Consider the following 56,829-nt stretch of genomic DNA (forward strand, 5'->3'; position numbering starts at 1 on the left):
CCGCGCTCGCCGAGGCGGGCGGGGGCGAGGGTGCGCCGCTGCTGGGCGGTCCCAAGCCCCTCAGGACGGAGGCCTCCCCCCTCGGCGCCCTCACCAAGGCCCTGGGCCGCCTGCGCCCACCGAACAAATAGCCCAGCACCGACCCGCCCCCTCGGCGTCAACTCGCACCATCCTGACTCGACTTGGCGACGCACGGCCCCATCGGCCGGGCGCGCGACTTCGGGCTGACCGCGTACGGGCCCTCGTGCGGCCGCCCGGTCCCGCTGAACACCGCCGGGGCGCGCATGTTTCCGGCCAATGACGGGGCCGGATGGAACCGTTCCGGGTGGCCGTCGTTCGGGTGCGGACGGATGTGCCACGCAGTCGCGGTGGCCACCGCCCCAACGGCCTGTCGGAGAGGGGCTGTTCCGGATCGGGCTTCCCGGTCGGTTCGCCCGTGGGAAGACGCATAGGCCGGACGGGCTGCGTGAACTGGTCGGCCGGTCCTGGATGTTCGCCCGAGCGAAGCCGCGGTGGGGGAACGTGGTGGCATCCCGCGGCGGGAAGGCGGCTCCGGCCGCCTTCCCTTTTGCCCGGCCTCTCGCGAACCGGCCGCCGGGGGCGGGGTCCGGATCAAGAAATCGGTTTCTTTGCCCGGGCCTTACGAAGATGGATTTCGGCCTCGGTGGCGGACCTCTTGTGGCTCCGCCGAACGCCTGGTTAGGCTCCCGCTCGTTTCGTTTCCTGCACATATTCTTCGCAACTTGACCAACTGTGGGGTGGCTGTGCGCGAACCGGCGTTCCTGAACGCTCCCGAGGCATCTGCTCCGTCGGCTGAGCGCCGATGAGCCCGGGCACCACCGCCGCCGAGAGACGGGCGGCCCGCCGCCCGTTGTCCCGCGACGTCCGGCTCTTCTGGTGCGCGAGTGCGTCCGACGCGCTCGGCACCCAGGCATCCGGGGTCGTCCTTCCGCTGCTGCTCCTCGGGCTCGGCCATTCGGCGACCGTGGTCGGTCTGGTCGCGGGGGTGTCCACGGCGGCCGGGCTGCTGCTGGCCCCGCTGGCGGCGATCCCGGCCGATCGCGGCGCACGCAAACCGGTGATGTTCTGGTCCGCCACGGTCTCGGCGCTGGCCATGGCAGGCGTGACGGTGGCCGTGGCGGCGGGCAGCCCGCCGCTCGCGCTGCTGCTCGGCGCGGTCCTGCTGGAGCGGTTCTCCACCGCGGTGTACGAAGCGGCGGCCGCCGGAACCGTGAGCATGATCGCCCCGCCCGCCGACGGCCCCCGCGTGGTGGCCGGGCTCTCGGCGGGCGACCAGGGCGCGCTGGTCCTGGGCCCGGCGCTGGGCGGCGCCCTCTTCCAGGCCTCCCGCGCACTGCCGTTCCTCGCGGACGCCGTGTCCTACGCCGTGGCCGCCGGATGCGTGCGTGCCCTGAGTTCGGACCTGCGGCCGGCGCGGGGGAGTGCGGACGCGAGCGCGGCGGCCGACGCGTCAACCGGATCCGGGAGCGGGACTCCCAACTCCCCTATTGCAAGCGGAGATTCGGCGGACGTGATGGGAGTCGCCACTGCCTCCGACCCCGTACCGATGGAGGAGGATGCTTCTGCGGGCCCGGCCCGCGTCGAGCCCACCCCGGCGGGCGATCCCGCCTCCCACCCGCGCCCTGGTCGCCGCATCCTGGACGAGCTCGGTGCCGGGCTCGCCCTTGCGCGCACCTCGCCCGTCCTGCGGCTCATCCTGACCTGGACCGCCACGGTCAACGGCGTGATCGTCGCGCTCTACTACGGAGCCGTATTCACCCTCCAAGAGGGGGGTCACGGAGGCGGGCCGATGGGGCTGGTCCTCGCGGTGTCGGGGGCGGCAGGGCTCGCCGGTTCGCTCGCGGCGCCGCGGATCGCTGGGCGGATCGCCCCCGCGCGCCTGCTCGTCGCGGTGTCCTGGCTGCTCGTGCCGCTCGCCGCCGGCCTCGCCGCAGCGGACGGGCCCTGGGCGTACGGCGCGTTGTTCGGCGTGTTCTGTCTGCTGATGCCCCTCGTCGGCGTCGTGCTCCAGTCCCGCGCTCTCCAGGAGACACCGCCCGGCCTCCAGGCCCGTACGGGCGCCGTCCTGGCGAGCGCCGTGGGCGGGTCGGCCGCGCTCGCGCCGGTCCTGGCCGGTGTGTTCGTGACCCGGGCCGGGACGGCTGCGCCCGCCGTGGCCTGCGCGGGGTTGCTGGCGGCGCTGGCATGGCGGACGACCGTCGTGCGGTCGAGGCTGACGGGGGTCACGTCATGACCGGCCGCTACCACATCTACCGCGCCGCGCTGCCCGAGGTGTGTGCCGCCGATCCGACCCGGATGGTGTTCACGGCCGACGCCGGGGGCCGCTGCGAGGTGTTCACGTGGGACGCCGCCGCCCGACGGGCACGCCAGGTCACCGATCGCCCGCACGGCACGCTGCACTGCGCGATCGACCGCGACGCCCATGTGTGGTGGTTCGACGAGAACGGTGACGGCGCCGGACGCTGGCGGTTCCAGCGGTTCGCGGGCGGCCCGGACCTGCCGGGGCTCACGGGTGTGCCCAAGGGCGAGCCGCGCGGACTCGCGGTCGGCGACGACGCGTGCGTGGCCATGGGGCTGGGGGACGCCCGGTCGACCGCGGTGCACCTGGGTCCGCGCGGGGGCGCGGCCCGCGAAGTGACGCGCGTCGACGGGCACGCGACGCTGTGCGGGATCACCCCGGACGGCAGTCTCCTCGCGCTGAGCGGCGCGGCGGGCTCGCCGCGCGCCGTGACCGTACTCGGCACCGACGGCACCACCCGGGCGGTCCTGGGCGGGGACGGAGCGGGCGGACGGCTCTGGGCGCTGGGTTTCGCTCCTGTCGCCGACCGTGCCGAACTGCTCCTCGTGAGTGAGGCCGACGACCGCTATGTGCTGGGGAGTTGGACGCCCGAGACGGGACTGGTCCGTCATGCCTGGTGTGCCTTCGACACCGAGCTGACCGCCCGCTGGCACCCCGACGGCCGCTCGATCCTGGTCCGCCAGGACCGGCACGGCCGCAGCATCCTGCACCGTGTCCGTCCGGCACGGCGCACCGTCGAGCTCGTACCGACCCCGCGAGGGACCCTGCTGGACGCGGCGCCGCGCACCGGATCCGATGTGCACGTCCTCTGGACGGACACGGCGACACCGCCCCGCATGATCTCCACGGCGGGCACCCCGCTGCCTCCCACGCAGGGCATCCCGGAGCGAGTGCCCGGCGAGCACACGGAGTTGTGGACGCCCGGTCCGGACGGGCCGGTGCACTCGCTGCTCAGTCTGCCCGAGGGGCGCGAGGGCGCGGTGCCCGCGGTGTTCCTGGTGCACGGCGGGCCCGCCGACCACGACCGGGACGCCTACGACGGGGTGGTGCACTCCCTGGTCGCCTCCGGCTTCGCCGTCGCCCGCGTCAACTACCGCGGCTCCACCGGGTACGGGCCGCGCTGGCGCGCCGCGTACGGGCAGGGCGTGGGGCTCACCCAGATCGCGGACCTCTCCTCGGTCCGCGCCGACCTCGCCGAGCGGGGGCTCATCCGCGCCGACGCGACCGGCCTGTGGGGCACGTCATGGGGCGGCTATCTGGTGCTGCTCGCCCTGGGCGCGCAGCCGGGACTGTGGCAGGCGGGCGTCGCGGTCAAACCCGTCGCCGACTGCGCGGCCGCCCACCGCACCGCCACCCCTGCCCTGCGCGCCCTGGACGAGCGGCTGTTCGGCGGCACGCCCGACGAGGTGCCCGAACGGTACGAGCGCAGCTCACCCCACCACTACGCCGCCGCCGTCCGGGCGCCGCTCCTGGTCGCCGCCGCCACCCGGGACGCCAAGTGCCCGCCCGGCCAGGTGCGCGACTACCTCGCCGCGCTGCGCCGCGCGGGCGTGCGCCACGAGTCGATGTGGCTGGACACCGGCCACGACGGCTACGAGGCCGACCACCACGTCGCCGTCCTGCGCCGCGCGGTGTTCTTCCTCGACGGCGCGCTGCGCCGGTCCCGCACCACCCCCAAGACGCCCCGCTCCGACCGGAGCGGGGACAGCGGACGGGTGTGCTCTCCAGCACCCGCCGGTACAGGCACCAGCCACACAGAGAGGAGTTCCTGTCATGCAGAAGGACATCATCCAGAACGACCCGCTCGCGGGTGACGAGGAGAACCGCAAGCCGGGCATCGGCATCACGGTCACGGTTCCGTTCCGCAACGCCGAGGACGGCGACGAGGACTGATCCTCGGCCGGCCCGGCGGTTCGCCGCCGGGCCGGCACAGCCCCGGCCCTTCGCCCCCGGCCCCTTGGCCCCCGTCCCGTCACGTCTCCGCACCCACCGAGGAGCCGACATGCGTGTCCTGCTGGTCAATATGCCCTGGTCCCCGATCGACCTTCCCTCGCTCGCCCTCGGAATCCTCAAACGCAGCGTGGACGAACGCGTGCCCGGCGCCCGCGCCGAAGTCCTGCACGCCAATCTCGAATTCACCGACTGGATCACCGCGCGCACCGAATTCACTGCCGAGGACTACGAGTACTACTCGCTCTCCTCCTATTTCATGGGCTGCGGCGACTGGGTGTTCTCCTCCGCGCTGTACGACGACCCCACCTGGCGGGACCAGGAGTTCGCGGACGCGATGAAGGGCAAGCTCCGGCGGTCGCGGCTGCGCATGTCGCAGGAACTGCACCGCCAGGTACCGGAGTTCGTGGAGATGATCGCCCGGCGGATCGTCGAGTACGCCCCCGACGTCGTCGGCTTCACCTCCACCTTCCAGCAGAACACCGCCGCCCTCGCCGCGGCCAGGCACGTCAAGCGGCTCGCCCCGCACATCGTGACCGTCATGGGCGGTGCCAACTGCGACGGCGAGCAGGGCGAGGCCGTCCACCGCAACTTCCCGTTCGTGGACCACGTGATCCGCGGCGAGGGCGAGGCCGCCTTCCCGCAGCTGCTCACCGCCCTCGCCGAAGGCGAGCACGGCGACGCCCTGTCGGGTGTGCCGGGCCTGTGCCACCGCGATGCCGAAGGCGGGAGCATCGTCAACCCCATGGCCACCAGCCCGCTGCCGCCGGCCACCATCCTGGCCCCCGACTACAGCGGCTATTTCGAACGCCTCGCCTCGTCCGTGGCCCGCAACTGGGCCGAACCCAAGCTGGTCGTCGAGGGCGCCCGGGGCTGCTGGTGGGGCGAGAAGCACCACTGCACGTTCTGCGGCCTCAACGGCTCGTTCATGCAGTTCCGTTCCAAGAGCCCGGAGGCCTTCTACGAGGAGATCATGGAACTGGCCCGGCGCCACCGGGTCCTGGACATGTACGTCGTCGACAACATCCTCGACATGGGCTACCTCACCACCGTGCTGCCCCGCATCATCGAGAGCGGCTACGACCTGCGGCTGCACATCGAGATCAAGGCCAACATGCGCCGCGGGCAGCTCCGTACGCTCGCCGATGCCGGGCTCATCTACGTACAGCCCGGCATCGAGAGCCTCAACAACCGGGTGCTCGACCTGATGGACAAGGGCGTCAGCGGCTGCCAGAACGTGCGCATGCTCCGGGACGGCGCCGAGACCGGCCTCTCCGTCGCCTGGAACTATCTGCACGGCTTCCCCGGCGAGACCGCCGAGGACTACGACCCCGTCATCGCCCAGATACCGGCCCTGGAACATCTCGATCCGCCGGTCGACCTCTCCGCACGCATCGCGATCGAGCGGTTCAGCCCGTACTTCAACCGGCCCGAGCTGGGCTTCGACGGGCTGCGCCCCGAGGAGCACTACCGCTTCACCTACGATCTGCCCGAGTCGGAGCTCTACGACCTCGCCTACGTCTTCGAGGCCCCGCAGCGCGGGATCACCGAGCCCACCGTCACCGCGCTCAACGACGCGCTCGCCGCCTGGAAGAAGCACCACGCGGGCGCCCGCCTCACCCACGCCGACCTGGGCGACCGCATCGTCCTGGTCAGCCGGCGGCGGGCCTTCGACTGGCGGGCCAAAGAACTGACCGACCCGTTCGAGCTGGCCGTCTTCCGCCTCCTCGACCAGCCCCACACGGCCGCCGCCCTCACTCGCAAGGCCGCGGCCCGCGCCAAGGGCGCCGCCCGTGAGGAGAGCGACGTCCAGCGGCTGCTCGACTCCTGGCTGGCGCTCGGTCTGGTCTTCACCGACGGCGGCCAGTACGTCCACATCGCGCCGTCGGCCGTCAACGAGGACCTGCTGCGGCTGGACTTCATGCGGCACGCACAGGCCGCGATCGACGCCGCGCCGCGGCCCGAGCCCGTGCGCGTCTGACCGAGCATCAGGAGGACAAGCCCCATGAGTACCGCCCTCACCACCGGCATCGGAACGCTCACGGTCGGCGCCTGGCGCGACTACGACCCCGAAGCCTGCGCCCTGCCCGGGATGCACCTCGGCGACATCGAACTGACCGGCCCCCTGGACAAGGAGAGCGACCGGCTGTGGGAGCGGGGCGTGCGCCGTGTCCGGCTGCCGGAGACCGTCGACCTCACCGGCCTCGACGCCCCCGGCGCAGCCGAGCGCGCCGTGCGCGGGCTCAGCCTCGTACGGGACCTGACGGCCCGGGCCGTCCTGGTCGAGTGGAAGCTGCGGCTCGACCCGGCCGCACCCGACGACAGCTGGCAGAGCCTCAGCCACCTCCAGCCGCCGCAGCGCCTTCAGGGCCCGGCCGACGGAGCCGGTGACCTGCGCCGCTGGCGCGACGGGCACTACCTCTGCAAGTGCCTGTGGCGGCAGGGCCCCGGCTTCGTCCAGATCCGCGACCGCCGCTGGGGCGACCTGCGCCGCTTCACCGCCGACGAGCCGGAGTACCAGCAGGTCATCGAGGCGCTCGCCTACGGCGCCCCGACGGCCTCGGTGCCCCCGGCCGTGCTCGCCGACTTCGTGGAGGAGCGCCTCGTCCTGGAGGTCGGCGCGCTCGCGTGGTGGATGCCGTACCGGGTGAGCCGCTGGATCCAGGAGGCGATGGCGATCTGACGGGCCGCGCCTGCGATGGGGCGCCCAGGTCACGGCGTGGGCCGCGTGCGGGTGGCGTGTTGGTCGAGGGCGAGCCACACGCGGTCCCGGGTGACCGGCAGTTCGGTGAAACGGATGCCGGTGGCGTCGCGCAGCGCGTTGGCGAAGGCGGGGGCCACCGGGTTGAAGGGGCTCTCGCTCATCGACTTGGCTCCGAGCGGCCCGATGGCATCGGTGGTCTCCATGAAGTGGACCTCGGTGCGCGGCACATCGGCGTACTGCGGCAGGCGGTAGCGGCGGAAGGCGGCCGTGGTGACCTCGCCGCGGTCGTCGACGCGCACCGTCTCGAAGAGCGTCGCGCCGAGCGCCTGGGCCACGCCGCCCTCCACCTGGCCGCGGCACTGCATCGGGTTCATGACCTTTCCGGCATCGGCGGCGTGGACGCTGCGGAGGATGCGTATCTCGCCGGTCCCGGGGTCCACGGCGAGCCGGAACCACTGGGCGTTGAAGGCGACCGAGCGCGGTGAGCCGCCCCAGTGGCCGTCGGCGGCCAGCTCCTCCTGCGCGCCCGCGGCCCGGGCCGCCTCGTGCAGCTCCTTGAGCGTCAGCACCCGGCCCGCGCAGTCGACGGCCTCGGGCCCGAGCACGCACCGGTGCCGGGCCACCTTGGTGTGCCGGGCGGCGAAGGTACGCAGCCGTTCGGCCAGCGAGGCCGCCGCGAGCAGCACGGCCTTTCCGGCCACGACCGTGCCCGCCGAGCCGAAGGCGCCGGTGTCGTGGCGCACGACGTCGGTGTCGGACTGCCGCACCCTGAGCCGGTCCTCGGTGGTGTTGAGGGCTCCGGCGGCGATCTGCTGGTGGACGGTGGTGGTGCCGTTGCCGAACTCCGCCGTGCCGACCGCGATGTCGTACGTCCCGTCGGACAACAGCGTCAGGCGGGCGTCGGCGTAGTGGCCGCCGGGCGGCCCGGTCGCGATCATCGCCACGGCCGTCCCCTGGCCCACCAGCCATCCGTCGGGCGCCTTCGCGCCGCTGTCGTCCTCGGCGATGGCCTCGCGGACCACCGCGAGACACTGGTCGAGTCCGTACGAGGCGATGTGGAGGTCCTCCTCCTCGCCGATGGGGCTCGCCATGTGCTCGCCGGGCCCGATGATGTTCTTCTCGCGGAAGACCAGCGGGTCCATGCCGAGCCGGCGCGCCAGCTCGTCCATCACCGACTCGACGGCGAAGGTGACCTGCCCGAGGCCGTAGCCCCGGAAGGCGCCCGCCGGAACGACGTTGGTGTAGACCGAGTACGCGTCCACCTTCTTGTGCGGCGCGCGGTACACGGCGAACGACTCGCCCACGCTGTGGAACATCACGGCGGGGCCGTGGTTGCCGTAGGCGCCGGTGTTGGAGACCACGCGCATCCGGATCGCGGTCAGGGTGCCGTCGGCGCGGGCGCCCGCCTTGATCCTGATGGTGAAGGGGTGGCGGGTGGTCGCTCCGTAGAACTGCTCGGCCCGGGTGTACTCCAGCTTCACCGGGCGCCGCAGTCTGAGCGCCGCCAGGGTGACGATGTCCTCGGTCAGCATCTCCTGCTTGCCACCGAATCCGCCGCCCACCCGCCCGGCCACGACCCGGACCTCGTCCTCGGGCAGGTCGAACAGGGCGCACAGCGCGCGGCGCGTCAGGAACGGCGTCTGGGTGGAGGAGCGCACGGTCAGCCGTTCCCCGGTGCCGTCCTCCTTGGGCTCGAAGTAGGCGACACAGCCGTGCGTCTCCAGGCTGGCGTGCTGGACGCGCTGGGTGCGGAAGGTCTCCTCGTGGATCACGGCGGCGTCCACGAAGCCGTCCGCGACCGAGCCGATCTCGCCGTGCACCTCGCCCGCCACGTTGTTCTCCACCCGGGCGATCCGCTCCTTCGGCCCCTTGCCCGCGTGGATGACCGGCGCGCCGGGCGCCATCGCCTCCTCCGGGTCGATGACGTACGGGAGTTGCTCGTAGACCACCTCCACCCGGCGGCAGCCCTCCTCGGCGGCCTGTTCGCTGTCGGCGACGACGGCGGCGACGCGCTGGCCGACATGGCGGACGGTGTCGTCGAGGACGCGGGTGTCGTCGGGGTCCTCGGTGGGGTGCTCGTGGCGGGCGGAGGAGTACAGCGTCGTGGGCGCGTCCTCGTGGGTGAGGACCGCGTGCACCCCGGGCACGCGCAGGGCGGACGCCGTGTCGATGGAGACGATCCGGGCGTGCGGGTGCGGGGAGCGCAGCAGTTTCATGTGGAGGAGCCCGGGCACCTCGACGTCGAAGGTGTAGCGCGCGGTGCCGGTCACCACCTGGGGGCCCGCGGGTGCGCCGAGACTCCTGCCGACCGCCTCGCCCGCGCCGGGGCGCTCGGTGTGCCGTACACCGCGTACGGCGTCCTCGATGGCGCGGTAGCCGGTGCAGCGGCAGATGTTGCCCTTGAACGCGCGGGGCAGGTCCGCCAGTTTGCCGTCGTCGTGCTCGGTGCCCCGCTCGGCTTCGAGAGCGGCCGTCGTCATCAGGAACCCGGCGGTGCAGAAGCCGCACTGGAAGCCCTGTGCGTCGAGGAACTTCCGCTGGACGGGGTGGAGTTCACCGTCCGGGGAGGCGAGGCCCTCGACGGTCGTCACGCGGCGTCCCGCCGCCCGGACCGCCGGATACAGACAGCTGTGGACCGGCTCGCCGTCGACGTGCACGGTGCAGGCTCCGCAGTCCCCCTGGTCGCACCCCTTCTTCACGCCGAACCAGCCGCGCTCGCGCAGATAGGTGCGCAGACACTGGCCGGCGCGTGGCTCCGCGTCGAAGTGCTGGTCGTTGACCTCGATGCCGAAGCTCATCAGGCACCGTCCCCGGGGAGCCGGGTCAGTTCGTGGCGCACTTCCTCGGCGAGGCGCTGCCCCATGTGGTGACGCCACTCGGGCAGCCCGTGGATGTCGTCGAACCAGTCGTCCTCGCGGACCGCCGCCTCGACGGCCCGCCGCAGTTCGCCCCTGTCCGGAGGGAGCGGGAACCAGAGGCGGAACGGCCGTACGGTGGCGGCGCTGATCGTCACGGCCAGCGACCCGTCCACGGGGTCGAGCGTCCCGATGACCAGGGCGCCCGAGCGGCCGAGCCCGTACAGGGACGCCTGCCGGAAGGCGGTACGGCAGCCGAGGGCGCGCGCGGGCAGGGTGACCGACCGGAGCAACTCGCCCTCGTTCAGGTCCTTGCGGCCCGCGCCGGTGATGAAGTCGACGACCTTCAGGCTGCGCGTCGCGCCCGTCTGCGACTGGAGCAGGCACGTGCCGTCGAGTGCGGCGGTCAGCGAGATCATGGGTCCCGCGGGCAGCCCGTTGCACAGGTTTCCGCCCACGGTCGCCATGTTCCAGATCTTGAACGAGGCCAGGAACGCCCGGCAGCACTGCTCGAACAGCGGCGCCGCCCGCGCCGGGAGCGTCCGTCCGAACCGGTACAGCTGGGCGATGGTGCAGGTGGCGGCGATCTCCAGGGACCCGTCCGCCCCAACGCTCAGGGGCTCCCACCCCATGCGGCTCAGATCCACCAGCCGCCGCAGCTGCGGCTGGGGCTCCGAGAACAGATATGTGCCGCCGCCCAGCCACGCGTCCCCCGGCTGCCAGGGCTCACGAAGCCGTGCGTCCCGCACGTCCGTCACCGTGTTCAGATCCATGTCTCCCCCTGCCCTTGGCCTGCTGCGTCCAGGCCAGTGAAGCCGGGGGAGCGGCCTGAAACGACTGGTTCGGTACACGGAAAACGTGCGGTCGGCGGGTCACGTCCTGGAGGAACCACCAGCGGGATCCGGGGTGGCGGACGGGGCAAGGTGGCTCAGCGGGGTGTACCGCCCGCTTCGGCGGCGCTCTTCAGGTCGCTCATCCACTTCTCCAGGCCCTGGCCCAGGAGCTCGGTGGCGGCGGGGACGTTCGCGTCGACCTGGGGGCCGGTGTGCGTCTCCTCGGTCCGCACCAGGACGCCGTCCTTGACCTTGATGAAGTTCCACACGTGGACGCCGTCGATGTGCAGCCCTTCGCCGATCGCGGGGCCGGTCCAGCGGATGCAGGAGTTGCGCTTGATCTGCTGGACGGTCGAGGTGATGTCCAGGCTGGTGGCGGGAGTCGCGGGGTTGGGCGGCACCGGCGTCGTCCACCGGAAGGCCGAGCCCGCCCGCAGCGGGCCGTGGTCGAGGCGCTCGCTGGTCTTGACCGCGGGCTGCCAGGACGGCCAGCGCTCCACGTCGGTCTGCACCTTCCAGATGGTGCTCAGCGGAGCGTGGATGACCGTCTCGGTCCGGTAGCGGACCTGCGCGCCCGGGTCGACGCCCTCCCCGCGGCAGGTGAGCGCCTTGCCGGGGTGGGGGGTGGCCCCGGCGGGCGTCGCCAGGGCGCCGAGCACGGCGACGGCGAGCGGGACGGCGACCAGGGCGGCACGGCCGCCGGCGCGGCGGATGCGGCGGTTCGACCCGGTGGGCGAGGTGGCGGAGGCAGACATGACGTTCCCCTTGCGTAGGAGGTGTGCGAGTGGTCGGGCGTACGGCCGGAGAGGCCCGTCAGGCCCGTTCCTTAGAGGCCTTGCCGTTCGCTAGAAGTTCTAACATCACACTGCGGTGGCCGTCAATAACCTTCGTGATAGCCTCTAACGGAAAGGGGCGGCTGGAGCCGCGACCGTAGGGAGAGGTGGCAGGCCTGTGGCGGACAAGGGCGCCGAGACCCCGCGCGAGCGCTATCGCGCGCAGGTCCGGGCGGAGATCAAGCAGCACGCGTGGGAGCAGATCGCGACGGCGGGGGCGTCCGCGCTCTCGCTGAATGCCATCGCCAAGCAGATGGGCCTGAGCGGTCCGGCGCTCTACCGGTACTTCGCCGGTCGCGACGACCTGATCACCGAACTCGTCCGGGACGCCTACCGCAGCCTCGCCGACACCCTCCGCGCGGCCGTCGCGGAATCCAAGACCGGCCCCGACGTCACCACGCTGGCCCGGGCGTTGCGCGGCTGGGCCCTGGAGGACCCCAACCGGTACTTCCTGATCTACGGCACGCCCGTTCCGGGCTATCACGCGCCCGACGACACCACCGCGATCACCTCCCAGATCATGGCGATGCTGCTCGACGCCTTCGCCGCGCTGCCCGACGGGCCCGTGACGCCGTTCGCCGCGCACCTCGAAGAGCACCGCCAGTGGGCGGACGGCCACCCCGCCTCACCCGTGGCGCTCCAGCGCGCGCTGGCCTTCTGGACGAGGCTGCACGGCGTGCTCTCCCTCGAGGCCGCCGGTCACTTCACCGGCATGGGGTTCGACCCCGCGCAGCTCTTCGCGGCCGAACTGGACAGCCTGCCGGCGCGGGCGTCGCGTTAGCCCGCCGGGGCCCGCACGGCCCGCCTGCCCGGCGGGCGGCGCGCTCCGACGGCCGGGGACGCCGGTCCTGTCCTCGTCCCCGGCCGCCCGCTCAGCCCGAGGCCCCGGCCCGCTCGCCCCGCCGTCGCAGGGCGCGCAGATGACGCTGGTGGTCCTCCGTCGTGACCGGGCGCAGGCCGGGTACCCGGCGGGGCGCTCCGTCCTCGCCGATCGCCACGAACGTCAGCCGGGCGGTGGCCACTTCGGCGGTGGGCCCCGAGGCGTTCCACCGCTCGGCGCTCACCCGCACGCCCACGTCCATCGAGGTGCGGCCCGCGTACTCCACACAGGCGCGCACGCTCACCAGGTCGCCCGCGTGGACGGGGAGCAGGAAGGTCATCCGGTCGACCGAGACGGTCACGGCGGGGCAGCCCGCGTGGCGTCCGGCGGCCGCCGCGGCGGCGTCGTCGATGAGTTTCATGAGGACGCCGCCGTGGATGGTCCCGTACAGGTTGGTGTCGTGCTCGCTCATGATGTGGGCGAGCGTGACATCCGAGTCGGCCGGGGCCTTGTGGGCCGGGCCGCTGGTGATGGTGTCCACGTCACAGGGCCTTTCAGTGCGGGGCGAGAAGGTGGCGCCGGGCCTCGCGGGCCGCCGCCGTCATGCGTTCCAGGGCCGGTCGGACCTCGGCCCAGTCGCGGGTCTTCAGGCCGCAGTCGGGATTGATCCACAGCCGCTCGGCCGGTACGGAGCGAAGCGCCCGGGTGATGAGGCGCGCGGTCTCCTCCTCGGACGGGACGCGGGGCGAGTGGATGTCGTACACGCCCGGGCCGACCTGGCGCGGGTAGCCCGCCGCGGCCAGCTCGTCCGCCACACGCATGTGGGAGCGGGCCGCTTCGAGGCTGATGACGTCCGCGTCCAGGTCGTCGATGGCGGAGAGGATCTCCCCGAACTCGGCGTAGCACATGTGGGTGTGGATCTGGGTGTCCGGGCGCACCCCGCTGGTGGTGAGGCGGAAGGCCTCGGTGGCCCAGCCCAGGTAGGCGGGGCGGTCGGCCGTCCGCAACGGCAGGGTTTCACGCAGCGCCGGCTCATCGACCTGGATCACCGAAGTGCCTTCGTCCTCCAGTTCGTTGACCTCGTCACGCAGGGCCAGGGCGACCTGGCGGGCGGTGTCGGCCAGCGGCTGGTCGTCGCGGACGAAGGACCACGCGAGCATGGTGACCGGTCCCGTGAGCATGCCCTTGACGGGACGCTCGGTGAGGGACTGGGCGTACGCCGTCCAGCGGACCGTCATCGGCTCCGGCCGGGAGATGTCGCCGGCCAGGACCGGCGGGCGGACGTAGCGGGTGCCGTACGACTGGACCCAGCCGTGCTGGGTGGCGAGGTAGCCGGTGAGCCGTTCGGCGAAGTACTGCACCATGTCGTTGCGTTCGGGCTCGCCGTGCACCAGGACGTCGAGGCCGGTCTTCTCCTGGAAGGAGACGACCTCGCGGATCTCGGCCTCGATGCGCTCCTCGTACGTGGTGGTCCCGATGCGTCCGGCGCGCAGGTCGGCGCGGGCGCCTCGCAGCTCACCGGTCTGCGGGAACGAGCCGATCGTCGTCGTGGGCAGCGGCGGCAGCCGCAGCTGGGCGCGCTGTGCGGCGGCCCGGTGTGCGTACGGATGGGCCCGGTGGGTGTCGGCGTCGGTGACGGCGGCCGTCCGGGCGCGCACCGCCGGGGCACGGGTGACGGCAGAGGCCGCGCGGGAGGCCAAGTCGGCCCGGTTGGCGGCGAGTTCGGCGGCGATCGCGCCTGTTCCCGCGGTCAGTCCGCGGGCCAGGGTGACGACTTCGGCCGTCTTCTGCCGGGCGAACGCGAGCCAGCGGCCGATCTGCGGCTCGATGCCGCGTTCGGCGGCCGCGTCGAGCGGGACGTGCAGCAGCGAGCAGGAGGCGGCGACGTCCACCCGGTCGGCGAGGCCGAGAAGCGTGGCCAGGGTGGACAGCGACTTCTCCAGGTCGTTGATCCACACATTGCGTCCGTCGACGACCCCCGCCACGAGCCGCTTGCCGGGGAGGCCGCCGATCGCGGCGAGATCGGCGAGGTTGGCGGCGGCAGGTCCGGTGAAGTCCAGGGCGAGCCCCTCGACGGGCGACTTGGCGAGCGCCGGCAGCGCCTCGCCGAGCCGGTCGAAGTAGGAGGCGACCAGGAGCTTGGGGCGGTCCGTGAGGCTGCCGAGCTCGCGATAGGCGCGTGCGGCGGCGTTCACTTCGGCGGGGGTGCGGTCCTGCACGAGAGCGGGCTCGTCCAACTGCACCCAGGCGGCACCCGCCGCCCGCAGATCGGCCAGCACCCGCGCGTACACGGGCAGCAGCCGGTCCAGGAGGGTCAGCGGCTGGAAGTCGTCGGCCACCCCGGGAGCGGGCTTGGCCAGCAGGAGGTAGGTCACCGGACCCACGAGCACGGGGCGTGCGGCGTGCCCGAGCGCGAGGGCCTCATCGAGCTCCCCGACCTGCTTGGACGAGTCGGCCTTGAACACGGTGCCGGGGCCCAACTCCGGCACCAGATAGTGGTAGTTCGTGTCGAACCACTTGGTCATCTCCAGCGGCGCCGCGTCCTGGGTGCCGCGCGCCATGGCGAAGTAGCCGTCGAGGGCGCGTTCTGCGGCCGGGGCGGAGCGGGAGTCCGGGGAGCGGTCGGCCGAGGCGGCGGCGCGGTGGCGCTCGGGGACGGCGCCGATCATGACGCTGGTGTCGAGGACGTGGTCGTAGTACGAGAAGTCACCGGTCGGCACCTCGTGGACGCCTGCCTCGGTGAGCGTGCGCCAGGTGGCCGCCCGCAGTTCGGCGGCGGTGCGCCGCAGTTCGTCGGCTTCGACGCGGCCCTTCCAATAGCCTTCGACGGCCTTCTTCAGTTCCCGGTTCGGGCCCTGGCGGGGGTAGCCGTACACGGTGGCGTGTGCCTGCGCGGCTGTGGGCTCGGTTGCCACGAGTCTCTCCTTCGCGAGCTCTTCGGTGGAGCGAACCCGGGACGGGACGAAGGCGCGAAGGGGCGAAGGACCGCGGGCGCGGCTCTTGTGCCGCCACCGTCGGTGCGTACGCCGACCCGCCCTCGAGGTCACCGGGATCTCCGCACGCGATCGGTCGCGCACGGGCAGTGGCAGGTCTTCGGACTCGCGGGCGCGCCTCGTGACGTACGAGGCATCTAATGGCCGTCGCTTCCCAGGCCCGGCCGGGCCCAGTGCGTATGACGGCGGTCGTTCCCGCTCACCGCTGCGGGGCAGTCCCGGATTCCCACCGGGTTCCCTCTTACGACGCATCCCGCCTGGCGGACGGGGCGAACCAGCTGCACCAGCAGCCTAGATGCTCGACCGGCGCCCCGGGAACCGCATAGGGGCGGCCCGCACGGTGAGGTGCGGCACGTGGTGGTCCCGCCGGGGCCGCCCCTCGCGTCCGGCGTCGGTCAGCCGCTCCCGGCCATGACCCGGCGGGCCAGGGTGAGTGCCGGGTCGCGCCTGTGGGTGAGGTCGTCCTCGGTGAAGACGGGGATGCGCGACTGGGGCGGGATGCCGGGGCCGTCGAAGCTGTGCCCGGCGCGGTCGAGGTACTTCTCGTTGGGCAGGACGGCCGCCCAGTCCTTGGCCAGGGGGCGGAACAGGACGTCGGAGAAGACTCCCTGGGTGTTCTCGCCGATCCGGGTCACCTGGGGCGTGCGGCCCATCAGCGCCTGTGTGAATGTCTCCGCGGCGCTGACGGAACTGCCGCTCGTCAGCAGCGCCACGGGCCCGGTCCAGCGAGGGGCCGGGGCGGGGTGCACGGTGATCGGCTGCGGGCGGGTGTAGCGGGCCGGATCGTCGGGGTCGTTGCGGGCCACCTTGGTGTAGGCCGTGTACGCGCGGTCGGTGAGGCGTGCGGCGATCCGCAAACCGAGGGCGTCGGAGCCGCCCCCGTTGAGGCGGCAGTCGATCACCAGGCCGCGCAGCCGGTCCGCGGTGGCGCCGGACGGGATCAACGCGTCCAGGGCCCGGTCGAGTTCGGCCGCCTGCTGCTGGTAGCTGTCCCCGGCGACGTACCCGTCGAAGGAGTCGATCCTCAAGTAGCGAATCTGGTCGGGGAGTTCGCCGACGACGAGCTTTCCCTGGGCGAAGCTCCGTACCGGGGCGACGAGTTGGTGGGAGACGGCCTCGGCCGCCCGCGTGCGCAGCTCCGGGGTCGCCACCCTGGTTCCGGGCCGCAGCCCGAAGTAGACGGTCTTGCCCTGGTGGATCAGTGCCGTGTGGGCGTCGTGCAGCGGACGGATCATGTCGGTGAGAATCCGCTGGAGTTCCGCGTCGGTGGTGCCCGGCGTGACGAGGGGCCGGTAACGGTCTCTGACCGCCTGCCAGTCGATGCCCTTGGCGGCGAAGAAGGGGTAGTTCTCGGCGAAGGTGGCCCAGAAGCGGTCGAACACCGCGAGCGGGCTCTCCTCGGCGGGCCGCCGGCACCGCTCGGGCAGCGCGGACAACCGCTCCAGATGACGTACGCCCGCCGCGTCGTCGGGCGCGAGGACGGCGCGCCCGCGCCCGTCGGGGGTGACGGTCATCGTCGCGACCGAGCCTTCGCCGTAACGGGTCGCACCGGCCGGACCCGGAGCGCCGACCTGGTCGGCCGTGACGGCGCCCGGCAGACAGCTGACCCGGGTCGTGTCGTACGTGGCGAGCTTTCCGTTCCCGATCGTCACCAGGGTGCCGTAGCCGTCCATGCGCCACACCCCGTCCGGCGGCCTGGGCGCCCCGCGCCCGGCCGGGACCGCGGACGCCGTACCGGCCGCCGCGACGGTCAGGGCGAGGGCCAGCGAGACCGCCGCCGCTCGGGACATCCTCCGTACACGCGCCATGTGTGAGCCCCTCCCCGTGCCTCACCGACGATAGCGGCCGCCCCTTCGCGCGACATCCCCCACACGGGTCGACCCCGCCCTCCCTGAGCAGGAGCGATCAGGGGCGGAACGGAACGTGAGGAGGATGGACACCCTAGGCTTCCCTCTGGCATCAGGCCCCCGATCTCAGGAGCGCACACCGTGTTCGACCCCGCACCGGAGTACCCGTACCCCGATGGCCACCGGCCCGACGAGGCGCCCGCGCCGCACGCGCTGCTCGCGCCCGTGACCGGCTTCCTGGGCACCTGGTACGGCCGGGGCAAAGGCGGATATCCCACGCTCGCCGGGGACTTTGCGTACGCCCAGGAGGTCACCTTCAGCCACGACGGCCGCCCCTTCCTGCGGTACGAGGCCCGCGCCTGGCTGCTCGACGGGGACGGCGCGCCCCTGCGGCCCTCGGCGCGCGAGAGCGGCTGGTGGCGGCTCCAGGCCGACGGGCGGGTGGAAGCCCTGATCACCCAGCCCACGGGCATCGCGGAACTCGCCGTCGGCACGGCCACCGGAAGGACGGTGGACCTCGCCACCGACCAGGTGGCTCTCACCCCCACCGCGAAGGAGGTCAACGCCACCCGCCGCCGCTACGAGCTGACCGACGACTCCACGCTGGCCTTCGTCCACGACCTCGCGGCGGTCGGCGAGCCCCTCCAGCACCACCTCTCGGCCGTGTTGCGCCGCAGGGCCTGAACGGCCGCCGTTCAGCAGGGCGTGGAGGGCCCCTTCTGGCGGTTCATGTTGTCGTTGGACATCCAGCCCGCCGTCTCGGTGCCCGCCACGCGCACGTACGTCCACCGGTTGCCCTTGGCGTTGGTCACATAGCAGTGGTACCAGAGCTTCGTGCCGGACTTGGCGAGGGAGACGGACGGGCAGGCCTGGTAGGGGCCGGTCTGCAAGTGGTAGTCCCCGGCCATGTAGCCGTAGGAGCCCGGGGCCGGGTCCTTGTGGCTCCAGCCGGTGCAACTCGTCGACACCGGGCTGGGTTTGGCCGACGCCGAGGGCTTCGCGCCGCTCGCGCTGCTGCTCGGTTGCGCCGAGGGGCCGGGCCGCGCGGAGGAGGCCGACGGCTTGTCGCCGGGATGCGCGGACCGCGCGGCGCCCGGGGTGTCCGTGGCGCCGCCGGCGAGGCTGGCCGCGCGCGACCCGTCGCCGTCCGGGGAGGTGCCGGCGCCCGGTCCGGCGGCCTGGGACCCGCCCGCGGGCTTGTCGTTGCCGCCCGCCAGGGCGTAGGCGATCCCGCCGCCGGCGAGCACCACGGCGGCCGCGGCCGCGATGACCGTACGGCCGCGCCTTCGGCCCCGATCGGCCGCCACCCCGGAGCCGGAGGACGCGTCGTGCCACGGCACCGCGGGCGCCGGGTTGCCGAACTGCTGCTGATACGGCACCTCGGCCATGGGCATCGGCGGGGGCGGCGGGCCGAATCCGGCCGACGGCAGGGGAGCGGGGGCCGGGGCAGGGTGCACCATGCCGTGCGTGGCGACGTCGTCGAGCATCCGGCGGGCCTGTTCGGCGGTCGGCCGGTGTTCCGGCTCCTTCGCCATCAGGGCCTCGAGCACCGGCGTGAGCGCCCCCGCCCGTCCGGCCGGGGGCAGCGGCTCGGTGACGATCGCCGACAGCGTGGACCACACCGACGTGCGGCGGAACGGCGAGGTCCCCTCGACCGCCGCGTACAGGGTCATGCCGAGCGACCAGATGTCGCAGGCGGGGCCGGGCTCGCGGCCCTGCGCGCGCTCCGGCGGCAGGAAGTCGAGCGAGCCGACGATCTCGCCGCTGCGGGTCAGCTTGGCCATGGCGTCGTCGCCGGGAGCGTCCATCGTGGCGATGCCGAAGTCGGTCAGCACGACCCGGCCGCCGCGCTCCAGCAGGATGTTGCCCGGCTTCACGTCCCGGTGCAGCACGCCGACCCGGTGCGCGGCGTCGAGCGCGTCCATCAGCTTCGCGCCGATCGCCGCGGCCTCGCGCGGGTCCAGCGGGCCCCGCTCGGTCAGCACGTCGTCGAGGGAGGGCCCGTCGACGAGTTCCATGACGATGACCGGGAGGCCCCGCTCCTCGGTCACGTCGTGCACGGTGACGACGCCGCTGTGCCGGATGCGGGCGGCGGCCTGCGCCTCGCGCCGCATGCGGGCGCGCAGATCGGCCAGTTCGGGCGCGGACACGTCGGTATAGGCGCGCAGGATCTTGACGGCGACCTCGCGGTCGAGCATCTCGTCCACGGCGCGGGCGACCACGCCCATGCCGCCGCGGCCGATCGTCGAGGTCACCCGGTAGCGGCCGCCGAGTACCTTGCCGATCAGCGCTCCGTCGTTCTCTTCCCCCGCTGGCACCGCATGCTCCGTTCCCCGGTGGCCGTCACCGCACGGCCTGGCGGCACCAGAGTAGACGTACGGACACACGCTCCCACCAGCGGCTGCGGGCCCGCGCCCGCCGGGCGTCCGGGCGCCGTGGGCACGGTCGGGGGAGCGGTCCAACGGGCCGTCGGAAAGGGCCTGTTGTCCTCGTCGCGGTGGCGGGTCGAGACTGGTGGTGGCCTCGGGCGGGGTGCGTGTGCGGCATGGGTCCGGAGCGCGGGCGCCGCGTCCTCGGCCGTGGCGGAGCGGTCAAGGCGAAGGGGCGGTATGGCGGATCTCGCTTCGGCGCTCACGGCGCTCAAGGACCGCAGCGGCCTCAGCTATACGCGACTGGCCGAGCGCTGCTGGACCAGCGCGTCCACGGTGCACCGCTACTGTCGGGGCAAGGTGGTGCCCGCCGAGTTCGGGACCGTCGAGAGGATCGCGCTGGCCTGCGGCGCGGACCGGGCCGAGGTGGACCGGCTCTACCCCCTGTGGTCGCGCGCCGTCGCGGGAGAAGCCGCCCCGGAGCCCCGATCCGCGCCACCGCTCCACGAGGAGGAGATCCGGGCCTCCGCCGCCGATGGCGATCCCGAGCGGCGGGCGAGCCGCGGGGGGCGTCGCGGCCGGGCCGCGCGCCGCTGCCGCAGATGGGCGGCCGTGCTCGGCGCGCTGTTCCTCGTCGCCGCCTTCTCGCCCTCGTCGACACCGCTGCACCTCCCGGTCGCCTCGCGGCGGCCCCAGCCGCAGACCGTGGAGGGCCCGGCCTGGGAGCAGTACCCGGCACCCCTGCCCTCCTCCTTCTTCGGCGTGACCGTCAACAGCAACACGGGGCTCATGCCCGGATTCCAGGTCGGCGGGGTGCGGCTGTGGGACAGCGGGACGCGCTGGTCGCTGGTCGAGCCCGACCGCGCCCGCTACGACTGGACCGTGCTCGACCGGCTGGTCGACGCCGCGGGCCGAGCGCACCTGCCCGTGGTCTACACCTTCGGCGGCACCCCCGGCTGGGCCGCCCCCGGTGCGCCGCCGGGGCCCTACGGGGACGGCTCGCGCACCGCTCCGCCCGACGACCTGGCCGACTGGGACCGGTTCGTGCGGGCGGTCGCCACCCGCTACGCGGGCCGTGTCGAGGCGTACGAGCTGTGGGCGTTCGCCCCCTCGCCGCACTTCTACACCGGCGACGCGGCGACCCTGGCCCGGATGACCCGGCGGGCCGTGGAGATCGTGCGCCGGGCCGACCCCAGGGCCACACTGGTCTGCCCCTCCATGGGCGACCTGTGGACGGCGGTGTCCCAGCGGTTCCTGCTCGACTTCGCCGCGGCCGGCGGCTACCGGGACTGCGACGCGGCCGGGGTCAAGCTCTACCCGCGGCACGACGGCGACACCCCGGAGAGCCTGGTCGCCCTCGCCGACCTCATCGAGCGCACCTTCCACCTGGCCGGGGTGCACCCGGCGCTGTGGAACACCGGCAGCGCCTACCGCGTCGCCACCGACCGGCCGCTGGACTCCGCGCAGTCCGTCGCCTACGCCGTCCGCTTCTATCTGATCGGCATGTACGTGCGCTACGCCCGCACCTACTTCTACAACTGGGGCGGCACCAAGGTGCCGTTGGTGCTCCAGGCCGCCGGCGGGCCGCCCACCGAGGCGGCCCGCGCGGTCGCCACCCTGCAACGGTGGCTCGCGGGAGCCCGGATCGCCTCCTGCGGCCACGGCCGGTCCGCCGGGCTGCCCGGCACCGTCTGGCAGTGCCGGTATGCGCTGGCCACCCCCGTGGGTCAGCCGCACGTCCCGGCGGTCATCCGCTGGACCGAGTCGGGCACCGTCTCGCTGCCCGCCGGGCCGGAGGTGCGGACCGTCCGCTACCTGGACGGCCGCACCGACGCCGCCCCCCGACGGCTGACCGTCACCGCGATGCCGCAACTGGACGTCGGGGCCCCCGGTGACCCGGTCCTCAGCAGTGGCTCGGGCTCTGCGCGGTGATGTGCGCGACCGAGTTGTCCCCGACCTTCACCCAGACCGCGGACTTCCCGCGCCGGTCGTACGTCTGGGAGTAGTCGGGCTCCCAGCTGTTCACGAAGTGCACCTTGACGCACCAGCCCGGGTCGACCTGGAAGGCGTCCCAGTCGACGTTCCACGGGGTGTGCGCGTGGGGCGCCAGATAGTAGGTCGTCTCCTTCACCCCGCCGGACGTGCAGGTCGGCCGCTTGGTGGTCCAGGAGCCCGTGATGTCCCCTCCCCGGCACCAGTTGCGGAAGGCGACCGCGTGGTAGGCGCTGTCGTTCACCGTCCTCGAACACCCCAGGGAGCCGCACGAGGGTCCCGCGTGCGCGGAGGGCGCGAACCCGGCCGCGGCGGCCAGCAGCGCCACCGCCCCCAGCGCGATCGGCCTGGCCCGGCCGCGCCCGTTGTCCCGTCGATGGGTCATGACTGTCTCCCTCCGATCCCGGCCCAACGCCCCTTCCACGACGGGGCGTTATGACCACGTCAGAAGCATCGGAGGGGCCTTGCGCAGCGCACAAGCCGCGGCCGGGCATCTGGGACGCTGGGACGAGGAATGCGCTGTGACCTGCGCGGACGTCGAGCTGTGGGACGGGGTGCGTACGAGAGCGGCCTCGGGGGCGCGGCGGGCCGTGCCTTCCGCCTCCGTCCGGGCCCGGGTTTGGCTTTGGCCCTGTTGGCTACCCGGTGTGATGAGGCCTCCACAAGATCTCCCTCGCGGGACGGACGAGAAGAGGACGGTCAGGCATGAACAACCGGCTGGGATTGGGGCTCGCGGTGGGCGCGGGCTATCTGCTCGGGCGTACGAAGAAGGCGAAACTCGCCTTCGGCATCGGGACACTGGTCATGGGCAAGCGCCTGCAACTGAGTCCGCGGGCGATCGCGGACTTCGCGGCGGCCCAACTGGCCGACAACCCGCAGTTCAAGGAGATCGGCGACCAGTTGCGTGAGGATCTGCGCGGCGTCGGCAAGGCCGCGACGGGCGCGCTCCTCAACCGGCAGCTCGAAGGCATGGCCGACCGCCTGCACGACCGCACGCAGGGTGTGCAGGACCGCATCTCGGGCGTGGTGCCGGAGATATCCGGGTCGGCGCAGGACGACGACCGCGACGCCCGCGACGACGAGGACGTGCCGGACGAGGTGGACGAGCCCGCGGGCAAGTCGTCGCGGTCGTCCGGGTCCTCACGCTCGGCGTCGAGCAGGGAGGGCGGGTCGTCGGCGAAGTCCCGCTCGACGGGACGGGCATCCGCCAAGTCGGCCTCGGCCAGGACGGGTACGGCCAAGAAGACCGCCAAGTCCGTGCAGCGCACGGCCAAGCGGGCCCCGGCCAAGAAGACGGCGAGCCGGCGCGCCGGCCAGGCAGGTGACGACCGTGGCTGAGACGAAGAATCCGCTGACGCAGAGCCCCGCGGCCGACCGCCTGAAGCAGGAGCTCCAGTCCTATCTGCTCGCCCAGGGAGAGCGCCTCCTCGTGGGCGTGGGCCACAAGCTCGGCGAGACCACGGGCAAGCTCAACGACATCGCCGAGGGCCGCAGTCCCGGCTTCGCGAAGCTGGCGCTCGAAGGCGGCCGCAAGGTCGCCGAGGGCAAGGGGCCCGTCCGCGCCGCCGTGGAGATGGGCGCCTCGCACCTCAAGGACAACGCGAAGGAGATGTTCAAGGGGCTGGGCGGCAAGCGCAAGAAGGGCGGCTCCGGACGCAAGCCGACCGTCATCATGGAGAGCGTGGACGTCGGCGTCCCGGTGCGCGAGGCCTACGACCAGTGGACGCAGTTCCAGTCGTTCGCCACCTTCGCCAAGGGCATCAAGAGCGCGACCGTCGCCGACGACACCACGTCGGACTGGAACGTCAAGGTCTTCTGGTCCAGCCGCAGCTGGAAGGCGCACACCACCGAGCAGGTGCCGGACGCGCGCCTCGCCTGGACCTCCGAGGGCGCCAAGGGCACCGTCAAGGGCGTCGTCACCTTCCACCGGCTCGCCGAGAACCTCACGCGCGTGCTGCTGGTCATGGAGTACTACCCCAAGGGTCTTTTCGAGAAGACCGGCAACATCTGGCGCGCCCAGGGCCGCCGGGCCCGGCTCGACCTCAAGAACTTCGCGCGCCACATCGCGCTGCGCGGCGAGGCCGAGGGGGGCTGGCGCGGCGAGATCAGGGACGGCGAGGTGGTCGTCAGCCACGAGGACGCCGTCGCCGAGGAGGAAGAGGAGCGGGAGCCCCAGGAGGACGAGGCGCCCGAGGCTCAGGACGACGCCCAGGACGAGGGCGAGCCCGAGCCGGAGGAAGAGGAAGAGGACGGGGCCGAGCCGGAGGAGGAGTACGAGGCGGAGCCCGACCAGGAGTACGAGGGCGACGAGGAGTACGAGGCCGAGCCCGACCAGGAGTACGAGGCCGAGCCCGACCAGGAGTACGAGGACGAGGCCGGCGAGGAGTACGAGGACGAGCCGGAGCCGGACGGCGAGGAGGATGAGGATCCGGAGGAGGCCTCGTCCGCGCGCAAGCGCCGCGCCTACGCGGGCTCGCGCGAAGGCCGCCGGTGACCGGTCCCGGACCGCACCGGTTCCCTCTTCGAAGGAGCAGCATTCGATGGCGCATCACATCCGGTACTGACGCGGGGACATGAACCAGTGACCGTGGACAGCAAGGATCGCAAGACCCGGTTGACCGTGCTGGTGGCGCTCGGGGCCAATCTCCTCATCGCGGCCGCCAAAGCGGGCGCCGGGGTGCTGGCCGGATCGCCCGCCCTGCTTTCGGAGGCGGCGCACTCCGTGGCCGACAGCATGAACGAGGTCTTCCTCCTCGCGGCGCTGCGCCGCAGCCGTCGCCCGGCCGACCAGCACCACCCCTTCGGCTACGGCAAGGAGCGCTACTTCTGGTCCCTGCTCGCCGCCGTCGGCATCTTCGTGATGGGCGGCTGCTTCTCCTTCCTACAGGGTGTCGACGCACTGCGTTCGGACCATCAGGAGTCCACCGCCGGGTACGTCGCCGGGCTGTCCGTGCTCGGGGTGGCCCTGGTCGCCGAGGGCGGCTCGCTGCTGCGCGCCCTGTACCAGGTGCGTGGTCAGCGCGGCGCCGGGATCGGCCACGACCCGGCGCTGCGCACCGTCGTGGCGGAGGACGGCACGGCGGTGGTCGGCGTGCTGCTCGCCGCGGCGGGGATGGCGCTGCACATGGTCACCGGCCGGGTGGTCTGGGAGGCCTCGGCGTCGCTGTGCATCGGGCTGCTCCTGGTGTACGTGGCGTACCGGCTCGGGAAGGAGGCCCGGGACCAGCTCATCGGTGAGGCGGTGGACCCCGAACTCCGCGACAGCATCCGGGCGTTGCTCGACGAGCAGCCCGAGATCGACTCGGTGGCCAGTCTGCTGACGATGCGGCTCGGTCTCGACTCCGCCCTCGTCGCGGCCCGTGTCGACCTGCGGCCCGGGCTCGACAGCGAGGACGTCGAGGTGGTCTCCGAGCGCATCAAGGCGGCCGTGGTGAAGGCGTGGCCGCAGGCGGACCAGGTGTTCCTCGACATCACCGAGGCGCCGCCGAGCCCGCCACAGGCGTCTGCCGCCGCGCCCGGTGCCCCGGCGGGGCACCGGCGGGAATCGGCCGGTCCCGCTTGAGCGCCGCGTTCGGTGCGGCAGCAGCCAGGCCCGACCGAAACCAGTCGGCTTCGGTCAAGAGATTTCCAAAGATCGCCTAGGGTCTGTCGGAAACGTCTGCACGACCCCACGGAGTCTGCTGTGGAACCATCACCGACACCCGCGTCCACCGGTCCGCGGAAGCCCGGCCACATGGTCGGTCTCTTCTGGATCGACGCGGAGCACGTCCACCTCGGCGCGCCCGGCGCCACGGCCGAATCGACCGTGCTGCTGACAGCCGGCTCCCTGCGGGTCACCGGGTCCGAGCCGAGGCAGTGGCCCTGGTCCGAGGTGGCCGCCCTGGAGGTGACCGGCGCGCCGGTCCGCTCGACGGGCGGGCGGTGGGCCGGCCGCGCGGCGTCGGTGGCCGCGGCCGCCCTGGACGTGTGGGTCCCGGACAGCCCCGCCGAGATGACGGTGGTGATCACCGCCGGGGACGGCCGCTTCGAGGCATCCGTCCTGTCCGGCGCCGCGACCGCCTACAGCCGGCGCGAGGTCGATCTCTCCCACGCGCTGCTCGACCGCTTCGTCCGGGGCACGTCCTCGCCCGCCGCGCTGCTCGACTGGTCGCGGGCCGCGGAGCCCGGTGCCCTGCGGTCGCGCGCCCGGGAAGCCGTACTCGAAGGTTGGCTCGCCGACGGCTGAACGGCGCTCTCCCGCAGGCGTGTTCCTCCCGGCTTGGGTGGACGGACCGATGCCCGGCCGCGCTGGGCGGCCGGGCATCAGCGGGGACGGGGGCGTCACATGTGCGGGCGCCCGTAGTAGCCGCCGATCTGCTCGTGGTAGCCCGGGTCCCCGAGGTGCTTCTCCTTGTCGAACTCGGGGGAGTCCTTGATCTGTTCCTTGGTGCAGGCGACGTAGATCTTCTTCTCGACGGGGTCGATGCGCGTGAGGACCCCGGCCGGCAGCAGGACGTGCTTGCCGAAGATCCACGGGCCGGTGTCGACCACGATGTACGAGGAGCTGACCTCCTCGGAGTACTTGTCGACCTTGCCGATGCTTCCGTCGGTCGCCTCGACCTTGTACCCGGTCAGGTCGGTACCCGGCTGGTACGCGGCGGCCTCCGGGTAGGCCCAGATGTTCTCCATGGTGAAGGAATCCCTTCCTATGGACGATGGGTGCGGGGTGCGGACGGCGGGTGCCGTGCGTGCACGGCACCTCGGGTCCGCGCACCGTCCGGGTTCCCCCCGCCCCCGCCCCTACACTCGTGCGATCGGCCGCGGCGGCCGGGTCGGCTCGTTTCGGCCGATCGGCCGACCCGGGGCGTGCCGCGCCGGTTCCTGTGATCGGCTGGACGCGGCGCGGACGACGAGGAGGGACGGTTGAGCGGTGTGAGTGGCATGCAGGAGTTTCTCGACGGCCTCGACTGCCCGATGTACGTCGTGACGGCGGCGGCTGGTGGGCAGCGGGCCGGGTGTCTCGTGGGGTTCGCCTCGCAGTGCTCCATCGAGCCCGTCCGCTTCATGGTGTGGCTGTCCACGGCCAACAGGACGTACCGCGTGGCCTGTTCGGCCGACGTCCTGGCCGTGCACCTGCTGGGCCGGGCCCAGCACGGGCTGGCCGCGCACTTCGGCGGCCTGACGGGCGACGAGGTCGACAAGTTCGCCGACATCGCCTGGCACGAGGGCCCGGCCGGCGCGGTGCTGCTGGACGACGCGCCGGGCTGGTTCGTGGGCCGTGTGGAGGGGCGTACCGACGGCGGCGACCACGTCGGGTTCCTGCTCGCCCCGCTGGAGGCGACCGGCCCGCGGTCGTCCGGCTGGAAGCCGTTCCGCCTGAGCGACGGCCTGGACATCGAGGCCGGTCATCCGGTGTCGGGCACATGACGATCCGTACGCCCGTCAAGGGGCCGGGTCACGAAGCGAGGAGAGCTCCATGACCGCCGAACGCACTGTGCTGATCACCGGCACCTCCTCCGGCATCGGGCTGGCCGCCGCGATCGGTGCGGCCCGCGCCGGGCTGCGGGTCGTGGCGACGATGCGTGACACCGGGAAGGCGGGCCGGCTGCGCGAGGCCGCGGCCGAGGCGGGCGTCATCGACCGCGTCGACGTGAAGCGCCTGGACGTCGTCGACGCGGGGTCCGTCGTCTCCTGCCTGGGCGAGGTCATCGCCGCGTACGGGCGGCTCGACGCGCTGGTGAACAACGCGGGCGCCGGGTGCGTGGGCACCGTCGAGCAGGACGGGATGGGTCCGGTGCGCGCCGCGATGGAGGTCAACTACTTCGGCGTCGTCGAGGTGACCCGCGCAGCCCTGCCGCACCTGCGGGCGTCGCGGGGCCGGGTCGTCACCGTGACCAGCGTGGGGGGTGTGGTGGGGCAGCCCTTCAACGAGGCGTACTGCGCGGCCAAGTTCGCGGTGGAGGGCTTCATGGAGTCCCTCGCGCCGGTGGCCGCGGCGGTGGGCGTCAAGGTCAGCGTCGTGGAGCCGGGCGCCGTGGCCAGCGAGTTCGTCGCGAGCCTGGACATCGACGTACCCGCCCTGCTGGACGCGGCCGGTCCGTACGCGCCCGCGCTGCGGGCCTACATCGAACGCACCACCCAGTCCTTCGCCCAGGCGCAGAGCCCGGCCGAGGCCGCGGCGCCCATCATCGCCGCGCTCACCGACGCGAGCCCGCCCTTCCGGATCCAGACCTCGGACTGGGCCCGGGACTTCACGGCCACCAAACTCGCCGACGTCGACGGCTCGGCCGTGCAGTCCCTCACCGAGGCGTGGGTGCGGTGACCGGCGCCCCGAACGCGGCCGTCAGCTCTGGGCGGTGGGGCGCACGACGACCTCGCTGACGTCCACGTCGTCCGGCTGCTCGATCGCGTAGGCGACGGCGCGGGCGATCGCGGCGGGTTCGATGGCGAACGTGTCGCGGGAGGCGAGGAGTTGGGCCCGCACGTCAGGGTTCGGGGCGCTGTCGACGAAGTCGGTCCTGACGAAGCCCGGGGTGATGAGCGTGACCCGCAGGGCGTCGCCCGCTTCCTGGCGCAGCCCCTCGGAGAGGGCGTGCACGGCGGCCTTGGTCGCGGAGTAGACCGCCTGGTGGGGGACCGTGCGGCGGGCGGCGGTCGACGAGACGTTCACGAAGTGGCCGTATCCCTGGCGGCGGAAGACGGGCAGCGCGGCGGCGATCCCGTACAGAACTCCCTTGATGTTGACGTCGATCATGGCGTCCCAGTCGTCGACGCGCAGGTCGTCCAGGGGTGAGACGGCGCCGAGGCCCGCGTTGCCGACCAGCGCGTCGAGCCTGCCGTAGCGCTCCGTCGCCCCGGCCACGAGCGCCGAGAGATCCTCGCGGCGGGTGACGTCGACCGGCACGGCGGAGGCGGTGCCACCCGCCGCGGTGATCCGTTCGACGACCGCGTCGAGCCGGTCCGCCCGGCGGGCGCCGAGCACGACGGTGGCTCCCCGGGCGGCCAGCAGCAGAGCGGTGGCCTCGCCGATGCCCCCGCTGGCGCCGGTGATGGCGACGACTTTGCCGCGCACGCTCTCCACGATGTCCCTGGGCGCGGTCCTGATGTCTGACATGGCCTACCTCGTTCGTTGGTGAAGGGCGATGGGCAGCGCGAAGAGTGCCTTAGAGTGAAAGCGGAGGCGCCGCCGGTTCCAGCATAAGCGGAGGGGCCTCCACTTAACAGTCGTGCGGTGGGACCATGTACGAGAACGAAGAAGGGGGCCCCGTGGGGGACGACTCGAAGCGGCCGCTGCGGGCCGACGCGCAACGCAACCGGGACAAGATCCTGGCCGTCGCGGTGCGGAAGTTCGCCGAGCAGGGCCTCGACGCCCACCTGGAACAGATCGCCAAGGAGGCGGGGGTCGGCATCGGCACCCTCTACCGCAACTTCCCCACCCGGGACGCCCTGATCGAGGCCGCCTACCGCAACGAGCTGGCCCGCCTGTGCGACGCCGCGCCCGAACTCCTGGCCGCCCTGCCGCCCCGCGAGGCGCTGCGTGCCTGGATGGGCCGCTTCCTCGACTACGCGTCGGCCAAGCACGGCATGGCCGACTCCCTGCGCGCTCTCGGCGCGGCGGGCGCCCACCCGTTCACGCGGAGCCGCGAGATGATCCAGGACGCCCTGGCCTCGCTGATGGACGCCGCGCGCGCCGCCGACGCGATCCGGCCCGACATCACCACGGCCGACCTGTTCGCCGCCCTCACCGGCATCGCCCTCGCCGCGGGCCGGCCCGAGCAGCGTGACCAGGCCGAGCGCCTGGTCGGCCTGACCCTCGACGGCCTGAGCGTCCGGCACCGCTGAGCCGCCACGCGACCGGCCCCCGGGCGATGCCGCTCGGGGGCCGTGGAGGAATCCGCAACTCGCCGTCTACATCGGAGAGTTGACGAAAATGTCAGCTGGCGCGCGTCTTGGCCAGCAGTTCGATGATCTCCGCCGTGGTGCCGGACTCGCCCAGGCGGGGGAAGATCCGCTCGACGCTGTTGCGGTGCGCCTCGGGGTCCATGTCGCTCATCGCGTCGGTGGCCAGGGTGACGTGGTAGCCGTGCTCGTGCGCGGCGCGGGCGGTCGACTCGACGCCGATGCTGGTCGCCACGCCGGTCAGCACGATCTGGGTGATGCCGCGGCGGCGGAGCTGGACGTCGAGATCCGTGCCGTGGAACGCCCCCCAGTTCCGCTTGGTGACCGTGATGTCCCCGGGATGTCCGGCCAGCTCGTCGACGATGACGTCCCAGCCCTCGGGCCGGGGGCCGCCGCGACCGTGAGCAGCTTCCGTGCGGCCGGGCACGAGGTCCGACCCGTCGGCCGCGAACGTGACGCGCACCAGGACGACGGGGAGCCCGTGCGAACGGAAGGCATCGGCGAGTTCGGCCGAGCGGTCCACCACCTCGGCGGCGTCGTGGGGCTGGGTCGGGGCGGCGACGATGCCCCGCTGGAGGTCGATGACGACGAGCGCGGTGCGCGGGTCGAGCGTGGTGAGAGCCATGGTGGTGCCCTGCTTTCTCGCGTACGGGTTGGTCGGCAGGCCCTGAACGGGCCGCGTCCTAGGGGTTTTCGGTGGTTTCGGGGAGCGCCGCACCGGCGGGAGCGGGGCGGCGCAGGGAGCGGTCGAGGAGGGTGACCGCGGTGAGCAGCACGGCGCCCGCCCCCATGAAGACGCCCAGGCCGTGCAGGCCCGCCGTGTCGGCGCCGTGCCGGAAGAACGCGGCGTCGGCCGACGAGGCGATCATCGCGCCGAGGTAGGTGCAGGTGCGGAGCAGCCCGGCGGCGGAGCCCATGCGGGAGGGGTCGGCCTGGTGGTACAGCGCGGTCTGATTGGCCAGACCGTTGAGCCCCTGCGGAGCCCCCATCGCCAGACCGACGGCGAGCAGCAGCCAGATCGCGCTGTCGGAGTGCAGCAGCAACATCAGGGCGCAGGCGGCGAGTTGGCAGAGGGAGCCGACGACGAGCTTGCCCCGGATCTGGGGGCGGCGCCCGGTCGTCACGGATATCAGTACCGCGCTCAACGGCATCGGCAGCTGCACGAGCCCGGCCGCCGACGCGGACAGCCCGCGCCCCTCCTCCAGCCACTGCGTGAAGCCGTAGAGGAAGGCGTACGAGGTGACGAAGCTCAGAACCTGGCGCAGATAGGTGGCCATCAGCGGGGCGTTGCCGCCGAAGACCCGGAGGTCGATGAACGGCTGGGCGGCGCGCAACTCCCGCACCGCGAAGCCTCCCGTCGCCAGCGCGGCGATCAACAGCAGGTGCCAGTGGCCGGGCTGAGGGGCCATCAGGAAGAGCAGGGTGGCGATGAGCATCGCCGCGAACAGCACCATGCCCGCGAGGTCGATCCGTGCCCCGGGCCCGGCGCCTCCTGCCTCCGCGGCGGGTGCCCGCGGCAGGCGACGGGCACCGAGGATCAGGCAGGCGGCCGAGAGGGGCACGTTGATGGCGAAGATCCAGTGCCAGCCGCCCAGGCCGATGAGGAGCCCGCCCAGGGTGGGACCGATCACGGCGACGACCTGGTTCGACACGGCGAGCGCGGTCAGGACCCCGGCCGGGCTCTTCTCGCCGGTGCGGTCGGCCTCGCTCCGGGTCAGGGACATCGACGCCGGATAGGCGGCCGAGGTGCCGAAGCCGAGCAGCACGCGGGTCGCGATCAGTACGCCGAGGGTGGGCGCGAAGCTGCCGAGCAGGCCGGCGGCGCCGACCAGCGCGGTACCGATGAGGTACAGCCTGCGCGGGCCGTAGCTGTCGACGAGCCGTCCGATGACGGGCTGGCCTATGGCGGTCGCCAGATAGAGGGCGGAGACCAGCCACGCCGTCTGTCCCGCGGGCGCCCCGAAGGCCTGCCCGATCGGCACCAACGCCACCGCGATCATCGAGGAGTTGACCGGGTTGAGGATCGAACCCAGGATCATCGGGGCGATCAGCTCGCGGTTGAATCCCTCGCGCCCGTCGGCGGGGGAGGTGCGCGTCAGGCGGCCGGGTCCGGCCGCTCCGCGCCTCACGGCTGGGCGAGGCGTTCCAGCAATGCCATCGCCTCGGTGATGGTGGCGCGTTCCTTCTCGGTGTAACGGTCCTGGAAGGCCTGGGCGAGCCACTCGGCCCGGGCCTGCCGGTTGCCCTCGGCGCGTGCGCGGCCCGCCTCGGTCAACGTGATGAGCTGGCGGCGGCCGTCCTCGGGGTCCGGGCTGCGCTGGATCAGACCCTGCTGGTCGAGCGCCGCCAGGGTGGCGGCCATCGACTGCGGGCGCACTCCTTCGGTGGCCGCGAGGGCGCTGGCCGACGCGGCACCGCCCTTGTCGATCAGGGTCAGCGCGGACACCTGCGACGGGGTGAGGTCCTGGGTCTCCGCGACCTCGCGGAGCCGGCGCCGCAGCCGGCTGAACACCACCCGCAGGTCGCGCGCCGCGTGGACGGCTGACGCGGAGATGCCGTGAGGGATGTCTTCCATGCCCCCACCGTAAGTTCTTCAGCCAAAACTGTCCAGTTGTACCTGATCAGTTTTGGCTGTCGGAACGCCGACCGTCCTGCCGCCCCGGACGAGGCAGGCGGAGCCGGGGCGTCGGGCGTACGGTGGCCTCGAACGCCGAAAGCGCCGCTGACCAGGTGCTGGGCACGTGGTCAGCGGCGCTCGTACAGCCGCTCGGCGTGTGATCGCGCCGGGCGTGGGTCAGGCGTGGGGCTCCTCGGCCTGCTGCGCCTTCGCCCGGTCCTGCTGCTGCTTCTCCTTGATGCGGACCGCTTCCTTGCGGACCTCGGCCTGCGTGGCGCGCTCCTTCTGGAGCCACTCGGGGTTGTCCTGCTTCAGCGCGTCGATCTGCTCGGTGGTGAGGGCCTCGGTGACCCCGCCGCGCGCGAGACCCGCGATGGAGACACCGAGCTTCGCGGCGACCACCGGACGGGGGTGCGGGCCGGTGCGCCGCAGGTCCTGGAGCCACTGGGGCGGGTCGGCCTGCAGGGCGTTGAGCTCGGTGCGCGAGACGACACCCTCCTGGAACTCGGCGGGGGTGGCCTCGAGGTACACACCCAGCTTCTTCGCCGCGGTCGCGGGCTTCATCGTCTGGGTGGTCTGGTGCGACGTCATGTGTCAAGAGTAGCGAGCGTGTGCGATACCGCTGACCACGACCGGTAACCTGGCGGGGTGACAGGCTCGGAAGAACCCCCATCGTTCCGGCTCGCCTACGTTCCGGGTGTGACGCCGAGCAAGTGGGTGCGGATCTGGAACGAGCGGCTGCCCGACATCCCCCTGACCCTCAGCACGGTCTCCGCCGCCGAGGCGCCGGGCGTGCTGCGCGGCCGTGGCGCGGACGCGGGCTTCGTGCGGCTGCCGATCGACCGTACGGAGCTCAGCGCGATCCCCCTCTATACCGAGACGACGGTCGTCGTGGTCCCCAAGGACCACCTCATCGCGGCGGTCGAGGAGGTGTCGCCCGAGGACCTGGCCGACGAGATCGTGCTGCACCCCCTCGACGACACCCTCGACTGGGAGCACCCGCCGGGGCGGCCCGCCCTGGAGCGCCCGGCCACGACCGAGGACGCCATCGAGCTGGTGGCGGCCGGAGTGGGCCTGCTCGTCGTTCCGCAGTCGCTGGCCCGGCTCCACCACCGCAAGGACCTCACCTACCGGACGATCACCGGCGTCCCCGAGTCGCGCGTCGCGCTGTCGTGGCCGGAGGAGGAGATCACTCCCGATCTGGTGGAGGAGTTCATCGGCATCGTCCGCGGCCGCACGGTGAACAGCTCCCGCGGCCGTACGCCGACGCCGCCCCAGCCCAAGCAGAAGCGTGCCGACAAGGGTGGCGCCCAGCGCAAGTCCGCGGCGGGCAAGGGGTCCGGCAAGACCTCCGGCAAGACGGGCAAGCCCGGCGCGAAGAACCCACGCGGCGGCTCCGGCGCCCCGAAGGGCGGCGCCCAGCGCGGCAAGCCCCGCCGCCGGCCGTAGCCCCTCCGCGTCACGCTAGTCGCCCGCGGGCTGGGCCCGTACGTGCATGCGCTCGCCCTGCGATCCGTACAGCGAGAGGAACTCCACGGGCCGGTCGCCCGCGTTGGCGAAGCCGTGCGGGGTGCGGGTGTCGAACTCGGCCGCCTCGCCCGCCGTCAGGATCAGATCGTGCTCGCCGAGCGCCAGCCACAGCCTTCCCGACAGGACGTACAGCCACTCGTAGCCCTCGTGCACGTTGAGCTCGGGCCGCACGCCGTCGGCCTCCTGGCGGGGCGGGACGATCTGCTTGTAGGCGTGCAGGCCGCCGAGGTAGCGGGTCAGGGGGACGAAGGTCTGGCCGTACCGGGTGAAGGGCCGCGGGTGGATGCGGGGATCGCCGGTCGCCGGGGCCCCGACCAGCTCGTCGAGCTGCACCCGGTACTCCCGGGCGAGCGGAAGCAGCAGCTCCAGGGTCGGCTTGCGCTGCCCGGACTCCAGGCGGGACAGGGTGCTCAGCGAGATCCCGGTCGCCTCGCCGAGCTGGGCCAGTGTCGTGCCGCGTGCGCGCCGCAGCGCCCGCAGCCGGGGTCCCACGCCGGTCAGTACATCGGTGAGTTCGTCGTCGTGAGCCATCCCTCCATTTGCCGGAGCGGCAAGTTGTTTTGTCAACCGGACGGGGCCGGGCACACCATCGCGGCATTGGAGGTGTCGCACATGAACGAGCGAACGGAACGCACGATGAACAGCACTCCCGAGGGCGGCCGGCAGGACATCCACGACGTGGTGGTGATCGGGGGAGGCGCCGCCGGACTGAGCGGCGCGCTCACCCTGGGCCGGGCGCGGCGCTCGGTCCTGGTCGTCGACGCGGGCCACCCCCGCAACGCCCCGGCCGACGGCGTCCACGCCTACCTGGGCCACGAGGGCACGCCGCCCGGCGAACTCCTGGCCCGCGGCCGGGCCGAAGTGCGCTCCTACGGCGGCGCGTTCATGACCGGCAGCGCGACCGGTGCCGAGCGGAACGGCGACGCCTTCCGTGTCACCCTGGCAGACGGCGACGAACTGTGCGCCCGCCGACTGCTGGTCACCACCGGCCTGGTCGACGAACTCCCCGAGGTCCCGGGGCTCGCGGGCCTGTGGGGCACGGACGTTCTGCACTGCCCGTACTGCCACGGCTGGGAGGTGCGCGACCGGGCGATCGGCGTTCTGGGCACGGGACCGCTCGCCGTGCACCAGGCCCTGCTGTGGCGCCAGTGGAGCGCGGACATCACGCTCTTCCTGCACACGATGGACGAGCCGGACGACCGGCAGTACGAGGAGCTGGCCGCCCGGGGCGTCCGCGTGGTGACCGGAGAGGTCACGTCACTGGAGACGCGCGACGGACGCCTCGCCGGGCTGCGTCTCGCGAGCGGACATCTGATACCACGTCAGGCACTGGCGGTGGCACCGATGTTGACGCCACGGGCGGGTCTGCTGTCCTCCCTCGGCCTTGAGCCCACCGATCTGGAGCTGGCCGGCTCCGTCATCGGCGGCCGCATCGCCGCCGACCCGACCGGCGCGACCGAGGTCCCCGGGGTGTGGGTGGCCGGGAACGTGGCCAACCCCACCGACCAGGTCGTCGCGGCGGCCGCGTCCGGAGTGCGAGCGGCGGCCGCGATCAACGCCGATCTGATCGCGGAAGAGACCCGCCGGGCCGTGGACGCGCGCCGCGCGCCGTTCTCCGCGCAGCTGGAGCGCGAGGTCTGCGAGGCGGTCCTGGGCGAGCGCCGCCACGGCCTGTGAACACCCGGGCCGAGCCACGGGAAAGGGTGCCTTCCGGGCCCTGACTCCGGGGCGACGTAACCTTCCTGTGGCCGGTGGGAATCAGGGTCCGCCAGGCATACCGGAAAGGAACCTGTCCAGGTGAGAGCAGTGTTCGGCGTGCTCGGCGCCGTCCTCGTGCTCGGGATCTTCTCCTCGGTGCTGCGCACCCTGGTGATTCCCCGGCCGACCCGGTCCAGCTTCACCCGCATCGTCCAGCAAGCGGTGCGCTGGCCCTTCCAGCGGGTGGCCGACCTGCTGGGCGGGGCCGAGGCGAAGGACCGGGTACTGGCGCCTGTCGCCCCGCTGTCCATCGTGATCACCCTGATGGGCTGGCTCCTCTTCTTCATGATCGGCTTTGGGCTGCTCGAAGCGGCGGTCAGCGGGCTCGGGCTGCGGGAGTCGATGATCGAGTCCGGCTCCTCGCTCTTCACGCTCGGCTTCGCGGCGGGCAACCGGGCCTCCCTGAACGCGATCGACTTCTGCGCGGCGGCCACCGGCCCCATCGTGATCGGCCTCCAGATCGGCTACCTGCCCACCCTGTACGCCGCCTATCAGCGCCGCGAGACCGAGGTCACCCTGCTCCAGGCGCGGGCGGGCAGCCCGCCCTGGGGGCCGGAGATCCTCGCCCGGTACGCCCAGGTCGAGCTGGTGAACAGCGTCGGCGAACTGTTCGTCAACTGGGAGCGGTGGAGCGCCGAAGTGGGCGAGAGCCACACCACCTACCCGGTCCTCATCCACTTCCGCTCGCCGAAGGCGACCCGCAACTGGCTGATCGCCCTCCTCTCGGTGATGGACGCGGCCGCCCTCCGGCTCGCCTTCAACCCCTCCCAGCCGCAGTCCGACGTACGGATGGCGCTGCGCGCCGGGTTCGTGTGCCTGCGCGACATCGCCGACCTCCAGGGCATCCCGTACGACCCCGACCCCCACCCGGACGGCCCGCTGGAACTCACCTACGAGGACTTCCTGCTCGGGGTGGCGCGGATGGAGGAGCAGGGCTATCCCGCCGAGCGAGGCCCCGAGGAGGCCTGGCCGCACTTCCGCGGCTGGCGGGTCAACTACGAGGCGCTGGCCATGCGGATCGCCCGGGACATCGACGCGGTGCCCGCCCCCTGGTCCGGGCCGCGCCGCACCCCGGTCGCCATCCGGACGCCGGTCACCCCGATCAACCGCAAGCCCGTGCCACCCCCGGCGCGCTGACGGTCACACCTGCCCCCTTGCCCGGTGCCGGGATGAACGCCGGCGACCCCGCGGCCGTATCCAAGGTGTTGGAACGGGCGTCGCCCGGGCCGCCCGGCGACGCGACAGTGGCGTGTGGGGACGGGGGAAGGCACAAGTGACGATGTCAGCTGAGCCGTTGGCCGGACGGGAACGGGAACGTCGCGTGCTGCGCGGGGTGCTGCGGCGCTTCTGCGACGGCAGGGTCCAGGCGGTGGAGATCACCGGCGATCCGGGGATGGGCAAGACCCGGCTGCTCGCCGAGCTGGAGCGGATGGCGGGCGCGCTCGGGCGGCCGGTGCTGAGGGGCGCGGCGACGACGAGCCGCGGGGGACCGGGCGACCTGTTCGGGGCGCTGACCGGCGGCTGTTCGGCCGAAGCCGTGCGCGAGGCGCTGGAGGCCGCCGCGCCGCCGGGGACGGGGCTGGTGGTCCTGCTCGACAACCTTCACTGGGCCGACGACGCATGCCTGGCCGTCCTCGACGACCTGCTGCGGCGGCCGCCGGACACCCCCGTCCTGTTCGCGCTCGCGCACCGCCACCGGCAGAGCCCGCCCCCGCTGCGCAGCCTGGTGGTGAACGCGTACTCGGGGCCGGTCCGGATGGAGCGCCTCGCGCTCGGCCCGCTCGGCCGCGGCGCGGCCGCCGAACTGCTCGGCGGCGAGCGCGCGGACCTGAGCGCGCTGACGCTGCAAGCGGGTGGAAACCCGCTGTACCTGCGGCTCCTGGCGGGCGCCCGGACAGGTGAGCACGCCCGGGCCGCGAGCGAGGAGGTGGCGGCCCGTTTCGAGGCGCAGGTCGGCGCCGAACTGGACCGGGTCTCCGCGACCGCCCGCCAAGTGGCCCGGGCCGCGGCGGTGGTAGGGGAGTCCTTCACCTCGGAACTCGTCGCCAGGGCGGCGGGGCTCGGCGAGCTGCCCGCCCTCGCCGCGATCGACGAACTCGTGGCCGAGGACCTGGTACGGCCGGTCGCGGCGCCGCGCGCCTTCGCGTTCCGGCACCCGCTGCTGCGCGACGTGGTCTACCGCGGCGCCCGGCCCGGCTGGCGCGTCGCCGCGCACACCGCCGTCGCCGAGGCCCTGACCCGCCGTCAGGCCGACCCGGCGGCCCGGGCACGCCACGTCGAACACGCCGCGCGCCCCGGCGACCGCGAGGCCGTGCGGGTGCTCGCCGAGGCCGCCCATCTGATGCGGCTGCGGCAGCCGGAGAGCGCGCTGCGCTGGCTGCGCACCGCCCTGCGGCTGCTCCCGGCGGACGCCCCGGTGCAGCGTGCCCGCCTCCAGTTCCGCCTCGCCCGGCTGCTCGGGGCGGTCGGCCGGCTCCGCGAGAGCCGCGCACTGCTGCACACGGTGCTCGAAGCACTGCCCCGCGTACCGGCCGGAATCCATGCCGATGCGGTCGCCACCTGCGCCCTGGTCGAGCGGTCCCTCGGGCGGCGCGCCGAGTCCCGCTCGCTGCTCGTCCACGCGCTCCAGGAGCCCGCGGCACAGGACCCGGCGGCGCGGGGAGTCCTCGAATTCGCCCTGGCCGGTGACGACTTGGCCGAAGGGCGGGCCGGTGACTGCGCCGCGCGGGCCGAGCGCGCCCTCCAGGAGGCCGAACGGCGCGGCGACCACGCGCTCGCCGCCGCCGCGCACGGGCTGCTGTCGCTGACCGGAGTGCACACCGGGGCGATCGGCCCGGCCCAGGCGCACTGCGCGTCGGCCGCCGCCCTGGTGGACGGTCTCCTCGACGGACAGCTGGCCGAGCGGCTCGACACGGTGGTGTGGCTCGGGTGGAGCGAGACCATGCTCGGCAGGCCCTGGGCGGCGCTGCGCCACCTGAACCGGGCGCTGTCCGTCGCCCGCGGGTCGGGGCGCGAGGTGGCCCTGGCCCACCTTCTCGTCGCCCAGTCCTTCGCCGCCCGCTCGTCGGGGCGGCTGGAGGAGGCCGCGGCCGCCGCCGCGGAGGCCGTGGAGACGGCCGTCCGCTGCGGGGCCCAGGAGGCACTCGGTGGGGCCCTGGCCATGGTGTGCCGGACCGCGGTGGCGACCGGGGACGTCGACGGCGCGCTGCGGGCCGGAACGCAGGCGCGCCAGGACGGGGCCGCGGGCGGCGGATGGTTCGGCGCGGTCGCGGCCCGCGCGCTCGCCGAGGCCCGGCTCGCGGCCGGTGACGCGGGGGCCTGCCGCGCGGCGCTGGAGGAGGCGGGCGGTCCGCGGCTGGCGGGGGTGGACGCGTGGTCGAAGGTCGACTGGTACGAGCTGCTCTGCCGCGCGGCCCTCGCCGAAGGCCGCCTGGACGCCGCCCGCCGGTGGGCCGGGCGGGCCGTCGCCGCGGCGCGCCCGCTCGGGCTGCCCGGACGCACCGGCCTCGCCGAGCTCGCCCTGGCCCAGGTGCGCGCCGCCGAGCGGCCCGAGAGCGGGTACGCGAACGCGGCGGCCGCCTACGACGGGCTCGCGGCGGTCGGCCAGGTCATCGACGCTGGGCGGGCCCGCCTGGCGGCCGCCGGCGCGCTCGCCGCGCGCGGGGAGCGGCGCCGGGCGGTGACCGAACTGGCCGCGGCGCAGCGCACGTTCGCGACCTGCGGGGCCCGGACGCTGGCCCGCAGCGCGTCGACCGAGCGGCGCAGGATCGCCGCGCGGCCGCCGCAGGACGCCGGGCGGCCCGGCGTCCTCGCGCCGCTCACCCGCCGCGAGGGCGAGGTGGCGGCGCTGGTCAGCGAGGGACTGACGAATCGTCAGATCGCGCAGCGGCTCCAGGTGACGGAGAAGACCGTCCAGATGCATCTGTCCAACGCCTTCACCAAACTCGGTGTGCCCTCGCGCGCCGCTCTGGCCAGCGCCGTCGTGCGCGCGGCCCTCGCCTGAGCGAGGACGTACCTGGGGTATGTGCCAATACCCCTGGCCCCCGGTCGGCCCGCACGCTGGATCTGTCCAGCCGCACACCGACTCCAGGGAGGTGAAAGACCATGTCGATCGTCTTCAAGACCCGCAAGACGAGCATCGCCGGCCGCGCGGTGGCCACCTGACACACCGATCGCGGGCGCGCGGAATTCCTTCGCGCGCCCGCCCCGGCGGGCCGGGCACCTCCCGGCCCCCGGCCCCAGCGAGGAACAGCGCACCCATCCACACCGGACCGAGTCACTACGGGGGGCGGCACCATGCCGCAGAACCAGCCCAAGCCACGGATCAAACCGACCCTGCCCGTGTACCGCGTGGCCGACCAGCTCTCCATCCAGCTGCCCGGGAAGTGCCTGGAGCTGGCCGACCCGGACGGAGCCGTCGAGCAGTTCGCCGGCCTGCTCGACGGCACCAGGACCGTCACCGAGGTGCACCGCGACCTCCGCGCGGCCGGACGCGACATCAGCGCCGCCGAAGTCGCCTCGGCCGTGGCCGAGTTCGACCGGGCGGGCCTCCTGGAGGACGGCGCGGCGCGGACCGGCCTCGACGACCACGACCTCGAACGCTGGAAGCGCAACCTCGGCTTCCTGGAGAACTACAGCGACCTCACGACCAGCAAGTACGAACTCCAGCGCAAGCTGCGCGACTTCCGGGTCGTCCTGCTCGGCCTCGGCGGGGTGGGCAGCCACATGCTGTACGACCTCGTCGGCCTCGGGGTGCGCGACATCCGCGTGGTGGACTTCGACACCGTGGAGCTGTCCAACCTCAACCGGCAGATCCTCTACCGCGAGAGCGACCTCGGCCGGGCGAAGATCGACGTCGCCGCCGAGCGGATCCTCGCCTACGACCCGCTCGTCAAGCTGGACACCCGGGCCACCTACATCGGCTGCCCCGACGAGGCGTTCGCCGTCGTCGAGGGCCGCGAACTCGTCCTGTCCGCCGTCGACATGCCCAAGATGCAGGTCGTCAACTGGATCAACCAGGCGTGCGTCCGGGCCGGTGCGACCCTGATCACCGGCGGCGTGGACAGCCGCCGCATCGCGTACTACACCATGATCCCCGGCGTGACCGGCTGTGTGGAGTGCTGGAAGGCGGACGTCGCCGAGAACGACCGGTTCTCGGCCGACCTGGCGGCCAAGAAGACCGAGTGGGCCGACGCCACCCGTGAGCCCCGCTTCCCCGAGGACATGTCGGCGTTCGGCGCGCTGGTCACCCTCTACACGGCGCACGTCCTGGCCGAGGTCGTCCGCCTCGCCACCGGCATCGCGCCCCCGCTGTCCCAGGGCCGCCTGCTCGAGGTCTTCTTCGACGACGGGATGCCGCGCGAGTCCGAGCGGTGGAGCCGCCGTCCCGACTGCCCCGTCTGCGCCCACCCCCGCGCCCCGCGCGCGGCGGCCTGAACGGGGAAGGGGCCACCATGCGTACGGCACGCGTCACGACCCTGGCGCCCGCGAAGGCGGAGCACTGCATCGGCCGCAACCGCGAGCTGTGGGAGCGCTGGACCGGGTTCCACGTCGCGAGCGACCACTACGACGTCAAGGGCTTCCTGGCGGGCCGCGGCACCCTTCAGCCCTTCGAGGCGGACGAGGTGGGAGAGGTGGCGGGACGCTCACTGATCCACCTCCAGTGCCACTTCGGCCTCGACACCCTCAGCTGGGCGCGCCGCGGCGCCCGCGTCACCGGCGTCGACTTCTCGCCGCGGGCCATCGCCCGGGCGGGCGAACTGGCCCGGGCGACCGCTGTCCCGGCGGAGTTCCTGTGCAGTGAGGTGTACGGACTTCCCGCCGAGCTCGACGGCCGCTTCGACATCGTGTACGTGTCGTTCGGCTCGGTCGTCTGGCTGCCGGACATCGCCCGCTGGGCCCGCGCGGCGGCCCGTCTCCTGGCGCCCGGCGGCGTCCTGTACGTCGCCGAGTACCACCCCGTGCTGCACACCCTGGACTTCGACGACGCCACACGGGAACCCGTGCTGCGCTACCCGTACTTCGACCGGGCCCAACCGATCGCCCACGAACTGCGCGGCACCTACGCCGACTCCGCCGACGACGTCACCGAGTCCGGCTACACCTGGGCCCACTCGCTCGGTGCCATCGTCACCAGCGTGCTCGACGCCGGGCTGCGACTCGACTTCCTGCACGAGTTCCCCTCGGTCTGGTTCCCGGTGCTGCCCTATCTGGAGCGGCGGGCGGACGGCCGGTACTGGCTGCCCGAGCGGGTCGAGGGCGAACTGCCCCTGCTGTTCTCGCTGCGCGCGACCCGGCCCGGGGTGCGGCCGTGAAGTGGGACCTGACCGCCCTGGCCGCGCCGCCACCCGGTCGGGCGGTCGCCGCCCGGGCCCGGGGCTGCGCCGAGCGCTGGCGCGGCCGGGTCGGCGGCCTCGGCCCGCGCGACCTGGCCCGGCTGCTCGCCGAACTCGGCCACACCCGCGCGGGGTTGACGCACCTGGTGGCGTACGCGTCGTTGCACCAGGCGCTCGACGTGTACGGCGAGCGGGGCGCGGAGCTCGCCCTCGCGTCCGACGCCGCCGCCGAGGCCGTCGAGCAGGCGGTGGGGTTCTTCGAGGAGGAGTGGCGGAACCTGCCCGAGGAGCGCGTGGCCGATCTGCTCTTGGCCCCCGCTCTCGCCCCCTACCGCCATCTGCTGCGCACCGTACGGGAGGCGGGCGCGCACCTGCTGGAACCGGCGCGGGAGGCGGCCCTCGCCGCCCGCGAGCCCGCGGTACAGGCGTGGGCGCTGCTGCACGACCGGCTCCAGTCGCCGCTGGACGAGGCCTGGGGCGACCTCGCGCACGCGGACGGTGACGTGCGGCGGTCCGCCTACGACGTGCTGGTGCGCGGCCTGGAGCCGAACGCCGCCACCCTCGCCCTCGCCTACGACACGCTGGTCGCCGACCGGCTGGCCGTGGACGCGCTGCGGGGGCTGCCCGGCCCGCGGGCGATGAGCGACTTCGACAACGGCCTCGACGCGGCGGAGGTCGACGCCATGCTCGCCGAGATCACCGCCCAACACGAGCTGGCCGAGCGGTGGTTGGGGCACAAGGCACAGCTCTTCGGGGGCGGTGCGCTGGCCCCCTGGGACGAGCGGGCGCCGCTCCTCACGGGCGCCCGCGTCGACCTCGCGTCCGCCCTCGACACCGTCCTCGCCGCGTTCGCGCGGATCTCCCCGGCGTTCGCCGCGACCGCCCGGCGCGTCGTGGAGGCCGGCCGCGTCGACGCGGTGCCCCGGGCGGGGCGGGTGTCGCGCACCTTCTCCCTGCCCGTCCCCTCCGAGCGGACCTGCTTCGTCCTGGTCAGCTTCGAGGGCCGGCCCGCCGACGTCCTGGACCTGGCCCACGAGCTGGGCCACGCGGTCGCCTTCACGCTGGCCGCCGAGGCGCAGCCCACGCTCGTCTTCGACGCCCCGACCGCCCTTGGCGAGGTGCCCGCCTGCTTCGCCGAACTGGCCGTCCTCGACCTGATGGCCACCGAGGGGGACGCCGATGAGGCGGCCCGCGCCGGCGAACACTGGGTGGACCGCTGTGTGACGACCGTGTTCCGGCAGACCGTGATCACTTCCTTCGAACAGTCGGCGTACGCCCTGCGGGACGCGGGCCGGGTCCTGGACGCCGGGCTGCTCGGCGACCTGTGGCAGGGGGCGCACCGGGAGTGCTACGGCGAGGCCCTCACGCCCGGCCGGCTGCACCGGCTCGGCTGGATGTGCGTTCCCCACCTCTTCCAAAGCCGCTTCTACAACTACGCGTACGCCTACGCCGGGCTCGCGGCGGTGGGCCTGCACGAGCTGCGCGGGCGCGATCCCGCGGCGTTCGGGCGGGACTTCACCGCCTTCCTGCGCACCGGCGGCAGCGCCCCGCCGTACGAACAGCTGGCCCGGCTGGGCCTGCGGACCGACGACGCGGAGACCTGGCGCTCGGCGCTCGGCCTCATCCGCGCCCGACTCGACACCCTCACACCGTCCCGACCGCTGCACCGGAGTGAAGCATGACGAACGACCGTTACCAGTGGAACCGCACGCACCCCGGGCTGACCCGGCTGAACGCGGCGATCGCCGCCGAGCGGACCCTGATCGTGAACCACCCCATGTACCCCGGGCTCGACCGCCTCGACCGCATCCAGGTGTTCCTCGAGCACCACGTGTTCGCGGTGTGGGACTTCATGTCCCTGCTCAAGAGCCTCCAGCGCGAGCTCACCTGTGTGAGCGTTCCGTGGGTCCCGCAGGGGCCGCCGACCAGCCGGCGCCTGATCAACGACATCGTGCTGGCCGAGGAGAGCGACGAGGTGGGGAGCGGCTATCTGAGCCACTTCGAGCTCTATCTGCGCGCGATGGACGAGGCGGGCGCCGACACCGCGCCGATCCGCTCCTTCCTGGAACGCCTCACGGCGGGCACGGCCGTTCGCGAGGCGCTCAAGCTCGCCGAGGCACCGCAGGCCGCCGCCGACTTCGTCGCGGAGACCTGGGGCATCATCGAGTCCGCGCCGGTGCACGCCCAGGCGGCCGCCTTCGCCTTCGGCCGCGAGGACCTCATCCCCGACATGTTCGAACGCGTCCTGCGGATCGAGGGCGCCCAGCGTCAACTCGGCGCGTTCAAGGACTACTTGGTCCGGCACATCGACATCGACGGGGAGCAGCACACCCCCATGGCCATGCAGATGCTGATCGACCTGTGCGGCGAGGAGACGGCCAAGTGGGACGAGTGCGCGGCCGCCGTGCGGCGCGCCCTCGCCGCTCGCCACACCCTGTGGAACGCCGTGGCCGACCGTGCCGCGCGGATCTGAGAGGACGCGGTGATGGCGGTCACGACCCTCGCCGCGGTCGGCGACGTGCTCGTCGACCGCGCGCGGCCGGAGCGGGCACTGGAAGGGGTGGCGCCCGTCCTGGAGGCCGCCGACCTCGTCTTCGGCAACTTCGAGGGCGTACTGACCGACCGGCACCCCCCGCTGCCGGGCATGACGGCCTCGACCGTGGTGGCGACCGTGAACGCCGCGCCGCTGTCGGTGTTCGACGTGATGTCGGTGGCCAACAACCACGCCATGGACGCCGGCCGGGGCGGGCTCGACGACACCCTCGCGACCCTGAGGGCGCGGGGCGTCGAGCCGGTCGGCGCGGGCGCCTCGCTGGCCGAGGCGCTCGCACCGGCCGTCGTGCGGGTGGGCGGGATCCGGGTCGCCGTGGTGGCCTGCACGTCGGTGCTGCCCGTGAACACCCAGGCGGGCCCGGCGGCACCGGGGGTGGCGCCGCTGCGCGCCGAGGACAGCTACGCCGCGCCGCTGCCCGGCCACGTGTGCCCCGGGCTGCCCGCCAAGGTCGTGTCGGTCCTCGACGAGGGCGACTGGGCCTGGGTCGAGAAGGCCGTGGCGCGGGCCCGCGCACGGGCCGATCTGGTGGTGGTGAGCGTGCACTGGGGCGACCACACCCGGCCGTGGGTGCTCACCGATCACGAGCGCCTGTGCGCCGAGCTCCTGGCCGGAGCCGGCGCCGACCTCGTCCTCGGCCACCACCAGCACCTGTTCAAGGGAGCGCGGTTCGTCGACGGGACGCCGGTGTTCCACGGGCTGGGGCACATCGTCTTCGACATGCCCCGCTTCCCCGACGACCTGCGTGCGCTCGGCGTCGACGTGGACCGGGCCGCTCCGCACGAGCTGGCGGAGGTGTTCGGTGAGTACGGGTTCTACCCGCGTCCGGGGAGTCCGGATTTCCCCTTCCATCCGAGCGCCCGGATCACCGCCGTGGCGATCGTGGTACTCGACGGCGGCGGCATCGGACGGTGCGGGCTCGTGCCGTGTTTCATCGGCGTCGACGGCATCGCCCGGCCGGTGCGGCGCGGGGGCGCCCGCTGGGAGGAGGTGGTCGCCCGGCTGACGGCGTGCATGTCCAGGGCGGGGCTCGCCACCGCGGTGCTCGACCGGGGGGAGACCTTCGGGGGCGCGGCGCTCCTGGCCGTGGAGGAGGGCCGGTAATCGGCCACACATTACCTATCGGTATGTAGTGACTTATCACGCAAGCGCCAGTAGAACCTGTTCTCATTCCACCGAGAGTGAGGAATGTCACATGAGTGACACTACCATGCAATCCACGGGTTCCCAGGGTGTCTCGCGGCGAAGATTCATCGCTGGAACAGGTTCCATTCTTGGGGCGGCCGCTCTCCTCGGTCCCGGCTCCGCCGCCCACGCGGCTACCGCCTCGGCCGCCGCCCCGATCGGCGACGGCGCCCACGTTCCGGCCCTCGTGATCGGCACCGGATACGGCGGCTCGGTCGCCGCCCTGCGCCTCGCCCAGGCGGGCGTCGACGTGCAGATGGTCGAGATGGGCATGGCCTGGGACACCCCGGGCTCGGACGGCAAGATCTTCTGCAACACCACGGCGCCGGACTACCGCTCCTACTGGCTGCGCACCAGGACCAAGCAGCCGCTGAGCAACTTCTTCGGCATCCCGATCGACAAGGACATCCCCCGCTACACGGGGATCCTGGACGCCGAGGACTTCAGCGGCATCACGGTCTACCAGGGCCGCGGCGTGGGCGGCGGTTCGCTGGTCAACGGCGGCATGGCCGTCACGCCCAAGCGCGAGAACTTCGGGGCCATCCTCCCGTCGGTCGACCCCGACGAGATGTACAACACCTACTACCCGCGCGCCAACGCCGGGCTCGGCTCGGGTCTCATCGACCCCGCCTGGTTCGACACGGTGGACTGCTACCAGTTCGCCCGCGTCGGCCGCAAGCAGGCCCAGCGCTCCGGTTTCCCGTTCCAGTTCGTACCCGACGTGTACGACTGGGACTACATGAAGCAGGAGGCGGTCGGCACCGTGCCCAAGTCGGCCGTCGCCGGCGAGATCCTGTACGGCAACAACTACGGCAAGAAGTCGCTGCAGAAGACCTATCTGGCCCGGGCGAGGTCGACCGGCCGGGTCACCATCTCGCCCCTGCACCGGGTCACCTCGGTCGCCCCCGGCCCGGGCGGCGGCTACACGGTGGTCATCGAGCAGCTCAACACCAACGGCGACGTCACGGCCACCAAGACCGTCACCTCGGACAAGGTGTTCTTCGCGGCCGGCAGCGTCGGCACCAGCAAGCTCCTGGTCAAGCTGAAGGCCACCGGCGCCCTTCCCCGGCTCAACGGCGAGGTGGGCCGGGGCTGGGGCGACAACGGCAACGTCATGTGCGGCCGCGCCAACTACCTGTGGGACCCCACCGGAACGGTCCAGGCGGCCATTCCGTGCGGCGGCATCGACAACTGGACCGCCGGGGGTGCCTTCGCCGAGGTCGCGCCGCTGCCCACCGGCATCGAGACGTACGCCTCCTTCTACCTGTCGATCACCAGGAACCCCAACCGCGGCACCTTCTCCTGGAACCCCGCGACCGGCGGCGTCGACCTGGACTGGCAGACCGTCTGGAAGCAGGCGTCCATCGACATGGCCAAGACGATCTTCGACAAGATCAACGCGACGGAGGGCACGATCTACCGCACCGACCTGTTCGGTGCCTACAAGATCTGGAACGACACCCTGACCTACCACCCGCTGGGCGGCGCGGTCCTGAACAAGGCGACCGACAACTACGGCCGCCTGTACGGCCATCCGGGCCTCTACGTCATCGACGGCTCGCTCATCCCGGGCAACACCAGTGTCAATCCGTTCGTCACGATCACGGCGCTCGCCGAACGGAACATCGAGAAGATCATCGCCGCCGATCTCACGTGACGGCGCGAACGCGGGGCCGCCCGGGACGCCGGGCGGCCCCCTTTCAGTGCGTGGGCAGCACGCACACGGAGTCGAGGCCGAGCACGTGGTTGAGCCGGCCGAACGCCAGCCAGGAACCGATGCTCATGCTCAGCTCCACGATCTCGACCTGGCTGTAGTGCGCGGTCATCCGGCCCCAGAACTCCTCGTCGAGGCCGTGGTGGTCGAGGGCGTAGCGCTCGGCGTACTCGGCGGCCAGCCGGGTGCGGTCGTCGAAGGCGTCGGTGGTGCGCCAGTCGGTGACCGCGTCCAAGAAGGTCTCCTCGACCTTCTCGCCGTCCCGGTCCGTGCGCCAGTCCAGGCAGAACCGGCAGCCGTTGATCTGGGCGATCCGCAGTCGCGCGGCCTCGAACTCGCGCAGCCCCAGCGTCGTATGGGCGTAGACGGACAGGGAGAAGTTCGCGGCGGCCATGCCGATGCCGGGGACCATGTCGCCCCACACGTACCCGATCGGTTCCTGGCCCTCGGGGATGTCGATCCTCATCGTTGCTTCCTTCCGAGTCTGCCGACTGCCGGGCGCAGCGGGACGTCGAGCGCGTCGTAGAGTCCGGGCTCCGCCGCCATCAGCCAGTCGATGGCGTTCACCAGGCGGCCGACCGCGGTCGCGTTCCCGCCCGCGGAGCGGTTCTCGCCCTCGTCACTGGCCTCGACGGTGACCTCGATGCGCGGGCGGCCCTCGATGACGACCCGGTGCGCGCCGTCACCGCCGCCGGGCGGCGCGGGCCAGTCCGTGGCGCAGGACGGGTGGATGCGGGTGACGTGCTCGATGACGAGGCGGGCCTCGCCCTCGACGATGCCCTGCACCTCGAACCGCACCGCGCCCTGCGTGCCCGCCTCGAAGGTGCCCATCGTGCGGGTGTGCACCGTCGTGTCGAGTGCGCGGCGGTGCATGGTCTCGCGGATCTCTTCGAGCTCGACGCCCAACGCCCTGGCCATCAGCCGCAGTTGTCCGCCCCAGACCATGGTCGGGACGGACGGGGCGAGCATCAGGGGCTCGTAGTCCATGGGCTGCCCCATGCCGACCAGGTACCGGACCGACTCCTCCTGCTCGTACGTGGAGTAGTCGAAGATCTCCTGGCAGCGGATCGCGTCCACGGTCGTGCCGAGCCCGCTGATCAGCAGCGGCAGGACGTCGTTGCCCCAGCCCGGGTCGACGCCCGAGACGAACAGCGACCCGCCGCCCTCGGCGACGGCGGCGAGCACCGGGTCGCGGAACTCCGGCGGGGCGCCGCGGTGGTCGTAGAGCGGGTAGAGGGCGGGGGTGACCACCACGGCTCCCGTTCCCACGGCCCGTATGACGTCGGCCAGGGCCTCGTCGGGCCGGATGTCGCCGGACGCCGCGTACACCACGGCCCGTGGGCGGGCGGCCAGTACGGCGGCGGCGTCGTCGGTCGCGAGGACGCCCAACGAGCCGTCGAGACCGGCCAGTTCGGCGGCGTCGCGGCCGACCTTGGCCGGGTCGTGGACCAGGACGGCCGTGAGTTCCAGCGCGGGATGGGCCTCGACGGCGCGTATCGCCGCACGGCCGACATTGCCGGTACCCCAGACAATCGTGGAAATCATGCGCGGAGGGTAGCGAGGCGGCCCTGAGGTTCCTAGTGCCGTGCGGGGAAAAGCTGCCCGAGGGCACGCGCGGTGGGCGGCCGTCCGGTGATCACGGGGCCATCGGGCCGCCATGGAATGATCAGCCGCAGTTCTTCCGGATGTACTCGTCGGTAGCTACAGTTCCGCCGTCCCCACCGCTGAGCGACCATCAGGAGCCTCCCCATGCGCGTGCCCCGCACCGCCTCCGTCTTCACCGCCCTCACCGCAGCGGCCGCCCTGGCCGGGGGCTCGGTACTGCTCGCGCCCGCGGCCGGCGCCGCCGACGGTGCGCCCACGCTGTCCGTCTTCGCGTGGAACGTCGACCTGGGCGCCGCGATCGTCGACTCGACGCAGAACGAGAAGGCGGCTCAGCGCACCCCGGTCGTCGAGTCGATCATCCGGCAGCACAGCGCGGACGTGGTGATCCTGGACGAGCTGTTCAACCACGCCTCCACCGACGACATATCCGCCAAGCTCGCCGACCTCTACCCCTACCGCACGCCGGTCGTGGGCCAGACGTGCTCGGGCGGCGGCTGGAACGGGGTGAGCGGCAACTGCTCCAGCTCGTGGTTCGTGATCAACGGCGGCACAATGATCCTCTCCAAGTACCCCATCACCGCTCAGTACGCGCACGTCTTCAGCAACTCCACGTCCGGGACCTGGGACTACAACGCCAACAAGGGCGCGGCGCTCGCGCAGATCGACAAGTTCGGCACCAAGACCTGGGTGGTCGGCACGCACCTCCAGGCCGACCAGTCCAACACCGCCACCGACACCACCCAGGCCACCCGGCTGCGCCAGCTCGGCGAGATCCGCGACTGGACCAACACCATCGTGGGCTCCTCGGCCCCGGTCCTCTTCGGAGGGGACCTCAACGTCGAGTACACGCACGGCCAGGCGCGGAACGACTTCGCCAACGCCCAGAGCGCGGTGGGCGGTGCGCTGAACACCCCGGCCGCCGGGGCCTCGCCGACCACCATGGACTGCTCGGTGTCGGCCTGGTGCCAGTACATGGCCGACGTCGAGACCTTCCCCAAGGACTACCGCGACAACCTGGACTACCTCGGGTACCTGAACGCGCCCGGCCGCCCGGTCCCCTCGGCCCTGCCCGCCGTCACGTCCGACTTCGACCCGCAGGCGGGCTGGACCCCCGGTCAGCTGGACACCCGCTCGCCCAGCGACCACTACCCCGTGGAGGCGACCTTCCGGCTCGGCTGAGCCCGGCCGCCCGCCGGCGGCTACTGGCGTACCGTCCAGTGGTCGTCGGCGCCCGCCTGGACGAAGTTCAGGGACGGGCACAGGAAGTCCTGGCCGGAGGGGTTCTGGTCGGTCCAGGGCGAGTCGGACCCACTGGCGGGCTTCCAGACGCCGTTGTGGCGCAGCTCTATGGCCCTGCTGTCGAAGACGGTGTCGCGGGCTTCGGTGCAGTAGTAGCCCACGCCGGTCGACGGGTTCACGCTCGCGTATATCTCGAACATGTCCCAGCCGTGGTCGAGCCCGCTCTGGTCCCGGCCGGACTGGCGGTAGAGCAACTCCCACCGCGCCGAGCGGTAGTTGTAGAGGTAGGACGACCAGCTGTTGGCGGACCCGCTGTCGCGCACGAGCTGGACGCTGTAGGCGAGTTCGCCACCGGCGGGCTGGGTGTACTTCGCCTTGAAGTCCGCGTCGACCGCGACCGTCCTGGCGGGACCGCCCGCCCCGCACCAGTCCCAGGCCCATATCTCGTTGCCGCTGTTCCAGTAGGCGGTGACCACCTCCATGCAGGAGTTCTGCGCCTTGGTGGTGGGAGCGTAGGTGAAGTTGTCGGCGTCGCTCACCCGGTAGGACGGGTCGACGGCGTGGGTCGCGGTGATGCCGTCGTGGGTGCCCGGCTGGGGGAAGACGCCCCACCAGTTGTGCGTGGGTTCGGCCTGGTTCCTGCGGAACGAGGCGTCGCGGCCCTTCTTGAGCGCCGCCACGGCACGGTCCCGCGCGGGGTCGTGGCCCGGCGTGCGGGCCCCGGCGACCGTGCCGCGGTGCGGGGCGTTGGGGGCCGGGGTGCGGGCGGGGTGGGCGGTGGCGGGCTGCGCGCTCTGCGTCGCGGCGAGCCCGGCGGCGGCCGCGAACAGGGCGGCGGCCAGGGCGGTTCTGCGGCGTTTCATGTGGCTCCTCCAGGACCGTGCGTCAGAGATGTGACGAGGGTGGGGGGTGGAGCGCGACCTCCGGCCGCGCGGGCGGGGCGGCGCGGGAGCCGGATGAGCGACTAGTAATGTCCATGTCATTGACAGGAGTGTCAATAGCCACGGAACGTCACCGGGCCCCCAAGGGGCGCTTTCCGGCCGCCCGTTGGGGCGGCCGGGGGAGAGCGCCCGGTCACGCCCGGTGGGTGGCGGGCGCGCGGACCTGCGTGAGATGGGCGAAGACGACGAGGTTGCTCTCGTACCCGGTCTTCGCGTGGAACCGCCCGCCGCAGGTGATGAGCCGCAGCTCCGGCCGTCCCGTACCGCCGTACACCTCCTGGTCCGGGAAGTGCGTCTTCTCGTACGTCCTGACCCTGTCCACCGTGTACACGGCGATCCGGCCGTCGGCGCGGCGGGCCTCCACCGACCGGCCGGGGCGCAGAGACCGCAGGCCCGCGAAGACGGCGGGCCCGGTTTTGGTGTCGAGATGGCCGATGGCCACGGCGGTTCCCGACTCCCCCGGGGACGGCCCGCCCCGGTACCAGCCCACCACCTTGGGGTCGTCCACCGGCGGGGTGGCGAGGTGCCGCTGGCCGTCCAGATCCAGTGCCATGACCGGCGCCTCGATGCCGAGGTGGGGCACCGCGAGGGAGACCGCCGGCGACGGCGGCAGGGGCCGCGGGGGTGTCGCGGGTCGCGGGTTCGCCGCGCCACCCCGGCTGTCGCCCGCGGGCGCGTGGGCCGCCGCGCCGAACCGCGGTCCGGAGGCGACGGCCGGCGCGGGCGCGGCCTGGTCGTCGCCCTGCGCCCACCAGACGCCGCCCGCCACCAGGGACGCGGCCAGGGCCGCCGTCCTCGTCAGGCGGTAGGCGCGCGTCCGGTGGCGGCCGGTGGGGGCGCGTCTACGCTGCGCCATCGGGGCGTCGGCGCAGGCGGCGGATGTAGAGCACCCCGGCGACCGAGACCAGCCCCACCCCCGCCACGGCCCCGGCCTGCGGGACGCCCGGGGTCTCGGCGAGACCGCCGCCGCCCGCGGGAACCCCGCCGCGCGGCGTACCGCCGCTGCCGCCGGAGCTCGCGGAGGTCGGCGTGCAGTCGACCTTGAACACCTTCTGCTTGCCCGCGCCGTTGCCGCCGGTGATGTTCCAGACGAGCTTGTACTGCCCGTCGGGGAGGGTGAGCGGTGCGGTGTGCCCGAGGCCGGTGGCGAGCTGGATGCTGCCGGACAGGGTGGCGCCGCCCGCTCTGGCGGGCTGGGGGGAGATGGTCCAGGTGATGCCCTGGGCGACGTCGAAGTTGAAGGCGTCGAGGTAGAAGCCGCAGACCTTCGGTTCGTTGCGCTGGTCGGTGAAGGCCGTTCCCAACGCGTGGATCTTGATGTCGCCGTTGTCGCCGGGGGCGGCGAGGGCGGTCGGCGCGCCGAGGAGGGAGGCTCCCGCGGCGGCGAACGCCGCGAGGGCGACGAGCCGCTTGCGCGGCGGGCTGGGCAGGGCGTGGAGTGCTGCTGGGGCGGGCATGTGCGTTCCTCTGGTTCGGAAGATTGTCATACAAAGCGGAGCTCTGTCCGACTCCTTTTCATGCCCGCGCGCCCTCCTGCCCGCGCCCCGCCGTGGGACCAGCCGGATATCACCCGTCCGCCCCAACGCGGCGGGGCGGGACCCACGAGAACGGCGCTGGGCCGTCGGCGGCCCGGCGTTGAACGGCGGCAGTGGCGGCGCAGCCCGGGCAGACCCTCAGGTTCGGGGTACGGCGACCCCTGAGTGTGCGGTGCGGCGGCTGATCGCCGCACTGGCCCGGGCGGGCGGCGTCGGGCACAGGGGCGACGGGCCGCCGCCGCGTTCGTACAATTCGAGTCCGAACGATGTCCTCGAACCACGTCGCGCCCCCGGGGCGTCGAAAGGGTGTGGCCCGTGCCCGGCCGGCGATCCATCACCGAAGCGGAGCAGTTGGCGCGGGCCAAGCTCGGCGGTGTGCCGATCCGCCACGACCAGATGGCGGTCGTGGCCAACATCTACCGGGCGGCCTCCGCCGTCCGCCAGCACCTGGAGAACTCGGTCCTGCGCGGCAGCGACCTGACCTGGACGGCGTTCGTCGTGCTCTGGGTGGTGTGGATCTGGGGCGAGTCGGAGACCCGGCATGTCGCGGAGGAGGCGGGCATCTCCAAGGGCACGCTCACCGGGGTCGCCCGCACCCTGGAGGCCCGCGGCCTGGTGCGGCGGGCCGGGCACCCCACCGACGGCAGGCTGGTGCTGCTCAGCCTCACCGCCGAAGGGGAGGCCCTCATGCAGCGCCTCTTCCCGCGCTTCAACGAGGAAGAGGCCTTCGTCACGGGGCAGTTGGACGATCAGGAGTGCCGCAGCGTCGCGGACGGGCTGCGCCGCGTCGTGCTCCAGGTCGAGGAGCGCGGCGAGGAACGCCGGCGCGAGCTCCTGGGCGGCGCCGAGCCCGCCCCGCGCCGCAGCGGCCGCCGCCCCAAGGCCTGAGCCTCAGCGCGCCGCGGCGCGCACGAACGCCTCGAACAGCCCCCGCTGCGCCGGGTCCTCCCGCGCGGTGTCCTCCGGGTGCCACTGGACGGCGACGAACCAGCCCCGGTGGCGGGGGAGTTCGAGCGCCTCCACGGTGTCGTCGGCGGCCCGCGCGGTGACGGAGAGCCCGGCGCCGACGCGGTCGACGCTCTGATGGTGGTAGCAGGAGGCGGTCACCTGCGCCGCGCCGGTGGCGCCCGCGAGGAGCGTGCCGGGCCGTACGGCCACCCGGTGCACGACATGACGGTGCTCGCGCCCGGGTCCGCCCATGTCCTGGCGCAGAGCGCCGCCCAGGGCGACATCCACCACGTGCAGGCCGCGGCAGACCGCGAGGAGGGGGAGGTTCAACTCCAGTGCTCCATGGGTGGCGTCGAGATCGAAGCCGTCCTGCTCGGCATCGACGTCGTAGACGCTCGCAGCGGGCGCGGCGCCGTAGCGGGCCGGGTCGACGTCACCGCCGCCGGGCAGCAGAACCCCGTCGAACCGGGCGAGCCGGGCCCGCACCCCGTCCGGATCCGCCCGGCCGCCCGGCGCGTGCGGATGCAGCGTGACCGGCTCGCCGCCCGCCCGCCACACCGCCTCGATCAGGGCGCGGGCGTTGACCTCGGCCGCGTACCGCAGGGCCGAGGCCGAGGCCGAGAAGCGGGCCGGGATCGCGATCAGCGGGCGGGCCGCGGGGTTCATGGCGTTCTGCCGCGGACCAGCCGGGCCGTCGTCGCACCGAGCGCCAGGACCAGCGGGACGGCCAGCGCGAGCCAGGTCGCGGTGGCCCGGTCGCCGCCGATCAGCGTGGTCAGGTTGGCCAGGATCAGCCAGATCGCGCCGGCCAGACCGAGCGCGCCGAGCCCGGGGGCGATCAGGGTGTTCCAGGGCCGGGTGTCCAGGCGCTCGCGCCGGAAGAAGACGATCACCGATACCGAGGTGAGGAAGTAGAGCAGCATCATCGCGAGCACGGCCACCCCGCTGAACCACGAGAACAGGGTGAGCACCGGGTCCTTGCGGGCCAGTGCGAACGGCAGGACGAGCAGCACCGCCACTGCCGACTGCACCCCGCCCGCGACATAGGGCGAGTGCCGCCGGTTCAGGGCGCGCAGACCACGCGGCAGGAGACCTTCCCTGCTGAGCGAGAACAGATAGCGGTTGGCGGAGTTGTGGAAGGCGAGCATGCCCGCGAACAGTGAGGTGGCGAGCAGCACCGGCAGCACGTCGTCGGCCCAGCCGCCGAACCGGTCCGCGATCGGCGCGAACACGAACGACGAACCGTCACCACCCGCCAGCGCCTTGCCCGCGGCCGCCGTGGCGGCCGACGCGCCGTAGGCGCAGACCACCATCCACGAGGTGAAGGCGAAGAAGGCGGTGACCACGACGATCGACAGATAGGTGGCCCGCGGCACCGTGCGGTGCGGGTCGCGCGCCTCCTCGCCGTAGATCGCGGTCGCCTCGAAGCCGAACATCGACGCCACCGCGAACATCAGCGCCACCCCGGGCGCACCCGTGAGCGCCGCGCCCGGCGAGAAGCTCCGGGTGAAGCCCAGCCCCTGGGGCCCGCCGCCGCCGAACAGCGTCACCAGGCCGAAGGCGAGCAGCACGCTGATCTCCGCGAGGACGAAGACGGCGAGGACCCGGGCCCCCATCTCGATGCCCGTGGCTCCCAGCACCTGCACCACGGCCATGGTAGCCAACGCCCAGATCCACCACGGCACATGGAGTCCGCTGTGGCGCTGGACGAGCTCGCTCACGGTCGCCCCGTACAGCCCGTACATCGCGGCCTGGATGGTGCAGTAGGCGAACAGCGCGACGGCCGCGCTGCCCGCCCCGGACGTCCGGCCCAGGCCCCGGCCGATGTAGGTGTAGAAGGCCCCGGCGTCGACGACATGGCGGCCCATCGCGACGAATCCGACGGAGAACAGCAGGATCACCGCCCCCGCCGCCACATAGGCGCCGGGTACACCGGGCCCGTCGCCGAGGCCCACCGAGAGCGGGACCGCGCCCGCGATGCCGGTCAGGGGCGCCTGCGCCGACAGGACGAGGAAGAGGATGCCGAGCACACCGAGCACGTTGGGCTTGAGCCGCCCGGCGGCGGGGGAGTCGTGCTCGATCGGGTGGCTCGCGGCCGTCCTGCCGTCCACGCGGATCACCTGCCAGTGGGCTCGGTCTGCGGATGGGAGTGGTGGCGCACCGCGCCGGGCGTCCCCGTGGCATGCCCGGTGCGGTGCCCGCATTCAGGGGGGGTGGTGCCTCATCGCCGGGGGGCGCGGATGCCGCGGAACTCCCAGTCGCCGCCGAGCGCCGTGGACAGGACCTCCTCGGACTCGGTGGGCTGGGCCCCGACGTCCGCGCGGATGGGGGCGGGGCCCGCGACGACGTGGTTCGTGAGCCGCCCGAGCCCCTCGACCTCCACCTCGACCACGTCACCGGGGTGTACGGGACGGGAGTGGGCCGGGGTGCCCGACAGCAGGACGTCCCCCGGGCACAGCGTGATGGTGCGGGCGATGTCGGCGACCAGGTAGTGCATGTCCCACCGCATCTCATCGGTCGAACCGTCCTGCGCCACCTTGCCGTTGACGTAGGTGCGCAGGCGCTTGTGGCGGAAGTCCCAGTGGGTGACGAGTCCGGGGCCGAGCGGGCACAGGGTGTCGGAGCCCTTCACGCGCAGCATCGACCCGGCGTCGGTGTCCCGGAAGTCGTGCAGGCCGAAGTCGTTGCCCACGGTGTAGCCCGCGATGTACGCGCCCGCCTCGTTGGGCGCGATGTTGCGGGCGGTCCTGCCGATGACGATGGCCACCTCGCCCTCATAGTTGAGCCACTTGCAGCCCGCCGGGCGCACCACCGCGCCCCGGTGGGAGTTCAGAGCCGAGACCGGCTTGTGGAAGTAGGTGGGGGCGGCGGGGAGGGGGGCGCCGAACTCCGCCGCCCGGCTGCGGTGGTTGAGGTGTACCGCGATGATCTTCGAGGGGGTCACCGGGGGAAGGTGGACAGCTGTCTCGGCCTTCACCCGGCGGCCGTCCCCGGCCACGAGGTCGTCTCCTTCGCGCACCGTGTGCACGGGCGAGCCGTCGAGCAGGACGCGGCGGTACTCGGGCATGTCAGGCCTCCCGGTCGCGGCGGTGCGGATGGCGTACGGCATGCGGCGCCGGTGGCCCGGCGCCGGTCCAGCCGTCGGCGGGCCGGTCGAACCACAGGTGGACCTGGCCGGTGCCGATGGAGTTCTCGTACGCCCCGTACTGGCGGCCGGGCGCCGTGCACGCCTCGCCGCCGAGGGCGCCCGCCATCATCAGGTAGTGCGCGAACCCGGCCTCGGGCCTGAACTCCCGGAATTCCGGCAGGGTGTCGAGCACCGTCCGGTGGCGGCCCTCCTTGAACCAGCCGATGCGCTCCAGGTCGGCCGCCCGGGCCTCGGGCGTGCGGATGTGGACGGGATCGCTCGCCTCGTGGTCGCGCAGTTCGCGCAGTGGCCAGAACGTGTGCGACAGGGCGCCGGACGCGAGGAGGAGG

At 73.0% G+C, this 56,829-nt stretch carries 50 protein-coding genes and 1 riboswitch (1 of these 51 only partly in view); of the genes, 26 read left to right on the top strand and 24 right to left on the bottom strand.

Annotated features, from left to right (window positions below; all coding sequences use genetic code 11):
* Window positions 1–823: 823 nt before the first annotated feature.
* The 4 genes from DT019_RS16695 to DT019_RS16710 all read left to right on the top strand — a co-directional run bounded on the left by DT019_RS16695 (window position 824) and on the right by DT019_RS16710 (window position 6,953).
* Window positions 824–2,254, top strand: coding sequence for an MFS transporter (locus tag DT019_RS16695; protein ID WP_114037622.1), 1,431 nt, complete (start codon window positions 824–826; stop codon window positions 2,252–2,254).
* Complete coding sequence (locus DT019_RS16700) at window positions 2,251–4,134, top strand: alpha/beta fold hydrolase (protein WP_114037623.1); 1,884 nt, start codon at window positions 2,251–2,253, stop codon at window positions 4,132–4,134. Before DT019_RS16695 ends, DT019_RS16700 begins: the two co-directional genes overlap by 4 nt.
* 188 nt (window positions 4,135–4,322) lie before the next feature.
* Window positions 4,323–6,251 (top strand): RiPP maturation radical SAM C-methyltransferase, encoded by a 1,929-nt coding sequence (locus tag DT019_RS16705; RefSeq protein ID WP_114037624.1) that lies wholly within the window; start codon window positions 4,323–4,325, stop codon window positions 6,249–6,251.
* Window positions 6,252–6,275: 24 nt separating this feature from the next.
* Complete coding sequence (locus DT019_RS16710; protein ID WP_114037625.1) at window positions 6,276–6,953, top strand: DUF5825 family protein; 678 nt, start codon at window positions 6,276–6,278, stop codon at window positions 6,951–6,953.
* A 29-nt stretch (window positions 6,954–6,982) separates the two neighbouring features.
* Here DT019_RS16710 and DT019_RS16715 read toward each other — a convergent pair whose 3' ends face one another.
* The 3 genes from DT019_RS16715 to DT019_RS16725 form a co-directional block, all read right to left on the bottom strand.
* Window positions 6,983–9,772 (bottom strand): molybdopterin-dependent oxidoreductase, encoded by a 2,790-nt coding sequence (locus tag DT019_RS16715; protein ID WP_114037626.1) that lies wholly within the window; start codon window positions 9,770–9,772, stop codon window positions 6,983–6,985.
* Window positions 9,772–10,602: an FAD binding domain-containing protein gene (locus tag DT019_RS16720; protein WP_114037627.1), complete on the bottom strand. Its 831-nt coding sequence runs from the start codon at window positions 10,600–10,602 to the stop codon at window positions 9,772–9,774. The genes DT019_RS16715 and DT019_RS16720 overlap by 1 nt, the downstream gene beginning before the upstream one ends.
* A 155-nt stretch (window positions 10,603–10,757) precedes the next feature.
* On the bottom strand, window positions 10,758–11,417 hold the full coding sequence (locus tag DT019_RS16725) for an SRPBCC family protein (protein WP_114037628.1): 660 nt from the start codon (window positions 11,415–11,417) through the stop codon (window positions 10,758–10,760).
* A 196-nt stretch (window positions 11,418–11,613) separates the two neighbouring features.
* Here DT019_RS16725 and DT019_RS16730 point away from each other — a divergent pair, with 196 nt between their 5' ends.
* Complete coding sequence (locus DT019_RS16730) at window positions 11,614–12,276, top strand: TetR/AcrR family transcriptional regulator (RefSeq protein WP_114037629.1); 663 nt, start codon at window positions 11,614–11,616, stop codon at window positions 12,274–12,276.
* A gap of 91 nt (window positions 12,277–12,367) precedes the next feature.
* Here DT019_RS16730 and DT019_RS16735 read toward each other — a convergent pair whose 3' ends face one another.
* The 3 genes from DT019_RS16735 to DT019_RS16745 all read right to left on the bottom strand — a co-directional run bounded on the left by DT019_RS16735 (window position 12,368) and on the right by DT019_RS16745 (window position 17,116).
* Entirely contained in the window at window positions 12,368–12,856 is a 489-nt protein-coding gene (locus DT019_RS16735; RefSeq protein WP_223279605.1) for an acyl-CoA thioesterase, read from the bottom strand.
* Between the two features lie 13 nt (window positions 12,857–12,869).
* Window positions 12,870–15,230 (bottom strand): 5-methyltetrahydropteroyltriglutamate--homocysteine S-methyltransferase, encoded by a 2,361-nt coding sequence (metE, locus tag DT019_RS16740; protein ID WP_114037630.1) that lies wholly within the window; start codon window positions 15,228–15,230, stop codon window positions 12,870–12,872.
* Window positions 15,231–15,381: 151 nt separating this feature from the next.
* A riboswitch (cobalamin riboswitch) is annotated at window positions 15,382–15,602 on the bottom strand.
* Between the two features lie 101 nt (window positions 15,603–15,703).
* The gene (locus DT019_RS16745) at window positions 15,704–17,116 is read right to left on the bottom strand and encodes a S41 family peptidase (RefSeq protein WP_114037631.1); all 1,413 of its coding nucleotides are present in this window, start codon (window positions 17,114–17,116) and stop codon (window positions 15,704–15,706) included.
* Window positions 17,117–17,296: 180 nt separating this feature from the next.
* Here DT019_RS16745 and DT019_RS16750 point away from each other — a divergent pair, with 180 nt between their 5' ends.
* A complete protein-coding gene (locus DT019_RS16750) occupies window positions 17,297–17,839 on the top strand; it encodes an FABP family protein (protein WP_114037632.1) in 543 nt (180 codons plus the stop codon).
* 11 nt (window positions 17,840–17,850) lie between these two features.
* Here the strand turns inward: DT019_RS16750 and DT019_RS16755 are convergent, their stop codons facing one another.
* Window positions 17,851–19,473, bottom strand: a complete 1,623-nt coding sequence (locus tag DT019_RS16755; RefSeq protein ID WP_114037633.1) for a serine/threonine-protein kinase — start codon at window positions 19,471–19,473, stop codon at window positions 17,851–17,853.
* 291 nt (window positions 19,474–19,764) lie between these two features.
* Here DT019_RS16755 and DT019_RS16760 point away from each other — a divergent pair, with 291 nt between their 5' ends.
* Window positions 19,765–21,456 (top strand): helix-turn-helix domain-containing protein, encoded by a 1,692-nt coding sequence (locus tag DT019_RS16760; RefSeq protein WP_114037634.1) that lies wholly within the window; start codon window positions 19,765–19,767, stop codon window positions 21,454–21,456.
* Here DT019_RS16760 and DT019_RS16765 read toward each other — a convergent pair.
* Complete coding sequence (locus tag DT019_RS16765) at window positions 21,428–21,901, bottom strand: hypothetical protein (RefSeq protein WP_114037635.1); 474 nt, start codon at window positions 21,899–21,901, stop codon at window positions 21,428–21,430. The genes DT019_RS16760 and DT019_RS16765 overlap by 29 nt on opposite strands.
* 320 nt (window positions 21,902–22,221) lie before the next feature.
* On the opposite strand from DT019_RS16765, the gene DT019_RS16770 reads away from it, so the two are divergent.
* From DT019_RS16770 to DT019_RS16785, 4 genes are all read left to right on the top strand, one after another.
* Window positions 22,222–22,854, top strand: a complete 633-nt coding sequence (locus tag DT019_RS16770; protein ID WP_223279607.1) for a DNA primase — start codon at window positions 22,222–22,224, stop codon at window positions 22,852–22,854.
* Entirely contained in the window at window positions 22,847–24,010 is a 1,164-nt protein-coding gene (locus DT019_RS16775; RefSeq protein ID WP_223279609.1) for an SRPBCC family protein, read from the top strand. The genes DT019_RS16770 and DT019_RS16775 overlap by 8 nt, the downstream gene beginning before the upstream one ends.
* Before the next feature lie 66 nt (window positions 24,011–24,076).
* Complete coding sequence (locus DT019_RS16780) at window positions 24,077–25,078, top strand: cation diffusion facilitator family transporter (RefSeq protein ID WP_114037637.1); 1,002 nt, start codon at window positions 24,077–24,079, stop codon at window positions 25,076–25,078.
* 120 nt (window positions 25,079–25,198) lie between these two features.
* Complete coding sequence (locus DT019_RS16785; RefSeq protein ID WP_223279613.1) at window positions 25,199–25,741, top strand: hypothetical protein; 543 nt, start codon at window positions 25,199–25,201, stop codon at window positions 25,739–25,741.
* A gap of 95 nt (window positions 25,742–25,836) precedes the next feature.
* On the opposite strand, the gene DT019_RS16790 is transcribed toward DT019_RS16785, so the two are convergent.
* A complete protein-coding gene (locus tag DT019_RS16790) occupies window positions 25,837–26,184 on the bottom strand; it encodes a PRC-barrel domain-containing protein (RefSeq protein ID WP_114037639.1) in 348 nt (115 codons plus the stop codon).
* 243 nt (window positions 26,185–26,427) lie between these two features.
* On the opposite strand from DT019_RS16790, the gene DT019_RS16795 reads away from it, so the two are divergent.
* Window positions 26,428–26,922: a flavin reductase family protein gene (locus DT019_RS16795; RefSeq protein ID WP_223279646.1), complete on the top strand. Its 495-nt coding sequence runs from the start codon at window positions 26,428–26,430 to the stop codon at window positions 26,920–26,922.
* 49 nt (window positions 26,923–26,971) lie between these two features.
* A complete protein-coding gene (locus DT019_RS16800; RefSeq protein WP_114037641.1) occupies window positions 26,972–27,817 on the top strand; it encodes an SDR family NAD(P)-dependent oxidoreductase in 846 nt (281 codons plus the stop codon).
* 21 nt (window positions 27,818–27,838) lie between these two features.
* Here DT019_RS16800 and DT019_RS16805 read toward each other — a convergent pair whose 3' ends face one another.
* Window positions 27,839–28,609 (bottom strand): SDR family oxidoreductase, encoded by a 771-nt coding sequence (locus DT019_RS16805; RefSeq protein WP_388980503.1) that lies wholly within the window; start codon window positions 28,607–28,609, stop codon window positions 27,839–27,841.
* 152 nt (window positions 28,610–28,761) lie between these two features.
* Between DT019_RS16805 and DT019_RS16810 the strand changes: the two genes are divergently transcribed.
* Window positions 28,762–29,337 (top strand): TetR/AcrR family transcriptional regulator, encoded by a 576-nt coding sequence (locus tag DT019_RS16810; RefSeq protein WP_114037871.1) that lies wholly within the window; start codon window positions 28,762–28,764, stop codon window positions 29,335–29,337.
* Between the two features lie 91 nt (window positions 29,338–29,428).
* Here DT019_RS16810 and DT019_RS16815 read toward each other — a convergent pair whose 3' ends face one another.
* The 4 genes from DT019_RS16815 to DT019_RS16830 all read right to left on the bottom strand — a co-directional run bounded on the left by DT019_RS16815 (window position 29,429) and on the right by DT019_RS16830 (window position 32,602).
* Window positions 29,429–30,019: a hydrolase gene (locus tag DT019_RS16815; protein ID WP_114037642.1), complete on the bottom strand. Its 591-nt coding sequence runs from the start codon at window positions 30,017–30,019 to the stop codon at window positions 29,429–29,431.
* A 58-nt stretch (window positions 30,020–30,077) separates the two neighbouring features.
* Window positions 30,078–31,523 carry an MFS transporter gene (locus DT019_RS16820; protein WP_411292714.1) on the bottom strand — a complete coding sequence of 482 codons (1,446 nt, stop codon included), beginning with the start codon at window positions 31,521–31,523 and terminating at the stop codon, window positions 30,078–30,080.
* Entirely contained in the window at window positions 31,520–31,969 is a 450-nt protein-coding gene (locus DT019_RS16825; RefSeq protein WP_114037643.1) for a MarR family winged helix-turn-helix transcriptional regulator, read from the bottom strand. The genes DT019_RS16820 and DT019_RS16825 overlap by 4 nt, the downstream gene beginning before the upstream one ends.
* A gap of 219 nt (window positions 31,970–32,188) precedes the next feature.
* Window positions 32,189–32,602, bottom strand: a complete 414-nt coding sequence (locus DT019_RS16830; protein WP_114037644.1) for a DUF5997 family protein — start codon at window positions 32,600–32,602, stop codon at window positions 32,189–32,191.
* A gap of 57 nt (window positions 32,603–32,659) precedes the next feature.
* On the opposite strand from DT019_RS16830, the gene DT019_RS16835 reads away from it, so the two are divergent.
* On the top strand, window positions 32,660–33,460 hold the full coding sequence (locus DT019_RS16835) for a LysR family transcriptional regulator substrate-binding protein (RefSeq protein ID WP_114037645.1): 801 nt from the start codon (window positions 32,660–32,662) through the stop codon (window positions 33,458–33,460).
* A gap of 15 nt (window positions 33,461–33,475) precedes the next feature.
* Here the strand turns inward: DT019_RS16835 and DT019_RS16840 are convergent, their stop codons facing one another.
* Complete coding sequence (locus DT019_RS16840) at window positions 33,476–34,072, bottom strand: helix-turn-helix domain-containing protein (protein ID WP_114037646.1); 597 nt, start codon at window positions 34,070–34,072, stop codon at window positions 33,476–33,478.
* Between the two features lie 81 nt (window positions 34,073–34,153).
* Here DT019_RS16840 and DT019_RS16845 point away from each other — a divergent pair, with 81 nt between their 5' ends.
* The 9 genes from DT019_RS16845 (at window position 34,154) to DT019_RS16885 (ending at window position 47,027) form a co-directional block, all read left to right on the top strand.
* Window positions 34,154–35,218 (top strand): NAD(P)/FAD-dependent oxidoreductase, encoded by a 1,065-nt coding sequence (locus DT019_RS16845; RefSeq protein ID WP_223279614.1) that lies wholly within the window; start codon window positions 34,154–34,156, stop codon window positions 35,216–35,218.
* Between the two features lie 120 nt (window positions 35,219–35,338).
* Complete coding sequence (locus DT019_RS16850; RefSeq protein WP_114037647.1) at window positions 35,339–36,436, top strand: hypothetical protein; 1,098 nt, start codon at window positions 35,339–35,341, stop codon at window positions 36,434–36,436.
* 142 nt (window positions 36,437–36,578) lie between these two features.
* Window positions 36,579–39,302: a helix-turn-helix transcriptional regulator gene (locus DT019_RS16855; protein WP_223279648.1), complete on the top strand. Its 2,724-nt coding sequence runs from the start codon at window positions 36,579–36,581 to the stop codon at window positions 39,300–39,302.
* 293 nt (window positions 39,303–39,595) lie between these two features.
* On the top strand, window positions 39,596–40,735 hold the full coding sequence (locus DT019_RS16860; protein ID WP_114037649.1) for a HesA/MoeB/ThiF family protein: 1,140 nt from the start codon (window positions 39,596–39,598) through the stop codon (window positions 40,733–40,735).
* A gap of 17 nt (window positions 40,736–40,752) precedes the next feature.
* The gene (locus DT019_RS16865) at window positions 40,753–41,613 is read left to right on the top strand and encodes a class I SAM-dependent methyltransferase (RefSeq protein ID WP_114037874.1); all 861 of its coding nucleotides are present in this window, start codon (window positions 40,753–40,755) and stop codon (window positions 41,611–41,613) included.
* Window positions 41,610–43,316 (top strand): M3 family metallopeptidase, encoded by a 1,707-nt coding sequence (locus DT019_RS16870; protein WP_114037650.1) that lies wholly within the window; start codon window positions 41,610–41,612, stop codon window positions 43,314–43,316. Before DT019_RS16865 ends, DT019_RS16870 begins: the two co-directional genes overlap by 4 nt.
* Window positions 43,313–44,107: a DUF3050 domain-containing protein gene (locus tag DT019_RS16875; RefSeq protein ID WP_114037651.1), complete on the top strand. Its 795-nt coding sequence runs from the start codon at window positions 43,313–43,315 to the stop codon at window positions 44,105–44,107. Before DT019_RS16870 ends, DT019_RS16875 begins: the two co-directional genes overlap by 4 nt.
* A 12-nt stretch (window positions 44,108–44,119) precedes the next feature.
* Window positions 44,120–45,289 carry a CapA family protein gene (locus tag DT019_RS16880; RefSeq protein WP_114037652.1) on the top strand — a complete coding sequence of 390 codons (1,170 nt, stop codon included), beginning with the start codon at window positions 44,120–44,122 and terminating at the stop codon, window positions 45,287–45,289.
* Between the two features lie 91 nt (window positions 45,290–45,380).
* A complete protein-coding gene (locus DT019_RS16885; RefSeq protein ID WP_114037653.1) occupies window positions 45,381–47,027 on the top strand; it encodes a GMC oxidoreductase in 1,647 nt (548 codons plus the stop codon).
* Between the two features lie 43 nt (window positions 47,028–47,070).
* Here the strand turns inward: DT019_RS16885 and DT019_RS16890 are convergent, their stop codons facing one another.
* Both DT019_RS16890 and DT019_RS16895 read right to left on the bottom strand, forming a co-directional pair.
* The gene (locus DT019_RS16890) at window positions 47,071–47,550 is read right to left on the bottom strand and encodes a carboxymuconolactone decarboxylase family protein (protein WP_114037654.1); all 480 of its coding nucleotides are present in this window, start codon (window positions 47,548–47,550) and stop codon (window positions 47,071–47,073) included.
* Window positions 47,547–48,629: a dihydrodipicolinate reductase gene (locus DT019_RS16895; protein WP_114037655.1), complete on the bottom strand. Its 1,083-nt coding sequence runs from the start codon at window positions 48,627–48,629 to the stop codon at window positions 47,547–47,549. Before DT019_RS16895 ends, DT019_RS16890 begins: the two co-directional genes overlap by 4 nt.
* Before the next feature lie 204 nt (window positions 48,630–48,833).
* On the opposite strand from DT019_RS16895, the gene DT019_RS16900 reads away from it, so the two are divergent.
* Window positions 48,834–49,868, top strand: a complete 1,035-nt coding sequence (locus tag DT019_RS16900; protein ID WP_189389663.1) for a sphingomyelin phosphodiesterase — start codon at window positions 48,834–48,836, stop codon at window positions 49,866–49,868.
* A 20-nt stretch (window positions 49,869–49,888) separates the two neighbouring features.
* Here DT019_RS16900 and DT019_RS16905 read toward each other — a convergent pair whose 3' ends face one another.
* From DT019_RS16905 to DT019_RS16915, 3 genes are all read right to left on the bottom strand, one after another.
* Window positions 49,889–50,791 (bottom strand): carbohydrate-binding protein, encoded by a 903-nt coding sequence (locus DT019_RS16905; RefSeq protein ID WP_223279615.1) that lies wholly within the window; start codon window positions 50,789–50,791, stop codon window positions 49,889–49,891.
* A gap of 211 nt (window positions 50,792–51,002) precedes the next feature.
* Window positions 51,003–51,725: a class F sortase gene (locus DT019_RS16910; protein WP_114037656.1), complete on the bottom strand. Its 723-nt coding sequence runs from the start codon at window positions 51,723–51,725 to the stop codon at window positions 51,003–51,005.
* Window positions 51,712–52,326 (bottom strand): hypothetical protein, encoded by a 615-nt coding sequence (locus DT019_RS16915; RefSeq protein WP_114037657.1) that lies wholly within the window; start codon window positions 52,324–52,326, stop codon window positions 51,712–51,714. The genes DT019_RS16910 and DT019_RS16915 overlap by 14 nt, the downstream gene beginning before the upstream one ends.
* Window positions 52,327–52,719: 393 nt before the next feature.
* Between DT019_RS16915 and DT019_RS16920 the strand changes: the two genes are divergently transcribed.
* Window positions 52,720–53,292, top strand: a complete 573-nt coding sequence (locus DT019_RS16920) for a MarR family winged helix-turn-helix transcriptional regulator (RefSeq protein ID WP_114037658.1) — start codon at window positions 52,720–52,722, stop codon at window positions 53,290–53,292.
* A gap of 3 nt (window positions 53,293–53,295) precedes the next feature.
* Here DT019_RS16920 and DT019_RS16925 read toward each other — a convergent pair whose 3' ends face one another.
* The 4 genes from DT019_RS16925 to DT019_RS16940 all read right to left on the bottom strand — a co-directional run.
* The gene (locus tag DT019_RS16925; RefSeq protein ID WP_114037659.1) at window positions 53,296–54,018 is read right to left on the bottom strand and encodes a gamma-glutamyl-gamma-aminobutyrate hydrolase family protein; all 723 of its coding nucleotides are present in this window, start codon (window positions 54,016–54,018) and stop codon (window positions 53,296–53,298) included.
* Complete coding sequence (locus DT019_RS16930; RefSeq protein ID WP_114037875.1) at window positions 54,015–55,463, bottom strand: APC family permease; 1,449 nt, start codon at window positions 55,461–55,463, stop codon at window positions 54,015–54,017. The genes DT019_RS16925 and DT019_RS16930 overlap by 4 nt, the downstream gene beginning before the upstream one ends.
* A gap of 110 nt (window positions 55,464–55,573) precedes the next feature.
* Window positions 55,574–56,419, bottom strand: coding sequence for a fumarylacetoacetate hydrolase family protein (locus tag DT019_RS16935; RefSeq protein ID WP_114037876.1), 846 nt, complete (start codon window positions 56,417–56,419; stop codon window positions 55,574–55,576).
* Window position 56,420: 1 nt separating this feature from the next.
* Window positions 56,421–56,829, bottom strand: partial view of a 3,4-dihydroxyphenylacetate 2,3-dioxygenase gene (locus DT019_RS16940; RefSeq protein ID WP_114037660.1) — the final stretch only. It continues 536 nt past the right edge of the window; the window shows 409 of its 945 coding nt (coding positions 537–945); its start codon lies beyond the right edge, outside the window — the gene reads right to left on this strand; its stop codon occupies window positions 56,421–56,423.

It is taken from the genome of Streptomyces sp. SDr-06 (assembly GCF_003324565.1).
GTDB lineage: Bacteria > Actinomycetota > Actinomycetes > Streptomycetales > Streptomycetaceae > Streptomyces.

Coding starts and splice junctions, on each gene's coding strand:
- DT019_RS16695 (WP_114037622.1), top strand. CDS start 824: ATGAGCCCGGGCACCACCGCCGCCGAGAGACGGGCGGCCCGCCGCCCG.
- DT019_RS16700 (WP_114037623.1), top strand. CDS start 2,251: ATGACCGGCCGCTACCACATCTACCGCGCCGCGCTGCCCGAGGTGTGT.
- DT019_RS16705 (WP_114037624.1), top strand. CDS start 4,323: ATGCGTGTCCTGCTGGTCAATATGCCCTGGTCCCCGATCGACCTTCCC.
- DT019_RS16710 (WP_114037625.1), top strand. CDS start 6,276: ATGAGTACCGCCCTCACCACCGGCATCGGAACGCTCACGGTCGGCGCC.
- DT019_RS16715 (WP_114037626.1), bottom strand. CDS start 9,772: ATGAGCTTCGGCATCGAGGTCAACGACCAGCACTTCGACGCGGAGCCA.
- DT019_RS16720 (WP_114037627.1), bottom strand. CDS start 10,602: ATGGATCTGAACACGGTGACGGACGTGCGGGACGCACGGCTTCGTGAG.
- DT019_RS16725 (WP_114037628.1), bottom strand. CDS start 11,417: ATGTCTGCCTCCGCCACCTCGCCCACCGGGTCGAACCGCCGCATCCGC.
- DT019_RS16745 (WP_114037631.1), bottom strand. CDS start 17,116: ATGGCGCGTGTACGGAGGATGTCCCGAGCGGCGGCGGTCTCGCTGGCC.
- DT019_RS16760 (WP_114037634.1), top strand. CDS start 19,765: ATGGCGGATCTCGCTTCGGCGCTCACGGCGCTCAAGGACCGCAGCGGC.
- DT019_RS16765 (WP_114037635.1), bottom strand. CDS start 21,901: ATGACCCATCGACGGGACAACGGGCGCGGCCGGGCCAGGCCGATCGCG.
- DT019_RS16770 (WP_223279607.1), top strand. CDS start 22,222: ATGAACAACCGGCTGGGATTGGGGCTCGCGGTGGGCGCGGGCTATCTG.
- DT019_RS16790 (WP_114037639.1), bottom strand. CDS start 26,184: ATGGAGAACATCTGGGCCTACCCGGAGGCCGCCGCGTACCAGCCGGGT.
- DT019_RS16800 (WP_114037641.1), top strand. CDS start 26,972: ATGACCGCCGAACGCACTGTGCTGATCACCGGCACCTCCTCCGGCATC.
- DT019_RS16805 (WP_388980503.1), bottom strand. CDS start 28,609: ATGTCAGACATCAGGACCGCGCCCAGGGACATCGTGGAGAGCGTGCGC.
- DT019_RS16815 (WP_114037642.1), bottom strand. CDS start 30,019: ATGGCTCTCACCACGCTCGACCCGCGCACCGCGCTCGTCGTCATCGAC.
- DT019_RS16825 (WP_114037643.1), bottom strand. CDS start 31,969: ATGGAAGACATCCCTCACGGCATCTCCGCGTCAGCCGTCCACGCGGCG.
- DT019_RS16830 (WP_114037644.1), bottom strand. CDS start 32,602: ATGACGTCGCACCAGACCACCCAGACGATGAAGCCCGCGACCGCGGCG.
- DT019_RS16840 (WP_114037646.1), bottom strand. CDS start 34,072: ATGGCTCACGACGACGAACTCACCGATGTACTGACCGGCGTGGGACCC.
- DT019_RS16845 (WP_223279614.1), top strand. CDS start 34,154: ATGAACGAGCGAACGGAACGCACGATGAACAGCACTCCCGAGGGCGGC.
- DT019_RS16855 (WP_223279648.1), top strand. CDS start 36,579: ATGTCAGCTGAGCCGTTGGCCGGACGGGAACGGGAACGTCGCGTGCTG.
- DT019_RS16860 (WP_114037649.1), top strand. CDS start 39,596: ATGCCGCAGAACCAGCCCAAGCCACGGATCAAACCGACCCTGCCCGTG.
- DT019_RS16865 (WP_114037874.1), top strand. CDS start 40,753: ATGCGTACGGCACGCGTCACGACCCTGGCGCCCGCGAAGGCGGAGCAC.
- DT019_RS16875 (WP_114037651.1), top strand. CDS start 43,313: ATGACGAACGACCGTTACCAGTGGAACCGCACGCACCCCGGGCTGACC.
- DT019_RS16880 (WP_114037652.1), top strand. CDS start 44,120: ATGGCGGTCACGACCCTCGCCGCGGTCGGCGACGTGCTCGTCGACCGC.
- DT019_RS16885 (WP_114037653.1), top strand. CDS start 45,381: ATGAGTGACACTACCATGCAATCCACGGGTTCCCAGGGTGTCTCGCGG.
- DT019_RS16890 (WP_114037654.1), bottom strand. CDS start 47,550: ATGAGGATCGACATCCCCGAGGGCCAGGAACCGATCGGGTACGTGTGG.
- DT019_RS16895 (WP_114037655.1), bottom strand. CDS start 48,629: ATGATTTCCACGATTGTCTGGGGTACCGGCAATGTCGGCCGTGCGGCG.
- DT019_RS16900 (WP_189389663.1), top strand. CDS start 48,834: ATGCGCGTGCCCCGCACCGCCTCCGTCTTCACCGCCCTCACCGCAGCG.
- DT019_RS16905 (WP_223279615.1), bottom strand. CDS start 50,791: ATGAAACGCCGCAGAACCGCCCTGGCCGCCGCCCTGTTCGCGGCCGCC.
- DT019_RS16910 (WP_114037656.1), bottom strand. CDS start 51,725: ATGGCGCAGCGTAGACGCGCCCCCACCGGCCGCCACCGGACGCGCGCC.
- DT019_RS16915 (WP_114037657.1), bottom strand. CDS start 52,326: ATGCCCGCCCCAGCAGCACTCCACGCCCTGCCCAGCCCGCCGCGCAAG.
- DT019_RS16925 (WP_114037659.1), bottom strand. CDS start 54,018: ATGAACCCCGCGGCCCGCCCGCTGATCGCGATCCCGGCCCGCTTCTCG.
- DT019_RS16935 (WP_114037876.1), bottom strand. CDS start 56,419: ATGCCCGAGTACCGCCGCGTCCTGCTCGACGGCTCGCCCGTGCACACG.